60 protein-coding genes and 1 pseudogene (2 of these 61 cut by a window edge) are annotated in these 57,671 nt (G+C 42.2%); 24 read left to right on the top strand and 37 right to left on the bottom strand.

Features of this window, described 5'->3' with window-relative positions:
* The 10 genes from QNM18_RS03730 to QNM18_RS03685 all read right to left on the bottom strand — a co-directional run.
* Positions 1-1,495: the 5' portion of a methyl-accepting chemotaxis protein gene (locus QNM18_RS03730; RefSeq protein WP_284136381.1), read on the bottom strand. 497 nt of this gene lie to the left of the window's left edge; the window shows 1,495 of its 1,992 coding nt (coding positions 1-1,495); it begins with the start codon at positions 1,493-1,495; its stop codon lies beyond the left edge, outside the window.
* A 414-nt stretch (positions 1,496-1,909) separates the two neighbouring features.
* A complete protein-coding gene (gene htpX / locus QNM18_RS03725; RefSeq protein ID WP_211009124.1) occupies positions 1,910-2,758 on the bottom strand; it encodes a protease HtpX in 849 nt (282 codons plus the stop codon).
* A gap of 314 nt (positions 2,759-3,072) precedes the next feature.
* Entirely contained in the window at positions 3,073-3,732 is a 660-nt protein-coding gene (locus tag QNM18_RS03720; RefSeq protein ID WP_023400452.1) for a CoA transferase subunit B, read from the bottom strand.
* Positions 3,733-3,742: 10 nt separating this feature from the next.
* A complete protein-coding gene (locus QNM18_RS03715; protein ID WP_023400453.1) occupies positions 3,743-4,441 on the bottom strand; it encodes a CoA transferase subunit A in 699 nt (232 codons plus the stop codon).
* A gap of 34 nt (positions 4,442-4,475) precedes the next feature.
* Positions 4,476-5,384 carry a hydroxymethylglutaryl-CoA lyase gene (locus tag QNM18_RS03710; RefSeq protein ID WP_211009125.1) on the bottom strand — a complete coding sequence of 303 codons (909 nt, stop codon included), beginning with the start codon at positions 5,382-5,384 and terminating at the stop codon, positions 4,476-4,478.
* Between the two features lies 1 nt (position 5,385).
* A complete protein-coding gene (locus QNM18_RS03705; protein WP_284136380.1) occupies positions 5,386-7,329 on the bottom strand; it encodes an acetyl/propionyl/methylcrotonyl-CoA carboxylase subunit alpha in 1,944 nt (647 codons plus the stop codon).
* A 10-nt stretch (positions 7,330-7,339) separates the two neighbouring features.
* Entirely contained in the window at positions 7,340-8,122 is a 783-nt protein-coding gene (locus tag QNM18_RS03700; RefSeq protein ID WP_284136379.1) for an enoyl-CoA hydratase-related protein, read from the bottom strand.
* Between the two features lie 9 nt (positions 8,123-8,131).
* Positions 8,132-9,739, bottom strand: coding sequence for a carboxyl transferase domain-containing protein (locus QNM18_RS03695; protein WP_284136378.1), 1,608 nt, complete (start codon positions 9,737-9,739; stop codon positions 8,132-8,134).
* A gap of 11 nt (positions 9,740-9,750) precedes the next feature.
* Positions 9,751-10,926 (bottom strand): isovaleryl-CoA dehydrogenase, encoded by a 1,176-nt coding sequence (locus QNM18_RS03690; protein ID WP_211009129.1) that lies wholly within the window; start codon positions 10,924-10,926, stop codon positions 9,751-9,753.
* A gap of 96 nt (positions 10,927-11,022) precedes the next feature.
* Positions 11,023-11,418 (bottom strand): MerR family transcriptional regulator, encoded by a 396-nt coding sequence (locus tag QNM18_RS03685; RefSeq protein ID WP_023400459.1) that lies wholly within the window; start codon positions 11,416-11,418, stop codon positions 11,023-11,025.
* Between the two features lie 356 nt (positions 11,419-11,774).
* Here QNM18_RS03685 and QNM18_RS03680 point away from each other — a divergent pair, with 356 nt between their 5' ends.
* The 9 genes from QNM18_RS03680 to QNM18_RS03640 all read left to right on the top strand — a co-directional run bounded on the left by QNM18_RS03680 (position 11,775) and on the right by QNM18_RS03640 (position 20,595).
* A complete protein-coding gene (locus QNM18_RS03680; protein ID WP_211009130.1) occupies positions 11,775-12,953 on the top strand; it encodes a thiolase family protein in 1,179 nt (392 codons plus the stop codon).
* Between the two features lie 73 nt (positions 12,954-13,026).
* A complete protein-coding gene (locus QNM18_RS03675; RefSeq protein ID WP_211009131.1) occupies positions 13,027-14,517 on the top strand; it encodes a CoA-acylating methylmalonate-semialdehyde dehydrogenase in 1,491 nt (496 codons plus the stop codon).
* 128 nt (positions 14,518-14,645) lie between these two features.
* Complete coding sequence (locus QNM18_RS03670; protein WP_211009132.1) at positions 14,646-15,803, top strand: acyl-CoA dehydrogenase family protein; 1,158 nt, start codon at positions 14,646-14,648, stop codon at positions 15,801-15,803.
* An 11-nt stretch (positions 15,804-15,814) separates the two neighbouring features.
* Positions 15,815-16,591 carry an enoyl-CoA hydratase gene (locus QNM18_RS03665; RefSeq protein WP_211009133.1) on the top strand — a complete coding sequence of 259 codons (777 nt, stop codon included), beginning with the start codon at positions 15,815-15,817 and terminating at the stop codon, positions 16,589-16,591.
* A complete protein-coding gene (locus tag QNM18_RS03660; RefSeq protein ID WP_211009134.1) occupies positions 16,591-17,730 on the top strand; it encodes an enoyl-CoA hydratase/isomerase family protein in 1,140 nt (379 codons plus the stop codon). The genes QNM18_RS03665 and QNM18_RS03660 overlap by 1 nt, the downstream gene beginning before the upstream one ends.
* A gap of 10 nt (positions 17,731-17,740) precedes the next feature.
* On the top strand, positions 17,741-18,631 hold the full coding sequence (gene mmsB, locus QNM18_RS03655; protein ID WP_247687221.1) for a 3-hydroxyisobutyrate dehydrogenase: 891 nt from the start codon (positions 17,741-17,743) through the stop codon (positions 18,629-18,631).
* Positions 18,632-18,655: 24 nt separating this feature from the next.
* Positions 18,656-19,417, top strand: coding sequence for an SDR family oxidoreductase (locus QNM18_RS03650; RefSeq protein WP_284136377.1), 762 nt, complete (start codon positions 18,656-18,658; stop codon positions 19,415-19,417).
* 247 nt (positions 19,418-19,664) lie between these two features.
* Complete coding sequence (locus QNM18_RS03645; RefSeq protein WP_284136376.1) at positions 19,665-20,198, top strand: SEL1-like repeat protein; 534 nt, start codon at positions 19,665-19,667, stop codon at positions 20,196-20,198.
* Between the two features lie 253 nt (positions 20,199-20,451).
* Positions 20,452-20,595 (top strand): hypothetical protein, encoded by a 144-nt coding sequence (locus QNM18_RS03640; RefSeq protein ID WP_284136375.1) that lies wholly within the window; start codon positions 20,452-20,454, stop codon positions 20,593-20,595.
* Between the two features lie 101 nt (positions 20,596-20,696).
* Here the strand turns inward: QNM18_RS03640 and QNM18_RS03635 are convergent, their stop codons facing one another.
* The 3 genes and pseudogenes from QNM18_RS03635 to QNM18_RS27295 all read right to left on the bottom strand — a co-directional run.
* Positions 20,697-21,908 (bottom strand): bifunctional alpha/beta hydrolase/OsmC family protein, encoded by a 1,212-nt coding sequence (locus QNM18_RS03635; RefSeq protein ID WP_284136374.1) that lies wholly within the window; start codon positions 21,906-21,908, stop codon positions 20,697-20,699.
* Between the two features lie 57 nt (positions 21,909-21,965).
* Complete coding sequence (locus QNM18_RS27300) at positions 21,966-22,325, bottom strand: pirin-like C-terminal cupin domain-containing protein (RefSeq protein WP_417714770.1); 360 nt, start codon at positions 22,323-22,325, stop codon at positions 21,966-21,968.
* 81 nt (positions 22,326-22,406) lie between these two features.
* Positions 22,407-22,835 (bottom strand): annotated as a pseudogene (locus tag QNM18_RS27295) (pirin family protein); the annotation flags it as partial.
* 537 nt (positions 22,836-23,372) lie between these two features.
* On the opposite strand from QNM18_RS27295, the gene QNM18_RS03625 reads away from it, so the two are divergent.
* From QNM18_RS03625 to ydiJ, 3 genes are all read left to right on the top strand, one after another.
* Positions 23,373-23,888 carry a DUF2141 domain-containing protein gene (locus QNM18_RS03625; protein ID WP_211009139.1) on the top strand — a complete coding sequence of 172 codons (516 nt, stop codon included), beginning with the start codon at positions 23,373-23,375 and terminating at the stop codon, positions 23,886-23,888.
* 619 nt (positions 23,889-24,507) lie between these two features.
* On the top strand, positions 24,508-25,740 hold the full coding sequence (locus QNM18_RS03620) for an aspartyl protease family protein (RefSeq protein WP_284136372.1): 1,233 nt from the start codon (positions 24,508-24,510) through the stop codon (positions 25,738-25,740).
* Positions 25,741-25,948: 208 nt separating this feature from the next.
* A complete protein-coding gene (gene ydiJ / locus QNM18_RS03615; protein ID WP_284136371.1) occupies positions 25,949-28,954 on the top strand; it encodes a D-2-hydroxyglutarate dehydrogenase YdiJ in 3,006 nt (1,001 codons plus the stop codon).
* Between the two features lie 95 nt (positions 28,955-29,049).
* On the opposite strand, the gene QNM18_RS03610 is transcribed toward ydiJ, so the two are convergent.
* Together QNM18_RS03610 and QNM18_RS03605 are read right to left on the bottom strand one after the other, a co-directional pair.
* Entirely contained in the window at positions 29,050-30,825 is a 1,776-nt protein-coding gene (locus QNM18_RS03610; RefSeq protein WP_284136370.1) for a hypothetical protein, read from the bottom strand.
* A 528-nt stretch (positions 30,826-31,353) separates the two neighbouring features.
* Complete coding sequence (locus QNM18_RS03605) at positions 31,354-31,485, bottom strand: hypothetical protein (RefSeq protein ID WP_284136369.1); 132 nt, start codon at positions 31,483-31,485, stop codon at positions 31,354-31,356.
* A gap of 804 nt (positions 31,486-32,289) precedes the next feature.
* Between QNM18_RS03605 and QNM18_RS03600 the strand changes: the two genes are divergently transcribed.
* On the top strand, positions 32,290-32,907 hold the full coding sequence (locus QNM18_RS03600) for a DsbA family protein (protein ID WP_284136368.1): 618 nt from the start codon (positions 32,290-32,292) through the stop codon (positions 32,905-32,907).
* A gap of 268 nt (positions 32,908-33,175) precedes the next feature.
* Positions 33,176-33,523, top strand: a complete 348-nt coding sequence (locus QNM18_RS03595; RefSeq protein WP_211009144.1) for a hypothetical protein — start codon at positions 33,176-33,178, stop codon at positions 33,521-33,523.
* Positions 33,524-33,617: 94 nt separating this feature from the next.
* Here QNM18_RS03595 and QNM18_RS03590 read toward each other — a convergent pair whose 3' ends face one another.
* From QNM18_RS03590 to QNM18_RS03580, 3 genes are all read right to left on the bottom strand, one after another.
* Complete coding sequence (locus tag QNM18_RS03590; protein WP_284136367.1) at positions 33,618-34,421, bottom strand: class I SAM-dependent methyltransferase; 804 nt, start codon at positions 34,419-34,421, stop codon at positions 33,618-33,620.
* A gap of 351 nt (positions 34,422-34,772) precedes the next feature.
* Entirely contained in the window at positions 34,773-35,939 is a 1,167-nt protein-coding gene (locus tag QNM18_RS03585; protein WP_284136366.1) for a MerR family transcriptional regulator, read from the bottom strand.
* A 149-nt stretch (positions 35,940-36,088) separates the two neighbouring features.
* Positions 36,089-39,460 (bottom strand): methyl-accepting chemotaxis protein, encoded by a 3,372-nt coding sequence (locus tag QNM18_RS03580; RefSeq protein ID WP_284136365.1) that lies wholly within the window; start codon positions 39,458-39,460, stop codon positions 36,089-36,091.
* Positions 39,461-39,843: 383 nt separating this feature from the next.
* On the opposite strand from QNM18_RS03580, the gene QNM18_RS03575 reads away from it, so the two are divergent.
* The 4 genes from QNM18_RS03575 (at position 39,844) to QNM18_RS03560 (ending at position 41,997) form a co-directional block, all read left to right on the top strand.
* Entirely contained in the window at positions 39,844-40,296 is a 453-nt protein-coding gene (locus QNM18_RS03575) for a GNAT family N-acetyltransferase (protein WP_284136364.1), read from the top strand.
* Positions 40,297-40,307: 11 nt separating this feature from the next.
* The gene (locus QNM18_RS03570; protein ID WP_284136363.1) at positions 40,308-40,901 is read left to right on the top strand and encodes a Crp/Fnr family transcriptional regulator; all 594 of its coding nucleotides are present in this window, start codon (positions 40,308-40,310) and stop codon (positions 40,899-40,901) included.
* A 60-nt stretch (positions 40,902-40,961) separates the two neighbouring features.
* Positions 40,962-41,408, top strand: a complete 447-nt coding sequence (locus QNM18_RS03565) for a methyltransferase family protein (protein WP_284136362.1) — start codon at positions 40,962-40,964, stop codon at positions 41,406-41,408.
* Positions 41,409-41,472: 64 nt separating this feature from the next.
* Positions 41,473-41,997, top strand: coding sequence for a GNAT family N-acetyltransferase (locus QNM18_RS03560; protein ID WP_211009151.1), 525 nt, complete (start codon positions 41,473-41,475; stop codon positions 41,995-41,997).
* 65 nt (positions 41,998-42,062) lie between these two features.
* Here the strand turns inward: QNM18_RS03560 and QNM18_RS03555 are convergent, their stop codons facing one another.
* The gene (locus QNM18_RS03555) at positions 42,063-42,230 is read right to left on the bottom strand and encodes a hypothetical protein (protein WP_023400499.1); all 168 of its coding nucleotides are present in this window, start codon (positions 42,228-42,230) and stop codon (positions 42,063-42,065) included.
* 388 nt (positions 42,231-42,618) lie between these two features.
* On the opposite strand from QNM18_RS03555, the gene QNM18_RS03550 reads away from it, so the two are divergent.
* Entirely contained in the window at positions 42,619-43,122 is a 504-nt protein-coding gene (locus tag QNM18_RS03550; RefSeq protein ID WP_211009152.1) for an RNA methyltransferase, read from the top strand.
* A 115-nt stretch (positions 43,123-43,237) separates the two neighbouring features.
* Here QNM18_RS03550 and katG read toward each other — a convergent pair whose 3' ends face one another.
* Positions 43,238-45,412, bottom strand: coding sequence for a catalase/peroxidase HPI (katG, locus tag QNM18_RS03545; RefSeq protein ID WP_417714769.1), 2,175 nt, complete (start codon positions 45,410-45,412; stop codon positions 43,238-43,240).
* Between the two features lie 337 nt (positions 45,413-45,749).
* Between katG and QNM18_RS03540 the strand changes: the two genes are divergently transcribed.
* From QNM18_RS03540 to QNM18_RS03525, 4 genes are all read left to right on the top strand, one after another.
* Positions 45,750-46,670, top strand: coding sequence for a hydrogen peroxide-inducible genes activator (locus QNM18_RS03540; protein WP_211009154.1), 921 nt, complete (start codon positions 45,750-45,752; stop codon positions 46,668-46,670).
* Between the two features lie 212 nt (positions 46,671-46,882).
* Positions 46,883-47,599, top strand: a complete 717-nt coding sequence (locus QNM18_RS03535; RefSeq protein ID WP_284136360.1) for a hypothetical protein — start codon at positions 46,883-46,885, stop codon at positions 47,597-47,599.
* A 213-nt stretch (positions 47,600-47,812) separates the two neighbouring features.
* Complete coding sequence (locus QNM18_RS03530; RefSeq protein ID WP_211009156.1) at positions 47,813-48,232, top strand: DoxX family protein; 420 nt, start codon at positions 47,813-47,815, stop codon at positions 48,230-48,232.
* A gap of 136 nt (positions 48,233-48,368) precedes the next feature.
* Positions 48,369-49,343, top strand: coding sequence for a glutathione S-transferase family protein (locus tag QNM18_RS03525; protein ID WP_284136359.1), 975 nt, complete (start codon positions 48,369-48,371; stop codon positions 49,341-49,343).
* Positions 49,344-49,400: 57 nt separating this feature from the next.
* On the opposite strand, the gene QNM18_RS03520 is transcribed toward QNM18_RS03525, so the two are convergent.
* The 17 genes from QNM18_RS03520 to QNM18_RS03440 form a co-directional block, all read right to left on the bottom strand.
* On the bottom strand, positions 49,401-49,793 hold the full coding sequence (locus tag QNM18_RS03520) for a nuclear transport factor 2 family protein (RefSeq protein WP_284136358.1): 393 nt from the start codon (positions 49,791-49,793) through the stop codon (positions 49,401-49,403).
* Positions 49,794-49,849: 56 nt separating this feature from the next.
* Positions 49,850-50,152, bottom strand: coding sequence for a hypothetical protein (locus QNM18_RS03515; RefSeq protein ID WP_211009159.1), 303 nt, complete (start codon positions 50,150-50,152; stop codon positions 49,850-49,852).
* A 224-nt stretch (positions 50,153-50,376) separates the two neighbouring features.
* Positions 50,377-50,652, bottom strand: a complete 276-nt coding sequence (locus QNM18_RS03510) for a hypothetical protein (RefSeq protein WP_211009160.1) — start codon at positions 50,650-50,652, stop codon at positions 50,377-50,379.
* A 40-nt stretch (positions 50,653-50,692) separates the two neighbouring features.
* Positions 50,693-51,013 (bottom strand): hypothetical protein, encoded by a 321-nt coding sequence (locus QNM18_RS03505; RefSeq protein ID WP_211009161.1) that lies wholly within the window; start codon positions 51,011-51,013, stop codon positions 50,693-50,695.
* Between the two features lie 34 nt (positions 51,014-51,047).
* Positions 51,048-51,329 (bottom strand): hypothetical protein, encoded by a 282-nt coding sequence (locus tag QNM18_RS03500; protein WP_284136357.1) that lies wholly within the window; start codon positions 51,327-51,329, stop codon positions 51,048-51,050.
* Between the two features lie 60 nt (positions 51,330-51,389).
* Entirely contained in the window at positions 51,390-51,707 is a 318-nt protein-coding gene (locus tag QNM18_RS03495) for a hypothetical protein (RefSeq protein WP_284136356.1), read from the bottom strand.
* Positions 51,708-51,818: 111 nt separating this feature from the next.
* Positions 51,819-52,112, bottom strand: coding sequence for a hypothetical protein (locus QNM18_RS03490; RefSeq protein WP_211009164.1), 294 nt, complete (start codon positions 52,110-52,112; stop codon positions 51,819-51,821).
* 59 nt (positions 52,113-52,171) lie between these two features.
* Positions 52,172-52,462, bottom strand: a complete 291-nt coding sequence (locus QNM18_RS03485; protein WP_211009165.1) for a hypothetical protein — start codon at positions 52,460-52,462, stop codon at positions 52,172-52,174.
* A 42-nt stretch (positions 52,463-52,504) separates the two neighbouring features.
* On the bottom strand, positions 52,505-52,792 hold the full coding sequence (locus QNM18_RS03480) for a hypothetical protein (protein ID WP_211009166.1): 288 nt from the start codon (positions 52,790-52,792) through the stop codon (positions 52,505-52,507).
* A gap of 90 nt (positions 52,793-52,882) precedes the next feature.
* The gene (locus QNM18_RS03475) at positions 52,883-53,179 is read right to left on the bottom strand and encodes a hypothetical protein (RefSeq protein WP_284136355.1); all 297 of its coding nucleotides are present in this window, start codon (positions 53,177-53,179) and stop codon (positions 52,883-52,885) included.
* 90 nt (positions 53,180-53,269) lie between these two features.
* A complete protein-coding gene (locus tag QNM18_RS03470) occupies positions 53,270-53,560 on the bottom strand; it encodes a hypothetical protein (protein WP_284136354.1) in 291 nt (96 codons plus the stop codon).
* 90 nt (positions 53,561-53,650) lie between these two features.
* Positions 53,651-53,938: a hypothetical protein gene (locus QNM18_RS03465; protein WP_284136353.1), complete on the bottom strand. Its 288-nt coding sequence runs from the start codon at positions 53,936-53,938 to the stop codon at positions 53,651-53,653.
* Positions 53,939-54,026: 88 nt separating this feature from the next.
* Positions 54,027-54,314, bottom strand: coding sequence for a hypothetical protein (locus tag QNM18_RS03460; RefSeq protein ID WP_284136352.1), 288 nt, complete (start codon positions 54,312-54,314; stop codon positions 54,027-54,029).
* Positions 54,315-54,658: 344 nt separating this feature from the next.
* The gene (locus QNM18_RS03455; protein WP_211009170.1) at positions 54,659-54,952 is read right to left on the bottom strand and encodes a hypothetical protein; all 294 of its coding nucleotides are present in this window, start codon (positions 54,950-54,952) and stop codon (positions 54,659-54,661) included.
* Positions 54,953-55,073: 121 nt separating this feature from the next.
* Positions 55,074-55,376, bottom strand: coding sequence for a hypothetical protein (locus QNM18_RS03450; protein WP_023400520.1), 303 nt, complete (start codon positions 55,374-55,376; stop codon positions 55,074-55,076).
* 51 nt (positions 55,377-55,427) lie between these two features.
* Positions 55,428-55,739, bottom strand: a complete 312-nt coding sequence (locus QNM18_RS03445) for a hypothetical protein (RefSeq protein ID WP_284136351.1) — start codon at positions 55,737-55,739, stop codon at positions 55,428-55,430.
* A 432-nt stretch (positions 55,740-56,171) separates the two neighbouring features.
* Complete coding sequence (locus QNM18_RS03440; protein WP_211009172.1) at positions 56,172-57,335, bottom strand: DUF819 family protein; 1,164 nt, start codon at positions 57,333-57,335, stop codon at positions 56,172-56,174.
* 327 nt (positions 57,336-57,662) lie between these two features.
* On the opposite strand from QNM18_RS03440, the gene QNM18_RS03435 reads away from it, so the two are divergent.
* Positions 57,663-57,671: the beginning of an XRE family transcriptional regulator gene (locus QNM18_RS03435; protein WP_465264051.1), read on the top strand. 399 nt of this gene lie beyond the right edge of the window; only the first 9 of its 408 coding nucleotides appear in the window; the start codon lies at positions 57,663-57,665; its stop codon lies beyond the right edge, outside the window.

Below are 57,671 nucleotides of genomic sequence, written 5' to 3'. Positions count from 1 at the left end.
TTACTGCTTGGATCACTTCTATAACGCGGCTGATATTTTGTGTGTTGTATTCAACTTCTTTTATGGCAGTTTCTGAGTTTTCAACCGCTTGATTTAGAGACTCCATTTGAGTCACAGTGTCTCTTAGTGTTTGATTTGCAGACAATGAGGTTTTTTCTGCATCTAAACTTAAGTCAGCAACTGTTCGTGCATTTGTAGCGACTTCGTCAATTGAGTATGAAGTCTGTTGAATCGCCTCTGCAACTTGCTCAATGTTGGCGTGCTGCTCTTGCAAACTTGCGTTCGCTTGCTCACTCGCAGCACTTGTTTGCGTCGCCGTCGAAGCGAGCTGAGTGGTTGTTTCTACAATGGTTCCAATGACACTGGTTAAATAGGCATTCATCTGTCTCATTGCGCCATACACACCAATAGCATGTTCGTCATGACCGAATTCTTCACGTAGGTCGCCAGCAGCAATACGTTCGCTAATCTTGCGCATTTCAATGGGCTCACCGCCAAGTGGTTTCAATACTGAACGAGCAATCAAAACAGTTGCTACGGCAACAGACAGAATCGTGGTAAAGAAGATGGCGGCAATAATCCAGTATAATTTGTAAACGGGCGCAAATGCTTCGGCTTTATCTATCTCAGCCAAAAGCACCCACTTTAATCCTGCAAAAGTGTACGGGAGGTAGGCTGATAGAACAGGGTTGCCATTGTAGTCAATAATGATCTCAGTATCAGAGATACCCTGTAAACCTTTTCTTACTGCAACAGTATCTACACCGTTTGCTTCGACTGAGCCTGCAAAACTGGCAATCACGGTATGGTTGATAGGGTCTAAATATGAATCGGAGCGCATGCGAAAATCGTTGCCAACAAGGTAAGACTCACCCGTTTCACCCATGCCGTCTCGTTGTTGCATTATTGCATTGATGGCATCTATAGACAGCTGTAATGCAAGTACTGAATTGACCTGACCATCGATAACCACTGGGATACCTATGAATGCGGCTGGCTCATTGTTACTCGGTGCATAAGCACTGTAATCAGCAAGGATAAATTGTCGCGAAGAAACGACTTGAGTAAAGAGTTTTGCCAAACCGGAGTTGTTAAAAGGGCCTGTTACTAAATTAGTTTGGTAATCAGACTCTCGAGCAACCGTATAGCTAATCAAGCCGTCACGTTCAATAACGAAGAAGTCGTAAAACCCTTTTTGTGTGATAAAGGTGTCAAACAAGTCGTGATAATTATGTGCCAGTTCAGCGTTAGTCAAAGTCGGGTTTTGCTTTACGAGCAACTGCCATTTTTTTGCAATGACAGATAGGTCGCTTTTTCTTGCCGATAAATAATCATCAATTTGCTTATGTTTTATTTGCTTGATGGAAGTAAGCTGATTATATGCCTGTTGTTCAAGCGCTGAAGACGCCGTCCATAATGAAACCATTGCTAATATACCGGCCGGTAATAAACCAATCAGCATAAATGAAATGAGTAATCGGGTTTTGATCAGCATACTTCTTTTTACCTTACGTAGATACAATATTGCTTTTATGTCAATAAATTGGGTTACATATTTTAAACAAGTGGGCCTTGAATGGATACACGCAAAAAGTATGGTTTCGGCTAATATTACAGTTATATTTCGGTTAATAAATAACCAAAAAGTAACGTTTGCAGCTATTTGTTTAAGAAATGAGGGGATATTTTACCTATTTTAGGTTTTAAGTGAAGACTTAAGTACTGCTTTTATTTAAATAGCAGGAAAAATAGATTATATGACATTGTTGTATATACATATAATTTTTTATAACCGTTTATGATAAAAATACAGAAGTTAGGCACTAAATTTAATTTATTGTAAATCGTCTTGGAAAAGGCCCGTGAGGGCCTATGGTTATAAAGTATACATAATATTTACATATAAATTTTAGGATAGAGCGGAAATACGCTGTTCTAAAGGCGGATGTGAGGCGAATAGATCTACTACGCTTTTTCCTGATGCAATACCAAATGCTGTCATCGAACCTTCTAACTTAGACTCTTGGTTGCTACGCAATCGCTCAAGGGCTGCTTTCATTTTATGTGCACCAACTAGCTCAGCAGCCCCTTTATCGGCAGCATACTCTCGTTTGCGGCTGAAGTAGGCAACAATCATTGACGCCAAGAAGCCAAATAGAATTTGGAAGATAATATCGAAGATCATATAGGTCCAACTAAACCCTTCACTTTCTTCATCACCGTTTAAGAAGCCATCTACGATATTGGCCAGTACTTTGGAGATAAAAATAACAAAGGTGTTTACCACGCCCTGAATAAGGGTGAGCGTCACCATATCGCCATTGGCAACATGCGACACCTCGTGGGCAAGCACAGCTTCAGCTTCACTTTGGCTCATGCCAGCAAGGAGGCCGCTACTGACTGCAACGAGTGAGTCATTTTTACTTGGACCAGTGGCAAAGGCATTGATCTCAGGGCTATCGTATATTGCAACTTCAGGCATTTTGATACCTGCTTTTTGCGCTTGCTCAGCCACTGTGCTTACTAACCAATGCTCAGTTTCATTACGAGGTTGCTCTATCACATAAGCCCCGGTTGATTTTTTGGCCATCCATTTTGAAATATACAGCGAGATAAATGACCCGCCAAAACCAAAAACTGCGGCAATCGTCAGCATACCGGCATAGCTTCTCGACGAAACCCCTAGAATAGATAGAATGATGGACAACACAACCATGATGGCCAAGTTTGTCGCTAGAAAAAGTAACACGCGTTTCATAGTCACCTCTTTAAAAGTTTACTTGCTTAATAGTTTTACTCTGTTAGATAAAAAACAGCTCATACTTCCAATATGGAGACCTTGCTGAGTTTCTCAAGGCCGAGTATGGCGTTTAAGTGTTACAAGATGTTGTTGTATGAAAAAGAGCGTAAAGGGGCTTGGTTTTCAATAGGAGATAGTTAAGATGCATCGCGCAAAGAAAAAAAACCCCTCTTGCGAGGGGTTTTGGGTAACTCAGCGCCTTTGGCACTGGGAATGAGGTCGGTACAATTGTGTTAGTTATTAACTATGATGTTGAACCACGTAAAATTAGATCAAGCAAACTGCATTTCAGGGATATCGCCTTCAACGATTAATTTACCTGCAGTTTTGCTGATTATTTCATCAACACTAACACCTGGCGCACGCTCAAGCAAATGAAATGCGCCATCTTTAACTTCTAACACGGCGAGGTCGGTGACGATTTTCTTCACACAATTTACCCCAGTCAAAGGCAGTGTGCATGACTCAAGCAATTTAGAGTCGCCGTGTTTGCTAGCATGGGTCATAGTCACAACGATATTTTGTGCGCCAGCGACTAAGTCCATCGCGCCACCCATGCCTTTGATTAACTTTTTCGGGATCATCCACGAGGCAATATTGCCGTTTTGATCCACTTCAAATGCACCTAGTACGGTTAAGTCTACATGACCACCACGTATCATGGCAAAGCTTTCAGCGCTATTAAAAATAGCCGCTCCTGTTGCAGCTGTCACGGTTTCTTTACCCGCATTGATCATATCTGCGTCAACCTGGTCTTCTTCTGGGTACGGACCCATACCTAAAAGACCATTTTCTGATTGCAGCATTACTTCCATATTGTCGGGGACATAGTTAGCAACGAGAGTCGGAATACCAATACCCAAGTTTACGTAGTACCCGTCTTGAAGTTCTTGCGCTACGCGCATTGCAATTTGTTCACGATTTAAAGCCATGGTGATCTCCTTACTTGCGCGTAGTAACACGTTCAATGCGTTTCTCAAAGTCACCTTTGATAACACGATTTACATAAATGCCAGGGGTGTGAATTTCACTTGGCTCCAATTCACCTGGTTCGACAATCTCTTCCACTTCAACAACGGTAATTTTACCCGCAGTCGCAGCCATAGGGTTAAAGTTCATCGCTGTATGGCGGAATACCAAGTTACCATAGCGGTCGGCTTTCCAAGCTTTTACGATGGCAAATTCACCAGTAATGGACTCTTCGAGAATATAAGGGCGACCATTAAATTCTTTAACTTCTTTACCTTCAGCAACAGGTGTACCGTAGCCTGTTGCGGTATAAAATCCTGGGATACCTGCACCACCAGCGCGCATCTTTTCAGCGAGTGTGCCCTGTGGTGTGAGTTCTACATCAATAATGCCATCAAGTAGTTGCTGTTCGAACAACGCGTTTTCACCAACGTAAGAGGCAATAATTTTTTTGATTTGGCGATCGTGAAGTAGAATACCTAATCCAAAATCATCGACACCACAGTTATTAGAAACAACTGTTAGTTCTTTTGTTTGTTTGCGCTTTATCTCAGCTATCAGTCCTTCTGGAATACCACACAGTCCAAAACCACCGGCAATAATGGTATCTCCATCTTTGAGACCCTCCATTGCTTCTTCGTAGCTAGAAACTACTTTATCGAAACCGGCCATTAGCCCACTCCTCGTTGTCAAAATTGTCTTGTTGTTAAGACTGGCACGTATTTTTTAATGCTAAAGAAACCTTGCTGACAGGCTCTTTATTGAGTGCATCGCAAATTTGCCAACCTGCTTTTGCTAGCCTTTCTAAATCAATTTCGGTACTAATGCCAAGTCCTTGCAGCAAGTAAATGACATCCTCAGTGGCAACATTTCCTGACGCCCCTTTAGCGTAAGGGCAGCCACCAAGGCCAGCTACAGCACTGTCGATTGTTGCAATACCCATCTCTAGAGCTTTGTGAATGTTTGCCAATGCCTGACCATAGGTATCATGGAAATGTACCGCAAGCCTTTGTGCAGGGATGTGTTCGAGTAGCAATTCTAGCAATGATCCTATTTGATTCGCTGTGCCAACACCAATTGTGTCGCCTAAGCTTATCTCATAACAACCAAGTGCCAACAATTGTTTACATACCTCCAAAACGCGCTCTGGCTCAACTTTTCCTTGGTAAGGGCAGCCTGCGATACAACTGACATAACCTCTTACTTTGATGTTGTTTTTTTGAGCAAGTTCAACAACAGGTCTGAAGCGTTCGATACTTTCTTCAATGCTGCAATTGATATTTTTTTGCGTGAAAGCTTCACTTGCCGCCGTGAAAATTGCAAATTCATCAACTTGATTTTCAAGCGCCAGCTCGGCGCCTTTTAGATTTGGTGTCAGCGCACTAATCTCAACACCAGGTGTGCGTGTTATCCCTTGGATCACCTGTGCGGAGTCTGCCATTTGAGGTACCCACTTAGGTGATACAAATGCGCCTGCTTCAAGATGTTTGAGGCCGGCATCAGCCAGCGCATTCAAAAGTGCTATTTTACTTTGTGTGCTGACTGAGGCTTCATTCTGTAGGCCATCTCGAGCGCCGACTTCTACAATTTTAACCTTAGCCGGATAGTTGGCCATATTATGCCTCCTCGACGATTGCGAGCATTGCCCCATGGCTAACAAGCTCACCTTCATCAAAGCAGTAACTTGATAAAGTGCCATCAAAAGGCGCGTTTAACGTATATTCCATTTTCATCGCTTCAATTATCACGATTGGATCGCCTTTGCTGACTTGTGCACCAACTTCTTGCAGGTGTTTTACAACAGTGCCATTGAGAGGGGCAGCAAGCGGTGCTTCTTGATGCTCATGTTCGCTTACATAGTGCTTAGTCTTTAATTCGAAAGTGTGCTGGTAAGGTCCATACATGACCGTGATACTGGACTCATCAATAAGTACATCCGCCACCATGCGTTTTCCATCAACATTTGCGATAAGTTGATGATTTTCTAGCTTTGCTTCAACACGGTGGTCATAATCATGATAATGCACTCGCCAGTGATGGCCCTCAGCTTGAGCTACAACAAAGTGATCGGTAAATGGCACGGTGAGCTTACGTGTTTGGTTGAGTCTAAAGCCAACTTGTTGCCACGGCGAATTTACTTTCGGTGCTTGCTTGTGCGCAAGATAAGCAATACTTGCGAGGCATACTAAGGTATCGCTAGGTGCTTTAGAAGCAGTAAGCTCTTCAGTTTGGGTATCAATAAAGTGTGTATCGGGTGCACCAACCATAAAAGTTGGGTGCTCTGCTAGGTGATGTAAAAATGCAATATTACTTTTTACGCCCGCTAAATGTACTTCATTTAGCGCTGATCTGAGCTTCAGCAGCGCCGTACGCCTGTCGTGACCATGAACAATCAGTTTGGCAATCATCGGATCGTAAAACGGACTTATTTCGTCTCCTTGTTGCACACCTGTGTCAATGCGCACGCCACGTTGGGCTTTAGGGAAACTCAAATGGGCCAATGTGCCAGAGTAGGGCATAAAGTTTTCTTCAGGATCTTCAGCGTAAATTCGCGCCTCAAAGCTATGACCTTGTAAAGAGATTTGAGCTTGAGACAGCGGTAAACGTTCGTTGTTGGCAACACGAATTTGCCACTCGACAAGATCTTGACCTGTCACCATTTCCGTTACGGGGTGCTCTACTTGTAGGCGCGTATTCATTTCCATAAAGAAAAACTCATCGCCGCACAGTAAGAATTCTACAGTACCGGCACCGCGATAGTTAATTGCCTGAGCACAGCGTACAGCAGCTTCACCCATTTCTTTACGCAGAGCATCGCTTAAGTCAGGAGCAGGTGCCTCTTCAATGACTTTTTGGTGGCGTCGTTGTAGGGAGCAATCTCGATCTCCCAAATACACACAGTTGCCATGATTGTCAGCGAAGATTTGTACTTCTACATGGCGTGGTTTATCAACAAAGCGCTCAAGTAGAACTAGGTCATTACCAAAACTTGCCGAAGCTTCACGTTTTGCACCTTCTAACGCACTGAGAAATTCACCGGCGTTTCGGACTACTCGCATGCCCTTGCCGCCACCACCAAATGCAGCTTTGATAAGCACAGGGTAGCCGACTTTTTCTGCCTCAGCAGTTAAAAACTCGGTGTCTTGTTGTTGGCCATAGTAACCCGGTACTAATGGCACGTTGGCCTCTGCCATGATTTCTTTGGCGCGTGTTTTTGAGCCCATAGCTTCAATTGAACTGGCAAGCGGGCCGATGAAAGCAATGTTGTTTTCTTCACATGCATTTGCAAAAGCATCGTTTTCAGACAAGAAGCCATATCCAGGGTGAATGCAATCAACGCCACTTTGTTTGGCTACTTCTAAAATACGCTCACTGACAAGATAGGAATCTTTACTTGGTGCAGGGCCAATATGATAGGCTTCATCAGCTTGTTTGACATGGAGTGAGTTGGCATCTGCATCTGAATACACTGCCACAGTGCTCAAACCCAAGCGTTTTGCAGTGCGCATGACTCGACAGGCGATTTCCCCTCGGTTTGCGACTAAGATTTTTTTTAACATTTTCTGCTCCTTACTCGCTTGCCGTCGGTTGCCAATTTGGCGCGCGTTTATCAAAAAAGGCACTCAAACCTTCTTGTCCTTCATCACTGACTCGAATTTCAGCGATTCGCTTGGCTGTGTGGGTGATAAGCCCTTCATCAATATATTTACCTGCGACTTCGTTAATTAGCGACTTGGCACTTTTTACTGCAACAGGGCCGTTATTTAGTAGCTGTTCGATAAAGTACTCTTCGCTTTGCTCTAGGTCTTCACTAATGTCGTGGATCAAGCCTAATTCCAGCGCTTTGTTTGCTTCAAACACTTCCGCTGTTAAAAAATAGCGGCGGGCTTGCCTTTCTCCAATAGCTTTGATCACATATGGGCTGATCACAGCTGGGATCAGGCCTAACTTTACTTCGCTCAAACAGAATTTTGCATTAGCAGTGGCAACGGCAATATCACAGCAAGCAATCAGACCTAAAGCTCCACCAAAAGCAGCCCCTTGAACCAAGCATAAAGTAGGGTGTGGTGAGGTGGCGAGTACTTGCATTAGTTTAGCCAGCTCTAGAGAATCAGCGACGTTTTCTTCATAGTTGTTATCCGCCATTGATTTCATCCAAGCGAGATCTGCACCAGCAGAAAAGTGTTTGCCTTGGGTTTTTAACACCAGAGCACGGATCTCTAGCTCGTTGGCGTACTCGATGGTTTTGATCAACTCAGCGATGATCTCTGCGTTAAACGCATTGTGTTTTTCAGGGCGACTTAATTCTAAAATCGCCACCTTGCTTTTCGTAATATTTAAAGTGACAGACATGTACGCCCCCTACATTCTGAAAATACCAAACTTAGACTCTTGTCTTGGCGCATTTGCAGCTGCTTCTAGCGCAAGCCCAAGTACATTTCGTGTGTCAGCAGGGTCGATGATGCCATCATCCCACAGACGCGCACTGGCATAATATGGATGACCTTGCTTTTCGTATTGCTCAATAATTGGTTTCTTGAACTCTGCAACTTCGTCATCATTCATGCTTTGGCCTTTGCGTGCTAGGCCATCTTGACGCACTTGTGTTAATACGCCGGCCGCTTGTTCACCACCCATGACGGAAATACGGGCATTTGGCCACATCCACATCATAGTTGGTTCGTAAGCACGTCCGCACATACCGTAGTTACCTGCACCATAAGAGCCACCGATAAGTACGGTAAATTTAGGGACGTCAGCACATGATACCGCGGTCACCATTTTGGCACCGTGTTTGGCGATACCTTCGGCTTCGTATTTTTGGCCGACCATAAAACCTGTAATGTTTTGCAAAAACAGCAGCGGGATATCACGCTGTGCGCACAGTTGAATAAAGTGTGCGCCTTTTTGCGCAGACTCAGAAAAGAGAATGCCATTATTGGCGACGATACCAACTGGGCGGCCAAATATTTCTGCAAAGCCAGTTACCAAAGTTTCACCAAAGTAACGCTTAAATTCATCGAATTGAGAGTCATCGACAATACGTGCGATCACTTCACGAACGTCGAATGGCTTTTTCAGATCGGTCCCAACGATGCCGTAGATCTCACTAATATCGTATCTAGGGGGCTTAATATCTTTTAGAATGGGCTGGGTTGGGCGTTGATGGTTTAGTCGTTCAATACACTGGCGGGCAATTGATAGCGCATGCTCGTCGTTTTCAGCGTAATGATCGGCAACACCGGATACTTTACAGTGTACATCCGCACCGCCTAAATCTTCTGCACTGACCTCTTCGCCGGTCGCCGCTTTTACCAAAGGCGGACCTGCTAAAAATATAGTGCCTTGCTCTTTGACTATGATACTTTCGTCCGCCATTGCCGGCACATACGCACCACCTGCGGTACAAAGGCCCATAACCACTGCAATTTGTGGAATACCTTTGGCAGACATACGAGCTTGGTTATAGAAGATGCGACCAAAATGTAGTTTGTCTGGAAATACTTCGTCTTGTTCTGGCAGGTTAGCACCGCCAGAGTCTACTAAATAGATACAGGGAAGGTGGCAGCGCTCTGCAATTTCTTGCGCTCTTAAATGCTTTTTAACCGTGAGCGGGAAGTAAGTACCGCCTTTTACAGTTGCATCGTTGCCGACAATCATACATTCGACACCTTTGACACGGCCAATACCTGCAACGACCCCTGCACATGGGATATCTTGCTCATATACGCCAAATGCAGCAAATTGGGAAATTTCTAAAAACGGAGAACCTTCGTCGAGTAATGTATCTATTCTGTCACGGACAAACAGTTTTCCGCGACTTTGATGGCGAGCAATGAGGGCTTCGCCGCCACCTTGGCTTAAATTTTCGACCTTGTCATTTAAATCGTCAACCAATGACGCCATCGCGTCATGGTTGTCTTTAAACTGTTGGTCGTGCGTATTAACAGAAGAGTTTAATACTGTCATGGCACTTCTCCTTAACGGCTTTCGTTAAATAGCTCACGACCAATTAGCATGCGGCGTATTTCTGAGGTACCAGCGCCAATTTCATAGAGTTTGGCGTCACGCAAGAGGCGACCAGTAGGGTATTCGTTGATGTAGCCATTACCACCTAGTAGTTGGATGGCATCCAGTGCAAGTTTGGTAGCCAGCTCTGCGGCATATAAAATCGCGCCAGCGGCATCTTTACGCGTTGTTTCACCGCGGTCACATGCTTTTGCTACTGTGTATACGTATGAACGGGCAGCATTCATTTGAGTGTACATGTCGGCAATTTTGCCTTGAACAAGTTGGAACTCACCAATAGACTGATTGAACTGCTGACGTTCATGAATATAAGGCACAACCACATCCATACACGCTTGCATAATGCCAAGTGGGCCACCAGCAAGTACAACGCGCTCGTAGTCTAGGCCGCTCATCAGTACCTTAACACCTTCGTTTAGTGTGCCTAATATATTTTCTTCCGGCACTTCACAGTCTTCAAATACCAATTCACAGGTATTTGAGCCGCGCATCCCTAACTTATCGAGTTTTTGAGCTGTAGAAAAGCCTGGGAAATCACGCTCAACGATAAACGCTGTAATACCACGAGGTCCTGCGTTTAAGTCTGTTTTTGCGTAAATTACAAAAACGTCGGCATCTGGACCATTGGTGATCCACATTTTATTGCCATTTAGAACGTACTTATCGCCTTTCTTTTCGGCTTTTAACTTCATAGAAACAACGTCTGAACCAGAGTTTGGCTCACTCATTGCTAGTGCGCCGATGTGCTCACCGCTGATCAGTTTTGGCAAATATTTTTCTTTTTGTACTTGGTTGCCGTTGCGGTTTATTTGGTTCACACAAAGGTTAGAGTGTGCGCCGTAGCTCAAGCCAATTGATGCACTTGCTCGGCTGATCTCTTCCATCGCAATAACGTGCTCAAGGTAGCCCATATTCGCACCACCAAATTCTTCTGGCACAGTGATACCGAGTAAGCCCATTTCGCCAAACTTTGGCCATAGCTCATTTGGAAATGCGTTGTCATGATCGGTTTTTTCCGCCAGTGGTGAAATTTCGCTAGTGGCAAAATTATTAACATGATCTCGGATCATGTCTGCGGTTTCGCCAAGTCCAAAATTGAGTTCTTTATATAGTGATACTGTGCTCATCTTGTTGTCATCCTGTGTGAGGGTTTGTGTTGTCACCCTTGCGGGTTGCTGAGGCGGGTTTTGGCAGACGCCCCAGCAAACAAATACGTGTATTGATTAGTCTTGTAATTCTTTTAAAGTATCGAGGCAGCGTCTTTCAGCAGTAACCAGTTCCATCAACACCACCTTGATGTCATCCATTTGTTGACTCAGGTCGGCTTTTTTCTCTTCTATTAATTGCAACATGGTGTGGAGCTGTTTTTCACTGGATTTATCTGCATCGTATAACTCAAATAATCTGCCAGTTTCGGCAAGCGTAAAGCCTAGTCGCTTACCGCGCAGAATTAATTTGAGACGGACTTTGTCTCGTTTTGAATATATACGGGTCTGACCATTACGCTCTGGCGAAAGTAATCCTTGATCTTCATAAAAACGAATACTTCGTGTGGTAATGTCAAACTCCTTAGCGAGTTCGCTTATTGAGTAGGTTGGTTCTTTATTGGTGTCTTGCATTATTTACACACTTACTTCGAAACTGATTAGACCAATATAAGTGAAGTTTACGTAAAGGTAAAGTGTCGTTTTTGCATCATGCTTTAGTCGCATATGCAAAATCTGGATCTTGAACTACTTTTAGCTCGCATAAGGCACTATATGCTTTGTTAATTAGCTCTTCGACATGGGATATAGCAAGGGAATGCGCAGTAAACTGCCAACTTGGCAACACAGCTGTGCAAGTAAACTTTACATTTTTGAAAATCGCAAAGCGCTTGATTTTAGATTTACGTTGGCGTAAACGTAAATTTTAGGTATGCTCGACGTAAGAGATTACTAAAAGCAAGCAATTTGCTTGTTAACAGGAGTTTTAAATGAGTAACGAAGCCGTAGTCATCGTAGCAGCAAAACGTACACCTATGGGTGGATTTATGGGTAGCCTTTCAGGCGCGTCAGCGACTGATCTGGGTGCAACTGCAATCAAAGCTGTCATGAATGATACTGGTTTATCGGATGCCAGCATCGACGAAGTTATCATGGGATGTGTATTACCAGCAGGTCTTGGTCAAGCGCCAGCGCGTCAAGCGACGCTGCACGCCGGCCTAGCACGTTCTACAGGTGCAACAACTATCAACAAGGTATGTGGTTCAGGTCTTAAAGCAGCAATGTTCGCTCATGATTTGATCAAATCAGGTAGTATAAAAACTGCGGTTGCAGGCGGCATGGAGAGCATGACAAATGCGCCATATTTCATGCCGAACGCGCGCGGTGGTATGCGCATGGGCCACAATCAAGTTATTGACCACATGATGGCAGATGGTCTTGAAGATGCGTATGATAAAAAAGCAATGGGTTGCTTTGCCCAAGACACCGCAGATCAATATGGCATCACTCGTGAAAATATGGACGAATTTGCGCTGAACTCTTTGAGTAAGGCAAACGCGGCAATTGAAAGTGGCAGTTTCGATAACGAAGTTATCCCACACATCATTTCAACGCGAAAGGGTGATGTAGAGGTAACAACGGATGAACAGCCTGGTAACGCACGTCCAGATAAAATCCCTTCACTTCGTCCAGCTTTCAAAAAAGATGGCACTATTACAGCAGCTAACTCGTCGTCTATTTCAGATGGTGCAGCGGCACTGATCTTAATGAGTGAGTCAGAAGCAAAAGCACACGGTCTTACGCCTTTATGTAAGATTGTTGCGCACGCAACACACTCTCAGGCACCAGCTGAGTTCACTATTGCACCAGTTGGCGCAATGAACTCGTTGCTTGACAAAGCTGGTTGGTCAAAAGAAGACGTTGACCTTTGGGAGATCAATGAAGCATTCGCTATGGTGACCATGCTTGCGATCAACGAAATGCAGCTAGATAGCGCTAAAGTTAATGTTAACGGTGGTGCGTGTGCACTAGGTCATCCAATTGGCGCAAGTGGCGCACGTATTTTGGTGACACTAATTCACGCACTTCGCAATCGCGGCCTGTCAAAAGGTATTGCATCACTGTGTATTGGTGGTGGTGAGGCGGTTGCACTCGCAGTAGAAGTTTAAATCGTCAAAGCGCCGCAACAATACTAACTTTTAACGCGGCGCTACTTTCAGTTTTTTTGGGGAGGAGTGCAAAATGCACCAGGTACCATTATACATCAACGGTGAATTCACACAGTCGCAGTCTGACAAATGGTTAGACGTTGTTAATCCAGCAAATCAAGAAGTACTTGCACAGGTACCTTGCGCTACGTCACAAGAAGTACAAGCAGCAATTAATTCTGCTCAAGAAGCCTTCCAAACATGGAAAAATGTGCCTGTACCAGAGCGTGCACGTATCATGATGCGATATGCGGCGCTGTTAAAAGAGCACCAAGAAGAAATCGCTACCATTATTTGTCATGAGCTTGGCAAAACATTTGAAGATGCAAAAGGTGACGTTTGGCGTGGTATTGAAGTAGTAGAACAAGCTGCTAATGCGCCTGCTATGATGATGGGTGAGACAGTTGAAAATGTTGCACGTAACATCGATACATACTCTTACATCCAACCTCTAGGCGTTTGTGCTGGTATTACACCGTTCAACTTCCCGGCAATGATCCCATTGTGGATGTTCCCAATGGCGATTGTTTGCGGTAACACTTTTGTTCTTAAACCATCTGAGCAAGACCCGTTGACACCAATGCGCTTAGTCGAGCTATTTGAAGAGGCCGGCGCACCAAAAGGCGTACTGCAAGTTGTTCACGGTGGTAAAGACCAAGTAGACCAAATTCTAGAAGCGCCAGAGATTCGCGCCGTATCATTTGTTGGATCGTGTGGTGTTGGCCAATATATTTACAGCAAAGGCACAGAGAACCTAAAACGTGTTCAAGCATGTGTGGGTGCTAAAAACCATATGGTGATAATGCCAGACGCAAGCAAAGAGCAGACTATCAACAACCTAGTTGGTGCATCAGTGGGTGCGGCAGGTCAACGTTGTATGGGTATTTCGGTCGCTGTATTTGTTGGTAAATCACAAGAGTGGGTTGATGACTTAAAAGCGGGCCTTGAAAAGGTTCGTCCAGGCATCTGGAATGACCCTGAAGCGGCATATGGCCCACAAACTTCAGCAGCCGCAAAAGCTCGTATTTTGTCTTTGATTGAGTCAGGTAAAGCGCAAGGTGCAACTTGTTTATTAGATGGCTCAGACTTTACAGTGGAAGGTTACGAAAAAGGTAACTGGGTTGGTCCTACATTATTTACCAATGTGACAACAGACATGGACATTTACAAAGAGGAAATCTTTGGTCCAGTATTAAACTGTGTATTTGTTGATACCCTTGAAGAAGCGATTGCGCTCGTAAATAACAGCCCTTACGGAAATGGTGTTTCACTATTTACAGCAAGTGGTGCAGCTGCACGTAAATTCCAACAAGAAATTCAGGTTGGTCAGGTAGGTATTAATATTCCAATTCCTGTGCCATTACCTTTCTTCTCATTCACAGGTTGGAAAAACTCTTTTTATGGTGATGTTCACACTTACGGTAAACAAGGTGTGCGTTTCTATACTGAAACTAAGACAATCACATCTCGCTGGTTTGCTGATGAAGCAGTCACTGGCCCAAATATGAGTATTAACCTACGTTAATTCCGCAAAATCCCTAAGCCCAGTACCTATGCTGGGCTTTTAGTAGTACCGCCTGACGCAGATCAGGTGCAACAAGAATAAAAACAAGTGACGTATATCACTTGATACGACAACAAGAGAGGTCTTTTATGGACTTTAATCTGAACGAAGATCAACAGGCATTCGCCGAAACCGCTTACCAATTTGCTATGACCGAACTTGCTCCTAATGCAGCGCGTTGGGATCAAGAGCATATTTTTCCTAAAGATGTTATCAAACAGGCAGGTGAGCTTGGTTTTTGTGGCCTTTACACGCCAGAAGAGGCGGGTGGTTTAGGCTTATCTCGCCTTGACTCAAGCATTATTTTTGAGCAGCTGTCGATGGGTTGTACAGCAACAACTGCGATGTTGACTATCCACAATATGGCGACGTGGATGATTGCAAGCTTTGGTACTGACGAAGTGAAAAGTCAGTATATGGACCAGCTGGTTATGGGTGAATTGCTTGCATCATATTGCCTAACCGAACCAGGTTCAGGTTCGGACGCTGCATCACTGAAAACGAAAGCCGTATTAGAAGGCGATGAGTATATCCTGAACGGGTCGAAAATGTTTATCTCGGGCGCGGGCGAAACAGATGTTTTAGTGGTTATGGCGCGTACCGGTGAGGATGGACCGAAAGGGATCTCTGCATTTGTTGTTCCAGCGGACGCCGCTGGTGTAATTTATGGTAAAGCCGAAGAGAAAATGGGCTGGAATGCACAACCGACTCGCTTGATCACCTTCGAAGACGTTAGAATTCCTGCTGCAAACTTGATGGGTAAAGAAGGCGAAGGGTTCAAGTTTGCTATGCAAGGCTTAGATGGTGGCCGCATAAATATCGCCACTTGTTCAATTGGTACTGCGCAACAGGCGTTGAATACTGCCAAAGAATACATGCAAGAGCGTCAGCAATTTGGCAAGCCACTGGCTGCTTTCCAAGCATTGCAATTTAAAATTGCTGATATGAATACCGAACTTGTTGCGGCACGACAAATGGTGCGCTTGGCAGCATTTAAACTGGATAGCAATGATCCAGAAAAAACCACTTATTGTGCGATGGCAAAGCGCTTCGCAACCGATGTAGGTACGAAAGTGTGTGATGATGCCCTGCAAATCCATGGTGGATATGGTTATATCAAAGAGTACCCACTTGAACGCCACTTACGTGATGTACGCGTTCACCAAATCTTAGAGGGCACAAACGAGATCATGCGTGTGATCATTGCCCGTCGAATTTTAGCTGAAGGCGCTGCAAGCGTTTTATAAGGAGCGAATAAATGTCTGCACAATTAAAACTTGAAAAACGTGGTCACATTGCAATTGTAACTATGTCAAACCCACCTGCGAACACTTGGACGCGTGATACATTGGTTGGCTTAAAAGAGCTGGTTAAAGAATTAAACGCAGATAAAGAAATTTACTCGCTTGTTATTACAGGTGAAGGTGAAAAGTTCTTTTCAGCTGGCGCTGATTTGAATGTATTCGCAGATGGTGACAAAGGTGTTGCGGCTGACATGTCACGTGTTTTTGGCGAAGCTTTTGAAACTCTGAGCAACTTCCGAGGTGTATCGATTGCAGCGATTAACGGCTTTGCAATGGGTGGAGGTCTAGAAGTCGCGTTGGCGTGTGATATTCGTATCGCAGAGGCGCAAGCGCAAATGGCGTTACCAGAGGCAAAAGTGGGCTTACTTCCTTGTGCGGGGGGAACCCAAAACCTATCTTGGTTGGTAGGTGAAGGTTGGGCGAAGCGCATGATTTTATGCGGTGAGCGCCTTAAAGCTGACAAAGCTGAAAAAATTGGCCTAGTTGAAGAAGTTGTTGAGCAAGGTCAGGCACTCGAAGCGGCTTTAGAACTTGCATCAAAAGTAGAAGATCAAAGCCCTGTCGCAGTTACAGCGTGTAAGTCACTTATTCAAAAAGGCCGCACAGGTACCATCGATAGTGCGCTGCCTTTAGAGCGTGAGTTATTCGTGACATTATTTGATACACAAGATCAAAAAGAAGGCGTCAACGCATTTTTGGAAAAGCGTAAAGCAAATTGGGTGAATGGCTAATGGTTGAATTACAGTTACTAAACCAAGAAGACGCGCCAGTCGTGTTCCAATTGGCGCACTGTAATAATGACATGAAGGTCGCAATTGCGACCTTAAATGCGCCAAAAGCGTTAAATGCGCTTAATTTAGACATGATCCGCTTATTGGCTCCTCAGTTGAGTGAGTGGTCGGCCGATGACAGTATTGCGATGGTGGTACTGAGAGGGTCGGGTGATAAGGCTTTCTGTGCTGGCGGCGATGTTGTCAGTTTATATAAAGCGATGGCAGCCGACGATGGAAATAACTTCCTCGAAACCTTCTTTAGCGAAGAGTACAAACTCGATTACCAAATCCATAATTATGACAAGCCTATTCTACTTTGGGGTAATGGCATCATTATGGGTGGCGGTTTGGGTCTGATGGCAGGAGCTAGCCACCGTGTGGTAACAGAAACATCGCGTATTGCCATGCCTGAAATCACCATCGGTTTATATCCGGATGTAGGCGGTTCGTATTTCTTAAATAAAATGCCAGAAGGTGTTGGCCTATTTTTAGGTTTAACAGGCGCTTCTGTGAATGCCAATGACGCTAAATTTGTTGGCCTAGCCGATCACTTTATCAATGCTGACCACTTTGACATTTTGTTGCATAACCTAAGTGAAGTAAATTGGGGTAAAACCAATGTGCTGAATCACGATAAGTTAACACAACTATTATTGTCCATTGAAGAGGGCGCTCATTCTCTGCCTAGCAGCGCGCTTAAACCGTTAGCAAATGAGATTAAGAAGCTCACTGATTTACCAAGCCTATCAGCACAAGTTGATCACATTTTGTCAATTGATAGCAGCGAAAACAAATGGCTGAGCAAAGCTCAGGCTGGCCTAAAACACGGTTCTCCACTGAGTGCGGTATTGGTCAGTGAACAGCTTAAACGCCTAGCTGGCCAATCTTTAAAAGCGTGTTTTTCACAGGAGCTGGCGATGTCCGTTCACTGTGGAGAGGTGGGTGAGTTTCAAGAGGGCGTGCGTGCATTATTGATAGATAAAGACGGCAAACCAAACTGGCGCTTTAAATCCATTGCTGACGTAGATAGTGATGTGATTGAAAGCTTCTTTGTACCTAAGTGGGATGACAAAAACCACCCATTGGCAACTATGTAAGGAAATAAAAATGGCAAAAGTTGGATTTATTGGCCTAGGTAATATGGGTGGCCCAATGGCCGCAAACTTAGTGAAAGCTGGTCACAGTGTGACGGTATTTGACTTAAATGAAGAAGTTGTAAATCAACTAGTTGAACAAGGTGCTAGCGCGGCTAAAAAAGTATCTGATACCTGTACAGGTGCAGACTTTGTGATCAGCATGCTGCCTGCTGGCAAACATGTTCGCTCAATTTATACTGGCGAAGATGGATTAATCAACTACCTTAGTAAGTCGGCACTGGTTATTGACTGTTCGACAATAGACGCAGAGTCCGCCCAATTTGTTGGTAAAGAGCTAGCAAATGCAGGCGTGTCTTTTGTTGATGCTCCAGTGTCTGGGGGTGTGGCCGGAGCTGCTGCTGGGACGTTGACTTTCATTGTAGGTGGACGCGACGAAGATTTTGCCAAAGCGCACACAGTGTTGAAGGATATGGGTAAAAATATCTATCACGCTGGGGACATAGGTGCCGGGCAGGTCGCAAAAATTTGTAATAACATGCTGCTGTCAATTTTAATGGCAGGGACCAGCGAAGCACTCCAAATGGGTGTAGATCACGGCTTAGACCCCAAAGTATTGAGTGAGATTATGCTCAATAGCTCTGGGCGCAATTGGACACTTGAAGTGTATAACCCATGCCCGAATGTACTGGACAATGTTCCTTCTTCAAATGAGTACAAACCGGGCTTTATGGTGGATTTGATGGCAAAAGACTTAGGACTTGCAATGCAAGCCGCTCAGCAGACAAATTCAGCCACCCCAATGGGCGCACTGGCTAAAAATCTTTATAACCTAATGCAAAACCAAGGCAAAGGGGCGGAAGATTTTAGTGCGATATTTAAACTTTTCTCTGAAAAGTCTTAAAACGTAAAGGTTTAAAATTTAGTTATGAATGTAGAAAATAAAACGGTTGTAATTACAGGTGGTGCACAGGGCTTAGGTCTTGCAATGGCACATAAAATGGCAAGTTTGGGCGCAAACCTAGCGCTGGTTGATATGCAAGAAGAAGTTTTGCAAGACGCAGTAGAAGAGCTTAGCCAGTTTGATGTAACCGTTAGAACTTACGTTGCGAATGTCAGTATTGAGAGCAATGTAGAAGAAGTATTTGATAAAATAGTTGAAGATTTTGGCTCGTTATCGGTATTGATCAACAACGCGGGCATTTTACGTGATGGTTTGTTTGTAAAAGTTAAAGACGGTGAAGTGGTCAAAAAGATGTCTCTTGATCAATTCCAGTCATTAATGGATGTGAATCTCACAGGTGTATTCCTGTGCGGACGAGAAGCGGCTGTTAAAATGATTGAGGCAGATCAAGGTGGCGTTATTATTAACATGTCCAGCGTGGCGCGTGCAGGTAATATCGGCCAAACTAACTACTCTGCAGCAAAAGCGGGTGTGGTCGCAATGACGACAACATGGGCGAAAGAACTTGGTCGCTATGGTATTCGTGTCGGCGCAATTGCACCTGGTGTTATTCGCACTAAGATGACTGATGCGATGAAGCCTGAAGCGAAAGAGCGTTTGGTTAAGATGAAGCCTGTTGGCCGTTTAGGTGAAGCGCAAGAAATAGCCCACACAGCACAATTTATCATTGAAAATGAGTTCTTTACAGGTCGAGTTGTTGAAATTGATGGCGGTATTCGACTTTAAAAAAATATCGAGTATTTTCGCTATTTTGTCATAAAATATCGTTAATATTCAAAGTATTCGCATACTTATGTTCCTTTATCTTCGAAAGAAGAGAGTGTGTTGAATAAAGCGGTGGGGGTGTGTCCCGCCGCTTTTTTATTTTTAGACTGCTATATTCAACACTTTATTCGTTTTTACTCTTTTTATTGCAATGAGTTATCCTGACTAAAATTATAATTCCTATAATTAAATTGACCGGATGTCTATCATGATACAGAAGTTACTTCTTCTAATTGTATTGATAACGCTACTACCAGCTTGCCAATCTAATCGCGCCATTATTAAAGATATTGATGCGATTCATAAGCAGGAAAAAAAGGGCATCAAGCTCTACCATCAACAAGCATATCCCGAGGCATTTGAGGCGCTTAGCGAGCTCGCGACATGGGGTTACAAGGATGCACAGTATTACTTGGCATTTATGTTTTTAAAAGGCCAGCACGTTGAGCAGTCAACATTAATAGGTATGGGTTGGCTAAGTGTGGCTGCCGAGTCAGGTATTGAAGAGTGGGTTAATTTTTATGATGCGCTCTACGGCAAGGCAACGCCTCAGATGCAACAGAAAATAGATAAGGTGGCTGCGGATTACAAACGTAAATTTGGTTTGAAAGCGCAATTCGTAACTTGTCGACACTCTACAAGCGTTGGTTCAAATAGAGTGGCTGTGAAATGCACCAAAGAAGATAAAATATCTACAGTTTACCCCTTGGACCTGAACGAAACGCAACTCAACCTCGAATAGTTATTTGCACAAAGAAATAGCAACTAAAGCATTTGTAAAACTTGCTGTGGTTGATGCTAGGTAAGACATAGTTGTTTGCTGCTGTGGCCATAGTGAAGCCAGCAGTAAATTTCGATAGTTTTGTATTGACGTCTGACGCTTACCTGATGTTCACGCAATATTGGTTCAATGGCAAACCTTGGGAAAATACAGCGCATTATTTAAAGCGTTCCCCAAAAACATACATGGATAATATAAAACCGCGAGCTTGTAGATGGCAGGGGAGGCCGATTACCAAACACCAATCTCTGAAATGGAACAGTTTTATCAAGTGCTTAAGTTACAAAATGTCGACACTGCAATGGTAAGAATGCCAAACATGATCCTCCTCGGCATTCATACTTACAGCAAAAGTTAGCGTATACCCCTTGGTGGTTCGAGCTGTGTGGTTGGGAATGGCAACGTCATCCAAAGCAGTAGTTGCTTACGTGCAACGTAAGCAACAACGGAAGACACCTATTAATTAGTGTTTTTTAGTTCGGTCGTTACCCTAATTTCATTGTGCAGTGTTTTATGTACTGGGCACTTATCTGCAATGCTCAGGAGTTTTTGTTTTTGTTCTGAGGTTAATTCACCTTCTAATTCTATATCTCGTGAAATATGCTCTGCGAAACTGTCGTTGTTGTCGCAGTTATCGCAGTCCTGATGGTGGCTTTTTTGGTGGCGTAAAGTCACTTTAATGTCTTTTACCGGTAGTTTTTTGTAATTTGCATACATGCGCATAGTCATCACAGTGCAGGTGCCAAGGGCCGCTAGTAAGTGCTCATAGGGATCTGGTCCAAAATTCTTACCACCTACGCTAGTTGGTTCATCCGCGAGCCATGTATGACTGTCACTGCTTACAGTGAGAGTGAACTTATGGTCTTGTTCGCTCACCACCAGCTCTCCATTGGCAACAGGCTGAGTTTCCGGCGCAAGGTGGTGTGACACATATTTACTTACCCACCCTGAAATAGCAGTGGCGGCATATTCAGCATCATTTGCCTTACTGAGTAAATGGTCTGCATTGTCCAGAGAAATAAAACTCTTAGGGTGTTTTGCATCTGTATAAATGGCCTCGGCTTGCTCAATGCTTACAACATCATCGATAGGGCTATGCATAACCAAGAGCGCCTTTTTATTCACTGTATTTTTCTGTGTTTTATGAGCTGCCAAGTCATCCAAAAACTGTTTCTTTATATGAAATGTGCGTAAACCTAGCTGGACTTGTGCTTCACCAGTTTGGTTGATTTGATCGATATGCGCAGAAAAGTTGTGGACCACGTGTTGTGCATTGGCAGGAGCTCCAATTGTAACCACAGCGCTGACTTCTTCAATTTGGTTGGCAGCAGCCAAAACCGCCGCGCCACCTAGGCTATGGCCGATGAGAATTTGCTGTGCATGGAAGTGATGACGCAAATAATCTGCTGCAGCATATAAGTCATCAAGATTGGAAGAAAAGTTACTATTGGCAAAGTCACCATCGCTATTACCCAGCCCTGTAAAATCAAACCGTAGCACAGCATACCCTTCTTTTACCAATGCTCTAGATATACGGGATGCTGCCGCAATGTCTTTTGTACAGGTAAAACAATGGGCGAAAAGTGCTACTGCTTTGATATGGTCACTGGGGCGCTCAAGTAGGCCCGCTAGGGTGTTCCCATTACTTATAAACTCGACTTTTTCTCTCATGATATTGTCCATTTTTGAATAGGCTAAAAATTCACCTTGAATAAGATTGAAGTGTTTTTACAAAGTGTGCTTTGTGGGCAAAGGGACGTGCTCGAGGTTGTCATGCTCAATACTGGGAAAATTGCCTTGCTGCCAATCTCGCTTCGCTTGTTCAATACGCTCTTTACTAAATGACACAAAATTCCAATGAATATATGGCACGCTCTCCCATTTATCGCCACCTAGCAAGATCAGACGCGAGTTTTTTGACACTGAAATGGTCTTGTCTGAGGGAGCAAGTAGCACAAACTCACCAGAGTTATACTTTTGAGCTGCTACTTCAACTTCTCCATAAATTATATAAATAGCAGTTTCCTGCTTGGGATTAGGAACCTCTAACCGATTTTGCGCAGATGCAATGATATCGACATAAAACATTGGAGAATAAGTAGTTATAGGTGATTGAAGTCCATACGCTTCTCCAGCGATCACTCTTTTCATTACTCCTTTGTGCGTTACCTGCGGTAAGTCGTGTCTACTGATATGCTCAAAGCTAGGCTCTATATTGCTATAGAGTTCAGGCAATGCTATCCACGATTGCAGGCCATTAAGGTTATGCTGCTTAGACCGTGTTTCAAAACTTTCTCTTTCTGAGTGTACTATCCCTTTACCTGCGGTCATCCAGTTGACATCGCCTGGTGTAATTTCAATACAATTACCTAGAGAATCTCGATGAAGTATCTGTCCTTCGATCAAATAGGTTAGTGTCGATAAACCGATATGAGGGTGAGGTTGAACTTCAATGCCTTCACCGACAGGAAAACTTGTCGGGCCCATGTGATCGAAAAAGATAAATGGTCCAACCATGCGCTTTGTCATATGCGGTAATAGTCGGTTGACGGTTAATCCGCCAATATCATGTGTGGTTGAATTGAGTAATTGAGCCACGGTATGAAACTCCAAGTGAAGAAAACTAAGTGTCTTGCGATTAAATGATATTAGTGGCGATAGGAGAGGGCGTAAAATTTAAAAAATAGGATATATTGTTCTAATTTCTCATTTCTGTGTCTTTGCATAATGTGCATAGAGAGCGACAGAGTGGGGGCTTTTAAAGTACAGCAAGTGACAATTCAAAATAAGTAAATGAAGACAAAACCTCTGAGTTGGGTACAATAATTAAGCGTTAGTGAGACAAGTTAATAGGCTTTGTCATACATAGTTGACTGGTTTTATTGAGAAAAGTCACCTATTGACATAAAAGTGATGCTTTTGGGTACTATGATTATGTCAGGTTGGCTCCCTGCTCGTGCCTTAGTCTGAAAAGGACTTTTGTTTGCCAAGTTTGCTGTAAAAAAGTGCTCATGTGTAATTATTGGTGTTCAATTTAGGTCAAGGTTAGGGTGGCGATATAAGTATGTCGCTGATATTAGGAGCTAGGTGGTCAGCGCACTCAATGTCGGTTGTAAATATTAAAAGGTATTTGTTATGAGTAAAAAGGTTGTGTTGCCCGTATTGACAAGCATTTTGCTTGCTGGGTGCTTGTCTACTTCAAATGTAAGTGTGAACAAGGTGAAAGGCGTACCAACAGATGTACGTATTTTGGTAAATCATATTGAAACGGAAGAAGGACAACTGCTGGTTTATTTACATGACAACGCGGACTCTTATTACAGTGATGATAATTACAACGAATCAAGTATTAAGTATTTCCACCGTGAAGTCATCAAACCATCGATCCCTGCGACTGAAATTGTTTTGACGAATATACCAGCAGGGAAATATGCAATAAGTGTTGTTCACGATAAAGATAGTGATGGCACACTAGACCGAATGATTTTTCCTTTCATCGGCATGCCAAGTGAACCATATGGTCTGTCAAACGATGCCTATAGAGCATTATCTAAAGGCAGTTTTGAAGACGCTATAGTGGATATTACTGCTGAAGCTCAGCCTATTGAAATCAAACTAGCTACCCACTTGTCGAAAGCGTTTGGTGGATAAAAGGCTGGTGAGAGTCGATGGGCAATCATAGGCTCGGTTTTTGCCAAAGACGGCTTTGACTTTAGCCACAGGTATAGGACTTAGTATTTGGATCCCGAATCAAATTCGAGATGACAAGAGAAGTATCATGACGTTGCTGACCTTTGGCACAAAACGAACCCATCGAAACCACCTCTAACCCCGTCATTGTGGACTTGCTCCGCAATCTATGGGTTTTAGGGAAGGTTATACGGGTCCCGAATCCAGTGCGGAATGACAGAGAAGCATCATGACGCTGCTGACCTTTGGCACAAAACGAACCCATCGAAACCACCTCTAACTCCGTCATTGTGGACTAGCTCCGCAATCTATGAGTTTTAGGGAGGATAATATGGGTCCTGAATCCAGTGCGGGATGACAAGAGAAGCATCATGACGCTGTTGACCTTTGGCACAAAACCAGCTCTCTATACAGAACGCACCTTCGCATAAAGCCAACCTTCGGAGCAATTCCGAACCTCCTTTATTGTAGATTCATAAAACGCGTTGATTTACCACATTTCAAATATCGTGAATTTGACATTCTCTTCACATATGCAGAGATAAGCTTTGCTGATAAATCATTTTAATGGAGGTGAGCGGTGAAGTTACTCATTATTTTACTTGGGGCAATGACGCTCAGTGGATGCAGTGTTGCAAATTATATCCGGCTGAAGTACGAAAACGATGATATTCAGCCACATTGGCAAGCTGGACAAACAACTACAAAAGTGGATGCACAAATTAGCGCTAAACCTTATGTCTATATGTCTATCAATGGGGTCCATGGCTTCAAAATGATGATTGACACAGGGGCATCTATTTCAATTTTATATGACTCCAAAAAGGTGAAAGCCTTGGCATTAAAGGAGGGCTACTCACTAGAGTTAGGTGGGTGGGGCGACGGTAAAAACTCTCTCGGTTTCCAGACAGATGTTAGTGAAATTCAACTCGGTAATGTGAGTTTTCAGGGGGTTAGTTTTGCCTATTTGCCAGTGACAGAAAGCGAGTACTTTTTGAGAGCGGATGAGGCTGTGTTTGATGGAATATTGGGTCATGATATTCTCAAACATTTTACTTGGTATATTGATTCAAAAGCAGGGAGCATTGAAATTTCTCGTGAGCCTTACAAACCGTCCGAGCAAGATATTTCAATCCCTATGCGTGTATCTCTCAGCAAACTTTATTTTGACAGCGAAATTGACTTAGGCGATAACCAAACAATGTCTCAGGAGCTGGTACTTGATACTGGTAGTCGCCACTATTTCAAGCTTAACAATTACCATGTCCGTGACTTGGGCTATGAGTTTAAAGGTAAAACAGTCACAGGTTCTGATTTTGGATTAAGTGGTCAAACAATTCATCAACGCGGCACTATTCCTTCATTACAAGTTGCAGGATTAGAATTAAGCAACGTAAAAACTAATTTTATCGAAGGTGGCGATGATGGAAAGTCAGTGATAGGAAGTTCTGTATTGTCCCATTTTAATTATGTAATTGATTATCATAATTTGAGCCTCTACTTAAAGCCTTATAAATCAGTCGTATTTAATGCGCGATACAATTTACTTGGATTAGAGTTGAGAAAGCTAGTTAGTGGCGCTTTCGTCGTTCGTTACGTAATGCCAGATATGGCCGCTTTTGGTGCGGGTATCAAAGTTGGTGACGAAGTGCTTAGCTTCAATGGCGTTGAAGCGCACAGGTTATCGCAAAAGGATTGGATAGACGTTTCAGCCACCCAAGGAGAACATGAGTTATGTATCTCTAGAGATAATTTATGCTTCAAACTCAGTGCCGATCATGTAGCAGGTTATAGTAACGATTTTAAATACTAGTTGTTTAGTCGCAAACCTGAGTAATTTAACTATACTGAATGAAGGTCTCCCACCGATATAAAACGGCAAGATAATTATCTTGCCGTTTTTTTATGCAATGAGTGCTGGTTGACGAGAGCTAAACCTGCCAAGAATTTTGTCCCCACTAAATTGTACAGATTAACTTCTGGGGTTATGTTATATTGTATCATTTTGTAGGGCGCAAAAAATGGAGCAAGAAAATAACGCTAGCGGGCACATAGCAGAAGTGCTTGATAATTACCTTAACGCGTTGAAGGGGTTAGGTTTTGAAGGAGAGGTAGACAGCAGCTATTCAACCAAATTAGTACACTCAACGGATAACAGTATCTATCAGCAGTACCCTCAGGCAGTGATCTTTGCCAAATCAAATGATGATATTCAAAAGGCGCTGGCTTTGTCTGAGCGGGCAGAATTTAGCGTACTTTCTTTCGGGCCGCGAGGTGGCGGAACCGGAACGAATGGACAATCTCTAACTGGCGGTATTGTACTTGACTTGTCCCGCCATATGCGGGAAATCCTTGAAGTAAACACCCAAGAAAAGTGGGTAAGAGTTCAAGGCGGTGTGGTCAAGGACCAATTAAACGATTATTTAAGGCCGCTAGGTTTCTTTTTTGCGCCAGATCTTTCCACCAGCAACCGAGCTACGATAGGCGGTATGATAAATACCGACGCTTCAGGGCAGGGCTCATTGGTTTACGGTAAGACCAGTGATCACTTGATATCTCTAAAATGCTTTTTGCCCGATGGCTATGAATTAGATACGAGTAAAATGAGTACCTTGGCAGCAAAAGAAATTGCTGCAAAACAAAGCCGATTAGGGCAGATTTTTCGTGATGTGATCAATAGTTGTGAGCAAAACAGAACAAAAATTCTTGAGGTATTTCCTAAACTGAATCGTTTTCTTACCGGATATGACCTAAAAAATGTCTTTAGTGATGACATGAAGACCTTTGACCTAACGCGCATTATTGCAGGCAGTGAAGGTACTTTGGGCGTGGTTGCTGAAGCTAAACTAAATATCCTGCCCATTGAGCCATTTAAGGCTCTGGTTAATATCAATTATGATAATTTTGAATCAGCCTTAAGGCATTCTCCATTTTTAGTGAGTGCGCGTTCGACCTCGGTGGAGACCGTTGATAGCAAGGTGCTTAACCTAGCACGTGAGGATATGATCTGGCGAAGTGTTGCCAAGTTTTTAGACACACCTGCGGGTGTTACATCTGACGGCTTGAATATGGTTGAATTTAATGGCCAAAATGAGCAAGACATCAATACTAAGGTTGACGCGCTTACAGCTCAATTAGAGGCACTTATCGCGAGCAACCAGTCGGGTGTTGTGTCCTATTCAATCACGACTGATAAAGCGGACATCATTAAAGTTTATGCCATGCGTAAAAAAGCAGTAGGTCTGCTAGGCAATACAAAGGGGGGGCAAAAGCCCATTGCATTTGTCGAAGATACGGCAGTGCCTCCTGAACATTTGGCTGATTTTATCATTGAGTTTAGAGCATTACTTGACTCATACAATCTGGCCTATGGCATGTTTGGTCATGTGGACGCTGGGGTGTTGCATGTACGTCCTGCTTTGGATCTGTGTTACACAAACCAGCAAGCTATGCTCAAACCTATTTCTGACAAAGTGGCGAAGTTAACTAAAAAATATGGCGGGCTATTTTGGGGAGAGCATGGCAAAGGGTTTCGTAGTGAATATGGTCCAGAGTTTTTTGGCCCAGAGTTATTTTTGGAGCTAAGAAAGGTTAAAACTGCATTTGATAAGAAAAACAAACTCAATCCAAGTAAAATTTGTACACCGCTAACTAGCAAAGCTGTGCTTGCGGGTGTAAATGGGCCAATGAGGGCTCGTTATGACCAACTTGTGCCAATCAATATTAAAACAACCTTTCAAGATACCCTAAACTGCAATGGCAATGGGCTGTGCTTCAACTACAACGAGCATACACAGATGTGTCCGTCCTACAAAGTGACCAAAGACAGGCGGGACTCGCCCAAGGGTCGCGCCATGCTATTTAAAGAGTGGACTCGACTGCAAGCAGAGCAGGGCGTCAACTTACCGTTGCAGCAATCTGCTTATTTCAATGGTAGTGAATCCTCTGTCGAGATTTCAGATGTGGGAGAGCTTGCTCAGTTAAATCATGAGGTGAAACGAGCAATGGATACGTGTCTAGCGTGTAAAGCTTGCTCAACTGCGTGCCCAGTAAAGGTAGATATCCCTAATTCCAGAGCTTATTTTTTGCACTTTTATCATCAAAAATATGGTCGAACGCTTAAAGACCACATGGTTGGCAACATAGAAAGGCTATTGCCAGTTATGTCCCGTGGTGCGGCAGTGTTGAATACTCTGATAGGTTCAAAGTTGGCGAATTATTTGAGCAAGTGGATTTTGGGTTATCAAGATTTGCCTTTGCTGAGTAAGCGTCAGCCCAAAGGCATGGAGTACGATTATGAAGTATTAAGTAAGATTAACGAGTCGCAAAGGGATAAACTGGTGCTGGTGGTACTCGATCCGTTTACTTGGTTTTATGAAGCTGAACTCATTGCAGCTGTCGTCAAGTTGGCGGATAAATTGGGGAAACAAGCTGTGCTGTTGCCCTATCATGAAAATGGCAAAACCAAGCATATAAAAGGGTTTTTACCTGAATTTAAGTCGACAGCGATAACTACCAGCGCCTTTTTGCAAAAAGCCGCCAGTCTAAACATCCCCATGATTGGTTTGGATTCAGCGATGGTATTTGTCTATGACGATGAGTATCGAAAAGTACTTACATCGCATGAACGCGGCGACTTTCAAGTTTTAACTGTACATGAATGGCTTAAACAACAGAACCTGTCAGATTTGAAGTTTACGGGATCTATTGCGACCTTGACGCTCTTACCTCATTGCAGCGAGGAAACGAATGCGCGTGCAAGTTCAGCGGCTTGGCAGCAGATTTTCAAAAAACTTGGTGTAGCGATTAAGAATCCAAATGTCGGATGCTGCGGTATGGCCGGAACTTTCGGCCACGAAAGCAAAAATCAGGTTGCATCAGAAACGCTTTATCAAGCGTCTTGGCAACAATACGTAAAGACTGAAGAAGTCGTGGCGACAGGCTTTTCGTGTCGCAGCCAAGTTAAGCGATTTGAAGGACAAAAACCCATGCACCCGGTTGAGTTTATTGCTGAGCATTTGTCGTAGTTGGTCTCGCGATTAGGCTTCGAAAGTATCAAGCTCATACCAATTAAAGCGGGCTTGATACTTCTATTGGATTGCTCAAAAGACGTTTAGAGCTTTTAGTCCGATTTAGATTGAGCTTCTTTTTTCTGCGTGGCTAAAAAATCCTCATATTGGGCTTGCATACGTGCAATATCAATATCTATGCGCACGTCCCAGCTTTGCCCAAGGTCTGATGTGCTGACAACTTGCCCTTGATCGCACAAGAAGAAGAGGGTTGAGCCTTGTGTTAGCTCGGCCAGCTTGGTGGTACAGTTGGCTTTGAGCTCGCCATGTGGTATCCACTTGGTTTTATTACTCGCATTTTCGATATCGGCGGTAATAATACGCAGTCTGCTTTTTTTACTTCCTTTGGCTACCTTTACTCTTCCCACCGTTGCAATTTGATTGTTGGGAAGCAGTGCTGGGAGAGTAGCGTCCGCTTTGGCATCGCCAAATAATCTTGTAGAGCGTTCTATTGTTTGCCAACTTTGTCCGTAATCAAGGGAAATGACCTGATCTCCAAATCCATCCCATTGGCTTACTTCAACAGCGATTAGCTCACCGGTTTTCAGTTGTGAGAATTTTTTGAAGCTTTTATATTTAGTTGCTTGCCAAGAGTTTGTGGCCTCATTAAAAGATAAAAGCTTGTTGTCGTTGATTATCTTCGGTTCACCTTGTGCGTCGAAGAACACGAAAAGGCCCCCATTTTGTACCAGCCAGTTATTGTTAGCCTTCTTTTTAAACTCGCCGATTTTTTGCCAATTGGTATCTGCATCCGCAAAACGATATAGCACATGCTGCTTTTCAGAGCTGGCCAGTGCATAACCAAATCCATTGGCGGTACCTAACCATACAAAGGCTTCTTTGGCTGAGATTGGCTGACTTGATTGCCATTGGTCGTTTTGTGATTTACTAAATAGTAAACCTCGCTCACTGCCAACCAGCAAGTTACCTCGAAAGTGTAAGCTTGAAGTGAGTTGGGATGATGTTGGGAGTGACTCTGTGGTCAAGTTTCCTTGTTTGTTGATTAAATGCAACAGGCCAAAGCGGGCTGCTAAAGCGTTTAACTCACTACCTTGCAAAGCAATGGCTCGTTCACCGTACGCATTTGCTTTGGAGAGTGAACCTAGTTTCGCTCTGAGCTCGGTAAATGGGTCTTCTTTCCAGGAGTTAATCGAAGAAAAGTCCATTGAACTTGCCAAGTTTTGATAATGATGTTTTACAAATGGCGCTAAGTCTGTATCGCCACTGAGGCGAGTGACGTAAGCGCGTTGCTCTGAACGATTGCTCCAAAACGAAGGTTCTTTGGTATTTAACAGAGGTTGAAAAACGATTGTGCCCAAGTTAGTCAGCTGTGTTGCCTTCACTTCAAATACACCAGCGGATTGAAACACAGGCATGGTGATCCAAGAAGACATATTACCGTCATTATAGTAACTATACAGTGACCCAATGAGATACTCACCTTCGGGCATTGCACCGACAAATAATTGGCTTGATACTGTGCCTTTTGAATTTGGTCTTAAACTGAAGTACTCATGTTCCCAATCAACGGCCTCTGGATCAAATGTTTTGCCCTTTTTAAGTGCTTTCTCTTTGGCTTTAGCGATGGCTGCTTGTTTTCTTTGCTCTTCGTTATCGATCCGGATAATAATGACTTCGCCCCAATTGGGGTGCAAATTTCCGAGCCTGTCGGTGTTATTGATTAGCTCAAGCGCTACAACTCCCTGGCCTAATTTCAAGGGTTGTTGATCGTTTAGTTGGGTATTCTGTATGGGGTTGCTTGATTGGCAGGCGGCTACTAATACGGTCATTGCCAAGACCAAGCAAATTCGAATTATGTTTCCACGCATTTAGTTTGCTCCATTAAAGTTTTCGCTATTGTAACTAATTAATTACATTTGAAAAGTTCAGCCTTCATATTTTTCAATAAAGGTAAATAGTTCCCATAAATTGGTTATGAAAAACGAAAGGTATCCGACAGCATCCAATATAATAAAAGTCATAGTTAGACTTAATATTCACTCGGTTTCATGGTGCATAAGCTGGCAAACTATCTTATTGGTCTGTACGGGAAGCTGCTCTGCCAAATACAGAAGAATCGTGCTGACGAGAGGTAGGCCATAATTAGAGTAGGTAAAAGTCGGTAACGCCACTTGAACCTTATCTTTTAAAGAGTTAATTGTTAAAAACTATCATTTTTAATAGAACAGGTGTTTGTTAATATTTGTTGAGGTTATAATAAAAATACTGTTTTTAACAGTGTGTTGTTTCTGGCTGGTTGTTTTTTATATTTTAATTTAAAAGCCATGCACAGCATGGCTTTATCTTTAAGTGCTTATTTTTCTATTGATATAGTCGGTATTTTAAAGTGTTATTTATCACTCAAGAGCGTGGCAAGAATATTCGCCTGAGTGGCGGTCGGCACCACCAGCGATTTTGTCCGTTTTAAATTTTTGAATCTCTTTGTTATTTAGAGAAAGTTTTTTTATGATCGTTTTGTTTAATTTCATTTTCAATATTCCTTATTTTAACCCGATTCGTATAGGGTTTTTAAAACGTATCAGAGCTGGTTTTTGAAATCAATGTTTTTATTATTCTATATTGTTCTTGTTATTTTTCGTGAGGGGCGTAAAAGTTATAAAAATAATTTTATTCTTGAGGTGTAGTCGCATTTTAGCGTTTCTAGGGGTTATGTTTTAGAACATGAGATGAGAGATTCATGCCTGAAAAACTATCTACTAAATAATGGTGTTTAAAAATTATGAAAAATCACACTTTTTAAAAGACGAATTTAAGGTGAGAGTGTTTGGTTTATGTTCTTTCGTTGCCGTAATCTTTTTTAAAAGTTAATAATCTCATTGGGTGTGTGTATGGTTATTTTCCTAATGCCTGAGTATGGTTTTAAAGTTGATGGTGTTCTAGTTTTTAAATGAAGGTTGAATAATATAAATTAATTAATAAGCTCGTAAGTTATCTAGCTTTTTTATACTGCGTCGTTAATAGTGAAAGGTAGTGCGAGTAAGTTAATCAATACATTCTTAAATAGTTATCCTTAGTAACATAACTCTGTATCAGGGGCGAGGAAGCAAGTAACATGAAAAAATTCGGTGGGCTTTTAAAGGAGATGTTGTTCGTTGACCAGCGGCAAATTAAACCATATTGATATCTTACCAATTATCAAGCAGGTTATAAGGCTATTCTAGCTTTGATTTTTATGTATCATTCAAACAATATCAATCTTTGCATGTGTTGTGTTAAATTGAGTGAATTGAACATTTCCAATGAAAAGTTGGGTGAGTTTTAGAAGGGGAATAATGCGATTTTTATATGTTCTGGATCCGATGTGTGCATGGTGTTATGGGTTTCAGCCTGAGTTGGAAGAGTTTTTGTCCAAACACCCTTCAGTAGAGGTTGATTGGGTTATGGGAGGGCTCGCTCCTGATAATAAGCAGCCAATGGAACCAAGTTTAATGCAAACAATTGCTTCATACTGGCATCAAATAGAGCAGCGGACTCAGGTGACATTTAATCATGACTATTGGGAACTAAACACGCCTTATCGATCTACTTACCATGCATGTCGTGCAGTCATCGCGGCACAGAGTTTAAAAGATAAATGTGCGCAACTTATGGTTAGGGCGATCCAATCTGCATACTATCAGCAAGCACAGAACCCTTCTCTAGAAGAAACGCTTGTGGCATGTGCAAACTCACTGGGACTTGAGAAGTCTCAATTTTTGGCAGTATTGAATTCGAATGAAACCGAGTCCCAGCTGCAGCAGCACTTAGATATTACGCGTCAACTACAAGTGAGTGGCTTTCCTGCTTTATTTTATATCTCTGATGCCAATCAACTATTTCCCTTAGCAATTGGCTTTTGCCAAGCTGAAGATTTGGATGAACGTTTCAACAAGGTGATTGCGGGGATCTAATCGTAAAAATCGTGCTAAGACGCAAAGAACTATTTGGCATATCTAGTTTGAAAAATAGCACCCATTAAGTGTTAAAACCTAACTTTTAAAATTTTTCTTTTAAATAGTTAATGCTTATTTTATTTTAATGTCAGATAACTATCTGATAAGAGTAATTAAGTTTTATTTCTTCTATTTTTATAAATGCTGTAATAATGCTTTCATTTCAAAAACTTAAATTAGGCTGTCGCTGGAAAGGCGATAAAACTGACAACTTAAGGAAAAAGAAATGAAAAGCTATATTAAAGCTCTATCTGTTGCGGCAGTACTTTTTGCAGCTCAATCTCAAGCAGCTGTTGTATTTAATTGCTCAGGTTATGTAAAAAATGTTTTCTCAAAAGGAAATAACACTTATGAGGTTCGATACTCTCGCTATTCAGATGGTGGTTTCGAACTAGAGCCGGTTATTATCTACCCAGAGCAAACATATTTACTAGGGCCTGTTTTAGAAGCTGTGCGTCAATCTAAAGAAAACCAAGTTAAGTACACGCTAGTTGTAGAAAACCGCGACAGCGGTAGCCGCAAGTGCCATGATGGCGAAAGTGAAAACGCGCTACTAGCTATCACTAAGTACTAATATTGAATATTTAAAAGGTGCGTGATGATGCACCTTTTTGTATTAAAAGCAGTAAACTTGTTGCTGCGGCCCCAATCACTAATTCAAGCGTGTTTTATTTTGATAAAGCCCTAGGCATTTTTATGGCCTTAATATACAACCATTGCATTGTATGTTGGTAATCATCGGGGAGTGCCTTCATCGCGAGGTGTAGAGTTCTTTGCGCGTCGGTGAGAGTTAGGTGGGGGAGGCTTTTGTTCGCAATAGCTGGGATTTTATAAAACTCTATCCAGTCAGTTTTAGTGACGATTACCCGCTTAGTGAGCACTTCTGGTACGCTAAAACCATGGCTTTTGATAATATCAATAAGCTTGTTTTGGCAGTACTTTTTCGCAGCACCTCGGTGGACTTTATTTGAAAAGCCACCAAGTGCTAGTTGTTGATCTATCAACTGGTACCTTAATTTATCTTGCGTGCCATCTTGTAGATCCCATTCTGAAAAGTTCACAAGCAACCCGCCATTACATTTCAATTGAGCTCGAATGCGTGAAAGCGTGTCTTCAAAATCAAACATCCAAAATGCAGAGTTGGCCAAAAAGCAGCACTGTGAATTTGACTCGAATTGAATATGTTCAGAGTTAACAGCAAGGTACTTTGCATTTGGATGGATGTTATGGCGTTTTGCGACCTCTATCATACCTGTGGCGGCATCCGTGCAAGTTAGTTGTCTATGCGGTTTTCCCCTTAAAAGGGCATTTGCAATTAAATTAGAGGAGCCACAGCCTAAATCTACAAAGTTTTTATAATCATACTTGTCCAAGATTTCAGCGCTGAACTTGGCCGTATCTCGATAAAAGCTAATTTTAGGGGCCGATTTGGCATATTGCTCTGCGCTTTTACTCCAAATACATTGACTCATTAAATTCTCCTTTTCTAACATGGTATTTGTTTTATTAAGTGATAAAAGATGAGTTGATTTGGGATGTTAATTCGGACAAAGAAGGTGCTAATTGATTCTAATCACTTAGGATGATGTAATTTATATTTTTCTATTTTATAGGCTGGTTTGTACAAAAGTATGGATACGCTTATTTGAGCATCTTAGTAAAAGAGCTGTTATCAAAAACTTTGTGAGTGTGAACATTGTACTTCATGTTTTAAAAGTTCTAGTTTGTCGAAGTATAGCGGTAACTGTTTGTTTTAAATGGTTTTATAAAGGCGTTCTTTAACACAAAGCCAATAACCTAAGCTACCTTAGTTAGGTAAGCATCTAGATTTTCAAAATAAACAAGTGATAACCAAATTCATTGGCGTATTGAGTGCATAAATTCACTTCTTCATCTATATCGCGAAGCGCTGCTGAGTTGGGCAGATCTTTTTTAAGTGCGGAGACACGGCTTTGTAAGGGGGCGTAATAGTTCTCCCAAGCTTGATTGCTCTGCTCAAAGTGTGTTGTAAGTTTATATCCTGCTTTGCTAATTTGCGCTAACCGCGTTTCAACATTCTGCATATCAGGGTAAGCTTTTGACCAATATTCCAATGCGTCACGACTTGGTGTATCAACTTTCCAAACTAAATCACTGAATACCAAAGCGCCGTGCTGAGCAATAAATGGCTTCCACTGTTTTAACGCGTTCTCAACGCCCATAATATACGCGCTGCCTTCGGACCAAATTAAATCAATACTCTCGGTCGCAAACTTGAGTTCTGTCATGCTAATACACTGGGTTTGTAATCTATGGGTAAAGCCTTGATGCTTAATACGCTGTGATAATGTGTTGAGGGCGGGCTGCTCATTGTCGACAGCGATAACTTGTGCTTGCGTATGTTTTATTAATAGTTCAGTTGCATACCCTTTTCCACAACCAATGTCTAGGATAGTGGTGAGCTCGGAGGGGACAAAAGATAAAGCTTTGAGTGTATCTTCATCACTGCCAGGAGCCCAGCGAGAGAGACCTGAAAATACAGTCATAAAATCAGCCATATATACGTCATGTTCATTCATATCTTTTGATAACCATTTTAGTCTGAGTGCTTCTTTTTCACTGAAACCTTGATTTATGAGCCAGCTGAGGTGGGCATCTGGCGCGATAGCGCTCAATTCTTCATGCCAACCTTGTTGTGGAGTATCACCTAATATAGCGAGGAGTAAGTCATGAGCTTGTTGCTTTTGCTGTATCTCGCTTTGTAAAGTCGCTAATCGGTCTCGTAATAATTGGCTGTTAATTTTGGCATCAAGGCAAGCTTTACACTCTTTGATCGTTAAACCGCCTGCGAGTAGTTTTTGAATTAACCGCACCCGTTGGACATCTTTGTCAGAATAGACTCGATAGCCGTTGCTAAGTCGTTTTGCACAGAGCAGTTGCTGCTTTTCATAGTAAAGTATTGCAGTGCGAGAAAGCCCCACGGACTTTGCGAGTTCTGAAATCTTATACACGTATGCTTGCCTATCTATATTCAACTGCGCTTAGTTTAAAGTATAAAGCGATAGACAGGTCAATTGGCAAATAATATGTTTGAATGATGTTTGGTGAAAATGTCAAAAATAAAAAGGGGCTTAATTGCCCCTTATATTTGTTTATGCGTTTAAGAAGCTAAGGTTTTTAGGCCTGTGCCGCTTTGTTCAATATTAAAAAAGTCCATTGTGCCATTCATGCTATTGGCTTGGTCTGCCATCGATTGACCGGCAGCGGTTGCTTGTTCAACCAGCGCCGCATTTTGTTGAGTCATTTCATCCATCTGTGTGATCGCACTATTGACCTGAACTATACCTTCAGATTGCTGTTTTGATGATTCGGTTAAATCTTGCATCATAGCGCGCACTTTTGAAGTCGCTTCAACAATTTCTAGCAGGGTTTCCCCCGATTTATTGACCAATGAAGTACCTTCTTCAACTTTGGTTTGGCTGTCTCTGATCAAATCCTTGATCTCTTTTGCCGCTTCAGAAGAGCGCTGTGCAAGGTTTCTAACTTCCCCTGCAACCACTGCAAAACCTCGGCCCTGCTCACCAGCTCTTGCGGCTTCTACCGCGGCGTTCAGCGCCAATAGATTTGTTTGGAAAGCAATTTCATCTATCACACCAATAATTTCAGAGATCTCTTTACTAGAGTCATTAATTTCTTTCATTGCCGTTACAGCCATATTGACGACTTGACCGCCTTGCTCAGCTCGGCGCTCGGCATCAAGGGAGAGCTCATTGGCGTTTTCTGCCCGTTTACTGCTTTGTTTCACACTGTCGGTCATGGCTTCCATACTGGATGAAGTTTCTTCAAGGCTTGAGGCCTGTTCTTCGGTACGTTGGCTTAAGTCCATATTACCTTGTGCAATCTCATTGGCGCTCTGAGAAATACTACCAGCGGACGAGCGAATACTAGATATAATTTCTGTGAGCTTGTCTGCAGTGGTGTTAGTATCTTCTTTGAGTTTACCAAATTTACCTTGATACTGATTGGTGATACGTTTACTTAAATCGCCATGGGCAAGGGCGCCGAGCATGTGCATGACATCGTCCAAAGCCACCTCTACCGTGCCGAGTAGGTCGTTAAGCCCCTGACTTAAGTTACCAAAGAAACCTGACTTACCTGTTGGATCAATTTTTTTACTTAAATCCCCCTGAGATGCAGCTTGCACGATCTCATCTATTTCTTTTTCAATATTTACCTCGGCGGTGCGGTCAACCCACTCCAGTACTGTCCCGATGCGTTTGCCATCTACTGAGATAGGGTTTGCTGTGAGGGCAAAGACTTTATCGCCGATATGCTCAACACTGCGATGTGTATCTTGCAGGTTTTCAAAAACTAGGCGTTGCTGTTCTGGCTCTAGGTAAAAGTCATGGATTGCAAAACCGATTAGATTGTTCGCCTCAAATACACCCACGTGCTGTTTAATATCTCGTTCAGATTCTGACATCATATTTTGCAGTGCGTTGTTGGCATATATGATATTGAGTTCTGGATCTGCGATCATGACGTTGCCAGAAACGCTATCGAGTGCATATTTGACCCGAGCGTTTTCGGAGGCAATCCGAGACTTTTCGCGCTCAAGAGCTAACCACTGGGTTTTATCTTGCCACTCGATAACGGTACCGACACGTTCTCCCTCAACTTTTACTGGGCTGGCGACAATGCTGAAGGTACGTCCTGCGATAACAAACTCGCTTTGGTGGCTAGTGGTCAAGTTGTCAAATTCAGCCAATAAATTTGTAAAGTGTGCAAAGTAATGGTCTATTGGGTTGTGTTTTATGGACTCAGGATCAAAGCCAACGAGTTCGCTTTCAATGTCTTTTTCAGCAGCTCTAAACATTTGTTCTAAAGAACTATTTAAGTAAATTACTTGATATGTATCGTCAGTTATCATCACTTGGCCTGACGAGCCATCGAGGGCGTATTTTACACGCGCATTTTCTGACGCGATTTGAGCTTTTTCTTTTTCGTTGGCAAGCCACTTAGTTTTGTCTTCCCACTCGTATACAAGGCCTACGACGTTACCATCTACGATTACAGGACTTGCTACAATGTCGAATGTTCTGCCTGCGATATTCAATTCAGCGTTGTAGCTATCGCTTAGGTGCTGTACAGCGTCTTCTACCTCAGAGAAGTCAGGCAAAGATTGACTGAGCGGGTGGTTAAGCAGCAACTTACTGTCAAATTGTGCATGAACAGAACAAATATCGGTACTGGCAACATCAAACATGGCGTAAATGGCATCATTTAAATAGATCACCTGATTGTTTGTATCGGTTATCATTACACAGGCACTGGCATTGTCTAGCGCGCTTTTGATACGGGCATTTGTACTCGCAATTCGTTTTTCTTCACGTTCTTTTTCTCGTATTTGGCGCAGGCTCTCTCGCATTGCCATCATAGATTTGAAAACACCTTTTGGCGTGCGTCCATCGTATTGTTCATCAAGGTCACCGCGAGAAATGGCGAGTGCCACTTTTTCAAGCTCACTCGGGTCCTTGCCCAGCTGAGCCATGACATTTCGTGTTAGTACAAACACAATGCATCCACTCAGCACCAATGCAATCACAAAGGTAACGAGGATATTGCCAACAGCTGACTCGTTTTCATCTTTAAGTCTAGGCCCAAGTTGGTCTTGATCTGTCTTCACCGAGAGTTTTAGATCATCAACCAACTTAGCAAACTTAGGACCGAGCATATCTAAGGTATTGGTTACCTTATCGTTGCGATCTACAATGATATCGTGAACACTCAAATATGCTTCTTTGTATTGTGCTTCTAAACCTCTCACTCGGTCGATTATGTCACGATTGGCTGCCGTATTTGTAAGCTGCTCTATCAAATCCATTTGTTGCTCAAAAGCGCTAAATTCTTGTTTAACCCGTTGATCAGCGCTCTCATCGTTGCTCTCGAGATATTTAATGACATATAGCCTCCCCAGCAGTAAATTCCGCATGGCGACGCCGGTTAAGTAAGCTAGCTGGGTGTTATTGCTTTCCGATGCACTAAACATTAACTTGGTCAGTTCCCTTTCCATTTGCGGACCAATTACGTTCAACTTATTGAATACCAAATCATTACGTTGTACTCGATAAGATTTAATCAAATCGAACGTTTCGTTATACACCGCGATTTTGGCGATGAGCTCGCGTACCATCTGAGCGCGTTCAGGTTTGTTGATTTCTCGTGTTGCATCATCAAGTAGGCTCTCTACTTGATTAAAATATTCGTCATATTGTTGTATGTCTTTTTCGCTACCAGTGAGCAAAAAGTCTTTCACATTCATGCGAACCATCAGCATGTTAGATTGCAAAATACCTGCAAGATTGCTGTCTCGAGCAAGCTCTCGATAATCTTTAAAACCATCGGATGCTATTTTGAGAGCAAAGTAGGAAATAAAGCCAATCACGGCTAACGTGATCATTAAGGCTGAAAAAGCAGCTATTAGCTTCGCGCGCAGTGTAGAAATGATATTGAAATGTATGGAATTAGCCATATTAAAATTCCCTTATACCGCAGGAGTTGCGTGAAATAAAAAAGTCCTGAACTCAAGTATAGAAGCTAAATCGCAATGCGTTTTATTATTGACAATAGAAGTGACCAGTTGGCTGGGATATAGCCCAGAATAGAGTGCTCAAAGAATTGAAATTTCTGAATAAGAATCTGATTTTATTGAAGTAAACTGTTCAGTCGAGAGAGTTGGCAGTTTAAATCTAGATTAGCATTAAGTGGTGACACTGAGCTTAGCAACTTCGTATTTTTGATAGGAAGGAAGAAATTAAGATGCAGTGTAATAGGCTGTTACCTTGAATTTCTGGTATTTAAATTAAGCGTATGATATCAAATCGTATATGTATTTGTTTCAGGAGCAAACACGCTGTGAGTAGTATAGTGACAATTAGGCTGGCAAAGGACGACGAAATCCACTGGGTAAATGATCAATATCAACGAGTCGGGTTTAAATTATCCAGTATCGACAGCGATGTTATTGCAATCGCGCTTATTGAAGGTCAAAAAGTAGGAGTTGGGCGAGTTCAACAAATTACAGAGCATGCTGCGGAATTAGGGGGGATGTATGTAAATCCAGACTTTAGAGGTGTGGGGGTGGCTGCTAAGTTGGTGGCATTTTTGGTCGACAATGCTTCACAATATGCCAGTGTGTATTGTTTACCATTTGCCCATCTTGCTAAATTTTATGGAAAATTTGGGTTTATGCCTGTAGAGGCTGGTGAACAACAAGTGCCTGATATCGTATTAAGTAAACACCATTGGTGCAATGAAATATACGAGCACGAGACACTATTGTTCGTCAAAAACAGTGAAAATTCATAAATGGCGATCTTATGGATGAGCAAGAAATTAGGCTGTTGTTAACGCAGCTATTAATGCCAATCGTTCAGTTTAATGAGTATGAAATAGAGTTGGCACTTGATTTGTTTTCATTTAAAACGTTTGAGTCAGAGGCGCACGTTTTTGTTAGTCAGGATATTGTAACAGAAGTGCATTTTGTATTATCTGGTCTTGGCCGTTATTACTACTTAGACCGTGACGGAAAGGAGTTCAATAAGTCTTTAGTGAAGCAAGGTGGTGCATTCACTAGCATTGGGTCGCTTGTAGATAGTAGCCCGAGTCCATTTTATGCCCAGGCGCTAACTCAATGTAAAATAGCATCAATACGATACGACGAACTCGTAGCCCTCGCAGAAGATAATCCCAACTGGGGTCGATTTGTACGAAGGCTTTACGAGCGATTAGCGCTTAAGAAAGAGCGTCGTGAAGCCAGTTTTCTGTTATTGGATGCGCAGCAACGATACGAACAATTCCTAATGGATTTTGGCAGCGAAAGCGAAAATATTGCGCTCAATCAAGTTGCTATGTACCTTGGTATTACGGATGTGAGCTTGTCTCGAATTAGAAAAAAGATGGGCTTAACTTAAGTTAAGGCAATATGTGGGGCAACAAATTATTGTTGTGCTTTTATCGACAGGAAGCATGACATGCGAAAACTACTGCCACCGCACTTATATCTTATTACTCTAGCAGCGATGGGAATGACCAGCTGGTTGTTTTCTTCTGCGCCTTTAGTATCTTATCCATACAATTTAATTGGCTTACCTATTGCTGTTTTAGGCATTGTATTGTCCAGCCTAGCGAAAAAAACCTTTTCTCAGTTGAAGGCGAATGTACTGACTTTTAACGAACCAAACCAGCTTGTCACACACGGCGCATTTCAATACTCTAGAAACCCTATGTATTTAGGGTTTGCAGTATCTTTGCTGGGTTTTAATATTTTGATGGGAGCCAGTTTATTATTTCAGCTCCCATTACTTTTATTTGTTGTGATCACAGATTGTTGGTATATCCGCTTTGAGGAGCATGCTATGCATAAGAAGTTTGATAAAGAGTACGTACTATACTGCGCTCAAGTAAGGCGTTGGCTGTAAAAATATAATCGGAAATTATGAGGGAGTAGGGTGGTCACTGTGAAGTGACAGCTCAATAAGGGTAATGAAGCACGTAGTAACATTGAGAAAATTAAAAAAGACAGACCAAATATACTTGGTACGCCACCTGAATGACGCACAGGTGATACAATATTTATCAGATAGGATCCCGCAACCTTATACGCAGCAAGACGCTAGCTGGTGGTTGGAAGTTGGGTGCGAGCAAAATGCAATAAACCGGGCAATAGAGGTCGATGGCCAGTTCTGTGGCGTAATTGGGGTGTATCTTCCTGAAGGTGATATGCTGCGAGCTAGTGCAGAGATTGGATATTGGGTTGGCCATGAATTCTGGGGAATGGGGATAGCAACACAGGCGGTAGTGATGTTTTCAACCATAGTATTTAACGAATCGGACGTAGTTGAATTGAGTAATCCCGTTTCAGCCCCTAACAAAGCATCCATCCGCGTTATGGAAAAAGCGGGGTTTAAGTTAAAGCAGGTGAGCAAGAAAACGGCCAAACATCAGCAGTGCTTTTTTGATGAGCATGTGTATTCGCTCAACCGCTCTGCTTTCCTCGGAACAGTCTAACAGGAGTGAACAAAGCGACCTTGAGCTCAACAGGTCGCTTGTTTATTACTTAATTGATCATAGCACTATTGCGGTATACAAGCTTGCGGATGAGTACATGCCCAAATAGAGCGACATGCAGCGCGTGTTTCTACTTGAGGCTTTCCGCCAGCAACATTAGGTGTAAGGTCTTTGTCCAAAGGACGGTTATTAGAAAGGTTTTTTAATGCGTTTTTTTTCATTGTTAATTTCATTTGTATCTCCTTGATTTGTACTAAATTGTACCTTTACAAAGCTAACGAATACTTAAGCTTGATTCAATGCAAATACATGAACTGTTACATTCATTGGGTATTTGGGGAGTGAATAATCTATTTGAAGTCATCTGTAAAAATATGTGTATTTGCTGATTTTTTTATGGACGCTCTTAATGAATTGTTTTATATACTTTCTTTTTATTGAACAATTGATTGTATTGATTAGCGGCAATTGATGAGAAGTTATTTTCCTAATTGTTACAGTTTATTTCCATATAGGCATAATTGAAATATTTCATCCGACTGACACGATATAGCGCTCGTGATACAATCGCCCGTCAAATTTATTGGTAGTATTTCTGCCGTTTGTAGAGAGTTAAATAGTATGAGTGAGTCGTTTGCAGCGATTGGATTAGTAAACCCTAAATCGCCTACCAATGTTGGAGGAGTGCTGCGTGCCGCAGGGTGTTATGATGCAAATGCTGTATATTTTAATGGTAACCGATACGCAAAAGCTGCCAAGTACCATACGGATACGAAAAATATTGCCGACAATATCCCAATCCAACAAGTAGACGATCTTACAAGCTTAAAAATAGCAGGCAGAGCACTTGTGTGTGTCGAGCTAGTTGAAGGCGCGACGCCATTACCTCAATTTATCCACCCTGAAAACGCGCTTTATGTTTTCGGCCCTGAGGATGGCAGCTTGCCACAAAATATTGTTGATGCAGCAGATGCAGTCGTTTATGTACCTACAACGGGGTGTATGAATTTGGCAGCAACTGTTAATGTCTTGTTGTATGATCGTATGGCGAAGCGCTCGACAAACTTTGATAAAAACCAGATTTTAGCAAGCCGAGATACCAATAACCGCCTAACGGTAGGGTAATTCCGAATGTGAAGGGCGTTATTGAGCAGATAAATTGAGTGTCGTATGTTTGTTTGCTGCAATGATAGTTAATAGGCAGCAGTAAAAGCCGCGCAATGACGCGGCTTGTGTATATTTATCCGAGGTCAAACCTGTCTAAGCGCATAACTTTAACCCAAACTTTGACAAAGTCATTGGCGAATTTTTGTTTGGCATCGTCAGATGCGTATACCTCAGCGATGGCTCTTAATTCAGAGTTAGAACCAAAAATTAAATCAACAGAACTCGCCTGCCATTGTTGCTTACCCGTTTTTCTATCAAAACCCAGATAAATCCCCGGTTGTGATTTAGATTTCTGCCACTTGGTACGCATATCTAACAAGTTTACGAAAAATGCATTGTCTAAGCTGCCAGGGGTGGTGGTAAGCACACCTGTTTTAGAGTTGTCGGTGTTTGTTTCAAGTACACGCATGCCACCTAAAAGTACAGTCATCTCCGGGACTGACAAACCTAGCATATTGGCTTTATCGACGAGCATTTTTGTTGGCGACATATATGCATCGCTGTGATAGTAGTTCCTGAATGCATCGGCTTTTGGCTCTAAATAATTGAACGACTCTATGTCTGTTTGGCGCTGTGTTGCATCGGTTCTGCCGGGAATAAATGGCACGGATACAGACAGCCCCGCTTTGTTAAGTGCATTTTCAAGTCCAGTCGCGCCAGCAAGGACAATCACATCAGCTAGAGAGACTTGGCGGCTTACACGTTTGTTAAATTGAGTTTTGACTTGCTTTAATTTTGCGAGCACCTTTTTCAGTTGTAGAGGGTTGTTGACGGCCCAGTGATTTTGTGGCGCAAGTTGGATCCGTGCGCCATTAGCTCCGCCTCGCATATCTGTTATTCGATGGCTCGACGCTGCTGCCCAAGCGGTTTCTATTAGATCCGAGTTGGGTAATCCGGTTCGTTTGATGGCGGTTTTCAAGGCCTCAATATCTTTTGGCGTGATAATGTCTCCTTCATGAGGAGGGATTGGGTCTTGCCACGTAAGAGCAACTTGAGGAATTTCGCTGCCCAAATAGCGAGCTCTTGGTCCCATATCTCGGTGTGTGAGCTTAAACCACGCCTTAGCAAAGGCCAGTTCATACTCTTTAGGATCAGTACGGAATTTTTCGATAATTTGACGAAATGCAGGATCTTCTTTCAAGGCGAGATCTGTGGTGAACATTATCGGTGCGCTGCGTTTATTTTTGATATGTGCATCAGGTACTAGGTTGGCAGCTGCTGGGTTGTCAGGGATCCACTGAATTGCACCAGCAGGGCTGGTTGTTTGCACCCAGTTAAAATTCATGAGGTTGTCCAAATAATTGGTTGACCACTGTGTAGGAGTGACTGTCCATGCACCTTCAAAGCCGCTGGTACTGGTATCAGCACCTTTACCGGAACCACATTTATTTTTCCAACCGAACCCTTGTTGCTCTGTTGGGGCGGCGGCCGGCTCTTTACCAATACAATCGTTAGGTTTTTTGGCCCCATGGGCCTTGCCAAAGGTATGGCCTCCGGCAATCAATGCGACAATTTCTTCATCGTTCATCGCCATGCGGCCAAACGATAGGCGAATATCTGCGGCAGCTAACAGAGGGTCGGGTTTGCCATGTGGGCCTTGTGGATTCACGTAAATCAACCCCATTTCGACGGCTGCCAGTGGACCTTTGAGTTTGCCTTTTTTGTCGCGCCGCTCATCCACTAAGAACGTGGTTTCTGGACCCCAGTAAACTAGATCAGGTTCCCAATCATCGCTTCGTCCGCCAGCAAATCCGATAGTTTTAAAGCCCATAGATTCGAGCGCAACATTACCGGACAGGACCATTAAATCAGCCCATGAAAGCTGTTTTCCATACTTTTGTTTAACAGGCCACAGTAAGCGCCTTGCTTTGTCTAAGTTGGCATTATCAGGCCAGCTATTAAGTGGGTTAAAACGTTGCTGTCCGCCAGCAGCTCCGCCACGACCATCATGCACGCGGTACACACCAGCACTGTGCCAAGCCATACGGATCATTAAAGGGCCATAGTGTCCCCAGTCTGCTGGCCACCAATCTTGCGAGTCAGTTAGGGTTGCTTTGATATCGGCTTTCACCTGCGTTAGGTCGAGCTTGATAAATTCCTTTCTGTAATCATAGTTTTCACCATACGGGTTGGATTTGATGCCATGTTGTCGAAGTGGGCTGAGGTCCAACTGCTCAGGCCACCAGAACTGATTTGTTTTTATTTGAGTTGCAGCAGTGGAGGCGGTGGCTGTGTTTGCAATTGCCATCGCGATACCTGTTGCAAGTGTGATCAATTGAGTACGCATAAATTAAGCTCCAAAAGGGTTATTTAGACCCGCCAAACGGTTCTAAGTGGTGACCTTTTAGAGCCTAAGTGGACAGCTAACAATTGAAAAATTGAATAACTTAAAGATAGTTATCAGTTTTTTAGAATGTTTAAAGAGTGTTCAATAGAATGAGTTTATCTCTTTGAATCTTATAGTTTTATTTTTTATACATCGTTTTGTCTTTATAGTTTTGATTGAAAAGTGTTCATTTTGGCGGGTGCATATATGAATTTATTGATTAAACTAGTCAAAATAATCAATAAAAAAGAACGTAATAATGGTTTCTATAAAACAAATTGTCTATGCACTGGCTGTTGAGAAAACACTGCATTTTAAAAAAGCAGCAGATGCATGCCACGTTTCACAATCTACGCTCAGTACTGCGATCCATGAACTGGAAAAACAATTGGGCACAGTGATTTTTGAGCGCAATAATAAACATGTTTTCGTGACACAGCAGGGGCAACTGCTCTTAGATAAAGCGCGTAAAATAAAGCTCGAAGTAGACGAGTTTATGATGTTATCGCAATTGAATAATTCACCGTTGTCTCGGTCCATGAAAATAGGTGTGATCCCAACAATTGGACCTTTTTTACTACCAAAAGTCCTCCCAGAAGTTCGGCGACAATACCCTGAATTTAAGTTGAAAATCATAGAAGAACAGTCCCATGTATTAACTGATATGTTACGTCAGGGTGAGTTGGATGCGGCTATTCTCGCTTTGCCATACCAGATTGACGGGTTAATGGCTTTTAACTTTTGGCAAGAAGATTTTTATTGGGTGAGCCACAAAGATGAAAGTGGCGCAAGGCTGCAAGAGATCACCAGTGAGCAATTCGATATCGCAAAATTGATGTTGCTCAAAGATGGGCACTGTTTAAAAGACCATGCGTTGAGCGCGTGCAATTTACCGCAAGACCAGAAAGATACCTCATTTGATAGTACAAGCTTACATACGCTCATTCAGATGGTTGCAGGCAAGATTGGCACGACTTTAGTGCCTCAAATGGCACTAGACCAGCTAGTCAAAGGAGAGTCAGAGCTAGTTGCACTGCATCTCAATGAGCCTGGGCCACATCGCACGATTGCGATGGTTGTGAGGCCTAACTATGTTCGAACAAACGATATCACGATACTTCAAAAGCTGTTTGAAAAGGAACTTAGCAAGCATTGTGTAATGAGCTATTGCGGTATATAAAACCTGTTGTTTAGGCCTCGTTTTAGTCGTTGCCCCCGAATTTGTGTGATGCGCTGATGAAATGATTCTTGTTGTGTACTAACTGGTTGTTACGCATTTAGCTTATTGGTAACGCCTAGCTACATCAAAGTATGGAAAAGTAACACTCAATAACAACTCGCTTGGATTGTTGCCAATATACTCTGACTCAAAGCCTATTGGAGGAGAGTATAGTGAAGTTAATCAACAGTTTAGTACTATCAATTGCAGTATCGGTTTTAGCCGGGTGTAGTAATGATGATACCTACACCGCCGATGTAAGTGCGATCAATTTGGTCAATAGTGAAATCGATGTTTATTGGCAGTTTGATAAAGAGCGAGATGAAATGTCTTTATCTAATGGCAATGGAATGTTGTTTGGCGATAAGTCGGCTGAAAAGCTCTTAATCCAGGATAATACGGATGGAGACGTGTTTTCATTTTATGCAGTCAAAGGTAATTCAAAAGAGACTGCGATTGAATCTACGCGGTTCCGTTTTTCTAAACATGGTGACTATGTAGTATACAGCTATGGTCGCTTGGATAACGACTCGGCACAGGCTGCGCAGTTAGATGCAGTTAAAATCTATGATGGAGAAATAGCGACGAGTAAATACCGCGTCATTGTTGTTCATACTTATGTGGCTGATATGGGCAAGGTTGATGTGTATATGGGAGACCAAAAACTCGTGGAAGATCTGGAGTATGGCGAGGCAACCGAGTTTGTAGATTTATCGATTGATTTAAATGAATTGATTGTCGTCAAAGCAGGCCAAGGTGCAAACACTGATACACCAATAGCCAAAATTACACTGTCTCCACAAGCTGGAGATATTCATTTAGCTTATATTACAACGACTTCTGAGAATGAAGGTAATATTAAATCGTTCAACGTAACCCCTGCAAAATAGCACTATCGCCTGTGTCTCGATACCCCGCACTTTAAAAGTGATTACCTAACAAAGCGGCTTGTGCCGCTTTTTTGCGCACCTTTAAATTAAATTCTTAAAAATAGAATGTTCAACTCTAATATGGCTAATTTTATTCCTAAAAAAAGATAGTAAACTTGTTTGCAAGTAAGGCAGTTATGCCAGATGAAAAAATTTAAGCTTAGGAGCAATACAATGAATTTAGTGAATATCATTTCAAACAACGATAGTTTATCCAATACCGCCAGCTTATTAGGTCGCATTGGTTTATCAGTCATATTTATCTTAGCTGGCCTGAACAAAATCCAATACTTTGATGGCAACGCACAGTATCTTGCATCAGGTGGTTTGCCTGAGTTTTTACTTCCACTGGTGATTGTGTTTGAGTTGATTGGTGGTTTATTTATTCTAGCTGGAGCGCTAACACAACTGACAGCTTTAGCCTTTGCTGGGTTTTGTGTAGTGAGCGCGTTGCTATTTCATAATAATCTTGCCGATCAAATGCAGTTTTTTATGTTTTTTAAAAATATTGCAATGGCTGGTGGCTTTCTAGCCTTGGCATCTGCTGGTGCTGGTCGTTTTAGTGTCGATTATAAGTTAGCAAACGCTAAATGATACGAGTAGGGCCAACTCAATGGCCCTTGATACTTAAGGTTATGTTGGTAATTTAAATTTGTGAACGTGGCATAGTATTTTTAGCAATATATGTAGATTACCAGTGGGTGTTGAAGAGTATATTAGGAGCAAAGCAATGGGTTTATTAGTAAACGGACAATGGCATGATAAATGGTATGACACAAAATCAAGTAATGGAGAGTTTAAGCGTGAAGCTGCACAGCTACGAAACTGGATTACACCTGATGGTGAACCCGGTCTAAGTGGCGAAGGTGGTTTCATGGCGCAAAAGGGCCGATACCATTTGTACGTTTCGTTGGCATGTCCTTGGGCGCATCGAACGTTAATTTTTAGGACTATTAAGGGCCTAGAAGAGTATATAGACGTGTCTATAGTGAGTCCTGACATGCTTGAGAATGGCTGGACTTTTGATAAAGCTGCAAGCAGCACAGGCGACGCGCTATACGATAGTGAATTTATGCACCAGTTATACTCAAAAAACAAAGCGGATTACACTGGTCGAGTGACTGTGCCTGTTCTTTGGGATAAGTACCAACAGCGTATTGTCAGTAACGAATCCTCTGAAATTATCCGTATGTTTAATGACGCTTTCAATCATTTAACGGGCAATGCGCTAGACTTTTATCCTCAGCATCTGCGAAATTCAATTGATGAGATAAACGCCTTCATTTACGAAAATATTAACAATGGCGTCTATCGTACAGGTTTTGCAACCAGTCAAGAAGCGTATGAACAAGCCTTCGGTCAGTTGTTCAATGCACTTGATAAAGTGGAGCATTTATTAAGTGAAAACCAGTACCTAGTCGGCGATACATTAACAGAAGCAGATTGGCGCTTATTTACGACATTAATTCGTTTTGATGCGGTTTATGTTGGCCATTTTAAGTGCAACAAGCGCACAATTGAGAGCTACCCGAACTTGTCGAACTATATTAGAGCGCTTTTTCAATATTCGGGTGTGGCTAAGACAGTCGATTTCTATCACATCAAGCGTCACTACTATTTTAGCCATACAATGATCAACCCAACACAAGTAGTGCCACAGGGGCCCGATATTGATTACAGTACTAGGCACAACAGAGCGTCATAGCGCCGCTGTTGCTTCAGAAAGTTAGTGATGCAAAGCTAAGGGCCAGTTCAGGCCCTTTTAATTGTTGATATCCTTTTGAGCTAACAAGGTTGACTGTGCCGATATAACTTGCCATTTATCGCCGTGTTTTGCCCAAACCCGAGAAAATGCAAAGTGACCATCTGCATTTTGACCGCTATACGTGCCTGTAATAGAGGCGAACGTGTGTACAACACATGTTTCTTGTTGAGTTATTAAATCAAGGTTATATAAATCGATAGAGTTTATATTCAGTAAACCAGATCGATGTAAATCTAAATCATCATTTTTTGACAGCCTCTGTCCAAGGTGGTTGGTAAAAATGAGTTGGTCGCTCAATAAACTGTCCAGAGCGGCGATGTCTGATTTTTGCATAGCTATTTTTAATGCCTCTTCAGCCTGCAATATGTGTTGTACTAGATTATTGCCCATAATAAGCCTACGTGTTTGCTGTAAATTTTACATGTTATGGTGAAGGGGGCGCATGGTTATTCTAGTCCCAGGGCGAGCAGAAAGATAAAAACTCCCACGAAATACATGCTATTTATAATCTTAATATTGACCAAGCCGTCTACGTTTCCTTTCCATGACTCTTTAAGTGGCGTAAAGAGTATTTTCGGTTGCAGAGCGAAACCGAGCAAAAGCACAAAGGCCCCACAAGATTTGAGCATTTCAAGAGGTTGACTTGCAACGATGATAAAATCGTAAATTCCACTCAAGAGAATAATGAGAGCAAATACCAACCATACTAATGATGCAACTTTTTCTTTAACTGCTAAATTTCTTATCATATGTCGCTCGCTAATATGCCGTTTGATTTATTTGATTAAATCAAAAAATATACAGGGTTAGTAGTTTTATCAATCAGGAAGGGCTGTTTTATTCACCAGATTCTTATTTTTCTTGAGTAATTGTGTGCTGTATACAGCATTATATTGGCGCATTCTTGGGTTTTTGGAGCCAGTTAATAAGCCGCAAGTTAAAACTTTAGTTGCGGCTTATCTTACAAATAGCTTTATATTTTTTGACGACAAACCCCGTGTATTCTTCTATCCCAAAAACCGATCACAGGATAATAACCAGTTGCTCTAGCCCACCGAGCCGCGCTTGCTGTTATCAAACCATTTTGCTGCGCATAATTTATTGCTAGCAAGTAGTTCGGATAGTCTACTACACAGCGCCCTGTCTCTGTGTACGCACGATGTTGGTACTCGGCTAAGTCCATTACTGCCAGTGAGTTAAATGACAATAAAGTGAGGCTGACTGCACATAGTACTTTTTTACTTATCATGATGGTGTCCTTATTCGTTTTGAGTTGTCAATTAGCTGGGTTAGGCCTTGCAAATACCCGAAATGATAAATACAAAGGCGTCAATCACAGGATAGTATCCGTTACTTGAGCCCCATTGCGCCGCGGCATCCGTGATGAGACCTCTGTCACGGGCAAAATTATTGCGGAATATGACCTCTGAAGGTCCAACAGGTGCGCCCGGTCTTCGCAGTTTACATTTTATAGCGTGAATTGAACTCGCATGCGCGATGTATTCATCCAATGTCATGGGAGTGGCAGAGGTAGCTGCTGGCATTGCGATGTATTCATCCAATGTCATGGGGGTGGTAGAAGCAGCCGCAGGCATCGCGAGTGATGCCACAAATAAAAGTGTTTTAAAGTACATTTGAATTTCCTTATTGAATTAACTTATTTTTTGAGAATGATTTGTATGTGCTAATTTTGTTTGTATACGAGTCAAGATTAATACTGAAAATGGCTGAAATTTGACCGGAAAAATAATCAATAACGGGGTAATAACCAAATGCTTTGCCCCAGTATGATGCTCTTTCAGTGATCAAACCTTGCTGATATGCGTAATCGATATAAAACTTGACCCGCTCATAGCTTGGTGGTCTAGCGTAACAGCGAACCATACTATCTTGTTCGGCTCTTGCTCGATATTGTTCAAATGTCATTGCGGCAAGCACGCCACTTGATAACAAAGACAATAACCCAACAGAGGCGAATAGTTTTAATTAAATCGGTTTTGAGTGCGAGATATAACATATCAGGTGAATTCTATCTCGAGAGAAGAAATCGACTATTGGATAGAATCCATTTCTTATACCCCATTGAGAAGATTGCTCAGTGATTAGCCCTTGGTCACGAGCAAACTCATTACGCAGTCTAATCTCTTCTATTTTTCGGGGTCGCATATAGCGAGCCTCCCAACATTGGTATCTTTCTTCATATGAAGTTGCCCGCTCGATATATTCATCTAGCGACAATGCAGCAGCTGATTCAAATGTAAACAAAGAGAGTGCTCCTGCTGATGCGAGCGTCTTAAAAGTCATAATAAATCCTTTATATTGTGTAGTGTATTTAACTTGTTATGGGATCCAAATTTAAATAGTAAGTGTTTAATTCCGCTTCAATTAGAATGCTATTGTCATGTAGCCTTGCTGTTAAGGTTTGCCAGCAGAGCAAACTGCGCGGACGTCTTGCCAAAACATATCGATGATAGGGTAAAAACCATTGGCCCTTCCCCAATTGGCGGCACGTGTTGTAATAAGCCCTCGATACAGTGCTTCATCAATATATTGCTGCCAATTTGAGGGGGCTGGGAAGGTATTGCAGCGCGAGTGAGGCTGACTGCCTATAATGGCACGATACTGATATTCAGATATGTTCATTGATGCAAATGATTCAAATGAAAGTATAGAAAACACACTTGCAAAGGTGAGCTGTTTGATGTTCATAGTGATTTCCTTATGTAGTTTAAACGATCCAGAATAAATAAAAGCGCTGATATTTTTGATTAGATGCCTCTGCAAATGGCGTTAATTCTGCCTGAGTTAGGGTCAATTAAAGGGTAGAAGCTGTAAGCCTTGCCCCAATAGGCTGCTCTTTCAGTAATTAAGCCCCTGTTATGTGCATCGTCAATTCGTCTCGCTAATTCTTGAAATGAAATAGGTCCTGCATAACACGTTCCTGGTGGACCGTTACCTTCAAGGGCAAAGGCGCGATATTGAGCTAACCCCATAGCAGCAGAAGCATCAAACGAAAGTAATGACAATAGCGCTGAGAAAGCGATAGTTCTATAAATCAAATTTCTATCCTCTTTTTAGCAATTTACGCTTGAGTCCTGAGCTTAACCACGGCATATTGCCAAAACTGACCGAGTATAAGTGTCCACAACAGGGTAGTAGCTATATGCTTTTGCCCAAAATGAAGCTCGTTGAGTAATAAGTCCCATCCCAAGTGCGAAATCTATTCGAGCTTTGACTTCAGTGTATGATGTAGGTTTTGAGGTACAGCGACCTGCAGCTTGTGCATCTCTTTGCGCCATAGCTTCATAGGCAGCCATGCTGATCGCCGCATTAGAGTCAAATGACAGTAAAGCGATAGCGCCTGCAAAGGTAAGTGATTTAAATGACATGGAACACTCCCATTTAAGGTTTGATATTACCGCCTTAGTTTTATTTACCAAGGCGCATACGATTAAAGGTAAAATTGACTTCAGCCTTATCTACCTGCCGCTTCCACTGCAAACTGCGCCTATAGTAAAGCTAAAAAAATCAATAACAGGGTAGTAGCTATAGGCCTTACCCCAATCCGCGGCTCTTTTGGTAATTAGCCCCTGATTAACTGCCCAATCAATGCGCCTTACCATTTCATGGTATGGGAGAGGGCTATATACACACCGCCCTCTTATTTCTGAGTCTACCTGAGCGCGGCTCTTATAAGCTGCTAAGTCCATCATTGCGGCAGATTCGAATGACAGCAGAGACAATGCGCCTGCGAATGCAAGAGTTTTTATCATCATGATAATTTCCTTATTTATTAACATTTAGTAATTGGAGATTATTTTTTAAATACTTATATATGCACCTTTATAGGGCTATTAATTTAAGCCTTATCTACCACTACAAATTGCGCCTATATTAAAGTTAAAAATATCTATAACAGGGTAGTAGCCATAGGCTTTACCCCAATAAGCCGCTCTTTCAGTAATTAGTCCTCGGTTAAATGCCCAATCTATGCGCATTGCCAATTCTTGGAAAGGGATTGGCTTGTTGTTACATCGCCCTCCAATTCCTGAGTCAATTCGAGCGCGATGTTCATAAGCAGCCAAGTCCATGACTGCGACAGATTCGAAGGACAGCAAGGATAATACTCCTGCAAGTGCCAGTGTTTTTACCATCATGATAATTTCCTTGTTTTTGGCTTTTAGTGCTGACCGATTAACTTTCAGGTACTTATGTGTGCACGTTTATAGGGGTCATTGATTTTGGCTTTATACACCTTTACAAATAGCCACTACAGTTCGGTCAAAAAAATCAACAACGGGATAGTAGCCATAGGCCTTACCCCAATAAGCAGCTCTTTCGGTAATTAGCCCCTGATGAAATGCCCAATCAATGCGCATAATAAATTCTTGATAAGAGATAGGGCGAGTTGAACACCGACTAGCCAAATCAGAGTCAATACGGGCGCGATATTCGTAAGTTTCCAAGTCCATTGCTGCGAAAGATTCAAATGACAGCAGAGATAGCGTCCCTGCTAATGCTAGTGTTTTTATCATCTTAATAATCTCCTTACTTTTTAACATTTAGCGATAACTGGTTATTTTTCGTTTGCTTGTATTTTGGTGTTTATCTGGAGTATTGATTTTAGCCTTTGCAAACAGCAGCTATATTTTGGGAAAACATATCAACAACGGGGTAGTAGCCATAGGCTTTACTCCACCAAGCTGCTCTTTCGGTAATTAGTCCTTGATGAAATGCCCAATCAATGCGCATTTTTAATTCTTGGTAAGGGATAGGCCTATATACACACCGCCCTGGCATTTCGGCATCTATACGGGCGCGATCTGAGTATGTCGCCAAGTCCATTGCTGCGAAAGATTCGAATGACAGCAGGGATAATACTCCTGCTAGTGCAAGTGTTTTTATCATCATTATTATTCCTTATCAGATTTAAACGCATTAAAAAATACCGCTCTAACAGTGCTAAGGTTATGCATTAGGTTGTCAATATGTGTTCGAATTCAAATTAACTCTATTCGGCATAGCGGCGGAATATCCCGATCAAAAGCAGCTCGATTTAGGTGCATCGACACACATATGGTGGCAGATTCAATTAAGCTAAATACGCAAGGAAAAAAGTGAAAACACCCACAAAATGGTTTTTTTCATTGTCTTTCCTATTTGACATTAGTTTATCGAGCATATGCAGCACGCCGCGACATGCTGCATATATCCAGTTAAATACTGGATCGTTTTCTCAATATCATGTTGTTGAATTATGCGCCTCTACAAACAGCAACGACTCGGTCGGCAAAGAAGTCTACTACTGGATAGTAGCCATACGCTTTGCCCCAATAAGACGCTCTTTCTGTAATGAGCCCACGGCTGTAAGCCCAGTCAATGCGTTGTTTAAGCTCAGTATATGAGATAGGGTATCCTCGGGCACAACGTCCTGAGCTTCCATTGTCCTGATAGGCTCTCATTTCATATTCAGCAATATCCATTGCGGCGAACGATTCAAATGAAAGTAGAGAAAGTACGCCAGCGAAAGCGAGGGTTTTAATGGCCATAATGATTTCCTTATATTTTGTAAAAGTAAATTAATCTTATTAATTGTGTTTATTCGGTATTTAACGCCTAGGGACAATTTTCACCAACCTAAACTCCTGATTGAACAGTTGTCTCCGACATTTAATCCAAAGAAGTAAAGGTCCTAAGATTGACTCGGCAAACTCCCACAGCCTTGTATTCGTACATATCTATCACTGGGAAGTAGTAATTACTTTTGGCCTGTCGAGCGACATCGGGTGTAATAAGCCTGTCAGATACTGCCATTTGCAAATACTCTGAAAATGTCATCGGTACTCTATAGCTATAACAGGCATGGCTCCGTGCATTAGGGTGTTGCGCACCTTCTATAAACTCAGGCAAGGTCATCATTGCGTGTGATTGGAAAGACAATATGCTTAAAATAGAGAGAGCTTTAAGATTCATTTTATATCCTTATTAAATATTTCATAAATTCTAATAAAACTATTTATGTTTTTAGTATTGTTGTAGCTTTGGCCTAGCACCAAAGCTACACACTGCGACTATCGTGTAATCAAATACATCAATGACTGGGTAGAAACCAGCTATACGGCCCCATGATGCAGCGCTAGAAGTAATAAGTCCGTGGCTCTGCGCGAAGTCTATACGGTGGTAATAATCGATAATATGAGGTGGGTTTACACAGCGTCCAGGAGTCTGCCGATCGATTAGAGCCTGTCTTTTGTAGCTTTGCAAGTCCATTGTTGCATATGAATCGAATGAAATAATACCAAGCAAGAATATGGAAAAAGAGGGCTTTATCATCATATATATTTCCTTATATAAATTAACTTAATTTGAAATTTCAGTATATTTATTTTTTGTATATTGCAATTTTTTATTTAGTTTTGATCTGCGCATAGGTGCAAATACTATAATAGTAAAATTAAATGATGCTTCTATCGGTTACAATTTGTTATATGTTTTAACATTGATTTAATTTGTGATCAATAAGCAATCAGTTTTGGCTTTTGATTTTTACTCTTTAATCATAATTATTAAAGAGTTAGGTTTACATCTATATGATGGAACGGAACTGAATATATAGATTATTATCTTTAATGTGGCGTTGAAATAGACTGGTTAAATTACAGTGTTTTTGTTTTTTAAATATTGTGGAACTTTGCATGTTGCGGTTGGTTGAATTTTACCTAATTTTCATGCTGTGGTGAGCTAGTACTCACCACAGAATGAGAATAATTACATGGCCTGTAGCAGTAAGGCAACGCCTATGCCTGCCCCTGTGCCAATGATGACGCCCATCAGCGCCATGAGTATTGCAACCGGTACTAGGGTTTGGCTATATGCTGCAGCAAGAACGGGTGAAGACGCAACGCCACCGATGTTTGCGAGTGATGCGATACCACAGGTAAATAGATCAAGTTTAAATATTTTGGCAATGGTCGTGAGGATCACTCCGTGAATAAGTAGGATGACAAAGCCAGCTAAGATGTATGCCGGTGCTTGAGTTAACTCTGCAAAGTTTGCGTTGGCCGCAATTAAGCCAACAAGTGTATATAGCAAGACATTTGAAAGCTGTGGAGAGCCAGGAATTTTTCCAAGAGGCGTCATAGCGCAAATGACACCAGCTAAGGTCACTAACATAATACTCCATGTTGTGCTCGTGAGCACTGCGTTATGTGGTAATAAACCTGATACGTAGATGGCCAGTGCAGACAAACCTAATGCACAGCCGAGCAGTAGCATCATATCTGGAAAAGTAGTTTCTTTTCTAATCTTATCATTAGACAAGGTGAGCTTGTGTTGCAGTTCATTAAGCGTACTGGTATCAGCTTTTGTCCAAGCATTAAATTTATGTGCAAAAGGCACCAATGCCAGTAAAAACATGATCCACATTGCGTAATCTATCGAGTCGATCAATAGGGTATATCCCATTCCGGCATCATTCAGCCCCAAAGATTGCTGTACAGCAACCATATTTTGAGTTCCGCCTATCCAGCTGCCTGCCAGAGCGCCGAAAGTAAGCGCGGCATTGTCACTTAAATAGCTTTGGAATAGTGCAAAAGAAATAATGAAACCAAGTACAATGCTTAAAGTTGCAGCAAAGAAAGTACCCAATAGTTTAGGACCAAGTTTAACAATGTCGCGTAGGTCAGCCCTCAATAGCATTAAGAAAATCATTGCTGGCAATATAGCGGTTTTTACTTCTCCACGGGCTTGCTTGACTGAGTCTGTCATTTCCCATACGCCCAGCGTTGACATCACCATCGCTGAAAAGTAGATGATAATGACAGCTGGAACATATTTGAAAAAAGGCCCACTTTTATATTTGTCCTCATACCAAATCACAATACTCGACACAAACATTAAGAATGCGATGAACGAAAAACCATCTTGGATCATATGTCCCTCTATTTTAATTATTATAAATTGGCAGCTATGCTAGCGGAATTTGATGAGAAAAACGACGGTTAATAATCATGCTGGATCAAGTTTGATGTTTAGCCGCATATGCAAAGCCACTGAAAGGTATGCTATTTATTTTAAAAATGTGTCTTTTTAACACCTGTCATGTAAGAGTCGGGCTATTGTCGGGTGGTGTCGATACCATTTCGTGACCGACAGATGATAATATCAGTCACTCTCCAAGATGAGTAAGCAAGAGGTAAAACCGTGGTTCTAAAACAACTTAGATTAAGTCGCAGCCTTTCCCAGGAGCAATTAGCTCAAATGTCAGGT

The sequence above is a fragment of the Pseudoalteromonas obscura genome, from assembly GCF_030135505.1.
GTDB classification, from domain to species: domain Bacteria; phylum Pseudomonadota; class Gammaproteobacteria; order Enterobacterales; family Alteromonadaceae; genus Pseudoalteromonas; species Pseudoalteromonas obscura.
The sequence above is the reverse complement of the archived record's forward strand: the minus strand, read 5'-3'. Positions and strand labels throughout refer to the sequence as shown.

Coding starts and splice junctions, on each gene's coding strand:
- QNM18_RS03560 (WP_211009151.1), top strand. CDS start 41,473: ATGAAGCACGTAGTAACATTGAGAAAATTAAAAAAGACAGACCAAATA.
- QNM18_RS03660 (WP_211009134.1), top strand. CDS start 16,591: ATGGTTGAATTACAGTTACTAAACCAAGAAGACGCGCCAGTCGTGTTC.
- QNM18_RS03705 (WP_284136380.1), bottom strand. CDS start 7,329: ATGTTAAAAAAAATCTTAGTCGCAAACCGAGGGGAAATCGCCTGTCGA.
- QNM18_RS03475 (WP_284136355.1), bottom strand. CDS start 53,179: ATGATGATAAAAACTCTTGCATTCGCAGGCGCATTGTCTCTGCTGTCA.
- QNM18_RS03645 (WP_284136376.1), top strand. CDS start 19,665: ATGATACAGAAGTTACTTCTTCTAATTGTATTGATAACGCTACTACCA.
- QNM18_RS03470 (WP_284136354.1), bottom strand. CDS start 53,560: ATGATGGTAAAAACACTGGCACTTGCAGGAGTATTATCCTTGCTGTCC.
- QNM18_RS03440 (WP_211009172.1), bottom strand. CDS start 57,335: ATGATCCAAGATGGTTTTTCGTTCATCGCATTCTTAATGTTTGTGTCG.
- QNM18_RS03445 (WP_284136351.1), bottom strand. CDS start 55,739: ATGATGATAAAGCCCTCTTTTTCCATATTCTTGCTTGGTATTATTTCA.
- QNM18_RS03600 (WP_284136368.1), top strand. CDS start 32,290: ATGCGATTTTTATATGTTCTGGATCCGATGTGTGCATGGTGTTATGGG.
- QNM18_RS03570 (WP_284136363.1), top strand. CDS start 40,308: ATGGATGAGCAAGAAATTAGGCTGTTGTTAACGCAGCTATTAATGCCA.
- QNM18_RS03595 (WP_211009144.1), top strand. CDS start 33,176: ATGAAAAGCTATATTAAAGCTCTATCTGTTGCGGCAGTACTTTTTGCA.
- QNM18_RS03455 (WP_211009170.1), bottom strand. CDS start 54,952: ATGGCCATTAAAACCCTCGCTTTCGCTGGCGTACTTTCTCTACTTTCA.
- QNM18_RS03550 (WP_211009152.1), top strand. CDS start 42,619: ATGAGTGAGTCGTTTGCAGCGATTGGATTAGTAAACCCTAAATCGCCT.
- QNM18_RS03480 (WP_211009166.1), bottom strand. CDS start 52,792: ATGTCATTTAAATCACTTACCTTTGCAGGCGCTATCGCTTTACTGTCA.
- QNM18_RS03675 (WP_211009131.1), top strand. CDS start 13,027: ATGCACCAGGTACCATTATACATCAACGGTGAATTCACACAGTCGCAG.
- QNM18_RS03450 (WP_023400520.1), bottom strand. CDS start 55,376: ATGAATCTTAAAGCTCTCTCTATTTTAAGCATATTGTCTTTCCAATCA.
- QNM18_RS03525 (WP_284136359.1), top strand. CDS start 48,369: ATGGGTTTATTAGTAAACGGACAATGGCATGATAAATGGTATGACACA.
- QNM18_RS03610 (WP_284136370.1), bottom strand. CDS start 30,825: ATGCGTGGAAACATAATTCGAATTTGCTTGGTCTTGGCAATGACCGTA.
- QNM18_RS03580 (WP_284136365.1), bottom strand. CDS start 39,460: ATGGCTAATTCCATACATTTCAATATCATTTCTACACTGCGCGCGAAG.
- QNM18_RS03670 (WP_211009132.1), top strand. CDS start 14,646: ATGGACTTTAATCTGAACGAAGATCAACAGGCATTCGCCGAAACCGCT.
- QNM18_RS03515 (WP_211009159.1), bottom strand. CDS start 50,152: ATGATAAGAAATTTAGCAGTTAAAGAAAAAGTTGCATCATTAGTATGG.
- QNM18_RS03495 (WP_284136356.1), bottom strand. CDS start 51,707: ATGACTTTTAAGACGCTCGCATCAGCAGGAGCACTCTCTTTGTTTACA.
- QNM18_RS03700 (WP_284136379.1), bottom strand. CDS start 8,122: ATGTCTGTCACTTTAAATATTACGAAAAGCAAGGTGGCGATTTTAGAA.
- QNM18_RS03460 (WP_284136352.1), bottom strand. CDS start 54,314: ATGATGATAAAAACACTTGCACTAGCAGGAGTATTATCCCTGCTGTCA.
- QNM18_RS03530 (WP_211009156.1), top strand. CDS start 47,813: ATGAATTTAGTGAATATCATTTCAAACAACGATAGTTTATCCAATACC.
- QNM18_RS27300 (WP_417714770.1), bottom strand. CDS start 22,325: ATGTTTTATGTCGATATCATTGCATCTGCGCAAAATCGGTTAGAGGTT.
- QNM18_RS03625 (WP_211009139.1), top strand. CDS start 23,373: ATGAGTAAAAAGGTTGTGTTGCCCGTATTGACAAGCATTTTGCTTGCT.
- QNM18_RS03650 (WP_284136377.1), top strand. CDS start 18,656: ATGAATGTAGAAAATAAAACGGTTGTAATTACAGGTGGTGCACAGGGC.
- QNM18_RS03500 (WP_284136357.1), bottom strand. CDS start 51,329: ATGACATTTGAACAATATCGAGCAAGAGCCGAACAAGATAGTATGGTT.
- QNM18_RS03695 (WP_284136378.1), bottom strand. CDS start 9,739: ATGACAGTATTAAACTCTTCTGTTAATACGCACGACCAACAGTTTAAA.
- QNM18_RS03565 (WP_284136362.1), top strand. CDS start 40,962: ATGCGAAAACTACTGCCACCGCACTTATATCTTATTACTCTAGCAGCG.
- QNM18_RS03685 (WP_023400459.1), bottom strand. CDS start 11,418: ATGCAAGACACCAATAAAGAACCAACCTACTCAATAAGCGAACTCGCT.
- QNM18_RS03690 (WP_211009129.1), bottom strand. CDS start 10,926: ATGAGCACAGTATCACTATATAAAGAACTCAATTTTGGACTTGGCGAA.
- QNM18_RS03680 (WP_211009130.1), top strand. CDS start 11,775: ATGAGTAACGAAGCCGTAGTCATCGTAGCAGCAAAACGTACACCTATG.
- katG (WP_417714769.1), bottom strand. CDS start 45,412: ATGGCAATTGCAAACACAGCCACCGCCTCCACTGCTGCAACTCAAATA.
- QNM18_RS03590 (WP_284136367.1), bottom strand. CDS start 34,421: ATGAGTCAATGTATTTGGAGTAAAAGCGCAGAGCAATATGCCAAATCG.
- QNM18_RS03635 (WP_284136374.1), bottom strand. CDS start 21,908: ATGAGAGAAAAAGTCGAGTTTATAAGTAATGGGAACACCCTAGCGGGC.
- QNM18_RS03665 (WP_211009133.1), top strand. CDS start 15,815: ATGTCTGCACAATTAAAACTTGAAAAACGTGGTCACATTGCAATTGTA.
- QNM18_RS03465 (WP_284136353.1), bottom strand. CDS start 53,938: ATGATAAAAACACTAGCATTAGCAGGGACGCTATCTCTGCTGTCATTT.
- htpX (WP_211009124.1), bottom strand. CDS start 2,758: ATGAAACGCGTGTTACTTTTTCTAGCGACAAACTTGGCCATCATGGTT.
- QNM18_RS03605 (WP_284136369.1), bottom strand. CDS start 31,485: ATGAAATTAAACAAAACGATCATAAAAAAACTTTCTCTAAATAACAAA.
- QNM18_RS03540 (WP_211009154.1), top strand. CDS start 45,750: ATGGTTTCTATAAAACAAATTGTCTATGCACTGGCTGTTGAGAAAACA.
- QNM18_RS03520 (WP_284136358.1), bottom strand. CDS start 49,793: ATGGGCAATAATCTAGTACAACACATATTGCAGGCTGAAGAGGCATTA.
- mmsB (WP_247687221.1), top strand. CDS start 17,741: ATGGCAAAAGTTGGATTTATTGGCCTAGGTAATATGGGTGGCCCAATG.
- ydiJ (WP_284136371.1), top strand. CDS start 25,949: ATGGAGCAAGAAAATAACGCTAGCGGGCACATAGCAGAAGTGCTTGAT.
- QNM18_RS03720 (WP_023400452.1), bottom strand. CDS start 3,732: ATGGCTTTAAATCGTGAACAAATTGCAATGCGCGTAGCGCAAGAACTT.
- QNM18_RS03715 (WP_023400453.1), bottom strand. CDS start 4,441: ATGGCCGGTTTCGATAAAGTAGTTTCTAGCTACGAAGAAGCAATGGAG.
- QNM18_RS03490 (WP_211009164.1), bottom strand. CDS start 52,112: ATGAACATCAAACAGCTCACCTTTGCAAGTGTGTTTTCTATACTTTCA.
- QNM18_RS03510 (WP_211009160.1), bottom strand. CDS start 50,652: ATGATAAGTAAAAAAGTACTATGTGCAGTCAGCCTCACTTTATTGTCA.
- QNM18_RS03640 (WP_284136375.1), top strand. CDS start 20,452: ATGGCAGGGGAGGCCGATTACCAAACACCAATCTCTGAAATGGAACAG.
- QNM18_RS03710 (WP_211009125.1), bottom strand. CDS start 5,384: ATGGCCAACTATCCGGCTAAGGTTAAAATTGTAGAAGTCGGCGCTCGA.
- QNM18_RS03555 (WP_023400499.1), bottom strand. CDS start 42,230: ATGAAATTAACAATGAAAAAAAACGCATTAAAAAACCTTTCTAATAAC.